Below are 56,175 nucleotides of genomic sequence, written 5' to 3' on the forward strand. Positions count from 1 at the left end.
GTCGATTCCTCGGTGGTTGCCGGCATCCTCAAGCGCGAAGGCTATGATGTCGTCGGTGTGACGCTGCAGCTTTACGACCACGGCGCGGCCACCCATCGTGCCGGCTCCTGCTGCGCCGGACAGGATATCGATGACGCGCGTCGCGTCTCGGAGACGCTCGGCATCCCGCATTACGTGCTCGACTACGAGGAACGTTTCCGCAAGGCGGTCATCGATCCCTTCGCCGAAAGCTATGTCGCCGGCGAGACCCCCATCCCTTGCGTGTCCTGCAACCAGACTGTGAAGTTTGCCGATCTTTTGGCGACCGCCCAGGATCTCGGCGCCGACGCCTTGGCCACCGGCCATTACATCCGTTCGCGCGCCAATGGCGCGCATCGTGCGCTTTACCGGCCGGTCGACGCCGACCGCGACCAGAGCTATTTCCTGTTTGCCACCACGCAGGCGCAGATCGATTATCTGCGCTTTCCGCTCGGCGGCCTGTCGAAGCCGCAGGTCCGCGCCATTGCTGAGGAAATGGGCCTGACCGTCGCCGCCAAGCAGGACAGCCAGGACATTTGCTTCGTACCGCAGGGCAAGTATTCCGACATCATCGCCAAGCTGAAGCCGGCCGCCGCCAATCCCGGCGACATCGTCCATATCGACGGCCGCGTGCTCGGCCGCCATGAAGGCATCCTGCGCTACACGATCGGCCAGCGCCGCGGCATCGGCATCGCCTCTGGCGAGCCGCTCTATGTCGTCCATCTCGACGCCGACCGGGCGCGCGTCATCGTCGGCCCGCGCGAGGCGCTGGAGACGCACAAGATCTATCTGCGCAACATGAACTGGCTGGGCGACGGACCGCTGTCGGATGTTCCGGCCGGCGGGGTCGAGCTCTTCGCCAAGGTCCGCTCGACCAGGCCGCCGCGTCCGGCCGTGCTGCATCACCGCGACGGCGTGACCTCCGTCGAGCTGGCCGACGGCGAGTCGGGCATCGCGCCGGGGCAGGCTTGCGTGCTCTATTCCGACGACGGCAACGAGGCGCGGGTGTTCGGCGGCGGCTTCATCGAGCGCTCCGAGCGCGGCGCCGAGGCCGAGGCCATGCTGTCCCGGCTTGCCGCAAGGCCGGCGCAAATCCCGGCCGAATGACCCAGCTCGCCTTTCCACCAATTTCGTTGAAGGTCAGATCCTCGCCGAAGGTGCGTTGAGATTCAGGTCAGGCCGAGCCGAAAACGACGGGTTTCGAGAACCGGAGCGGAGCGTACTAGAGTACGTGAGCACCGGAAACGGAGGAACCTGGCGTTTGCAGGCCGGCATCACCTGAATATCAACGTGCCTCAGGCGGACGAGCCGGTATGGATCACCGTGCCGGCGGTCAGGATGCGCAGCACTCTTATCGCTTCCTCGCCGTCGGTGCGCGGTTCGGCGCGCGTCTCGATGCATTGCATGAAATGGGCAAGCTCGCGCGTCAGCGGCATGCCCTCGCCGACGGCCACATAGGCAGGCTCGTTGGCGGTGAAGGCCCACTGGCCGCTGTCCTGCCACACCGCGTGGCGGTAGACGGCAAGCTTGCGCTCCCAGGGCTCGACGTCGTCGAACACCGCCATCGCCTTGGTTCCGACGACCGTCAGCCGCCGCTCGCGATAGGGATTGAGTCGCGAGGCGAAGAGATGGCTGCGCAATCCGTTCGGGAAGCGCATATGCAGATGCGCGAAGTCGCTGAGATTGTCGAGGAGTGCTGCCCCCTCGCCCCTCACTTCGATCGGCTCGGTGCCGGTGATGGCGAGGATCATCGACAAATCGTGCGGCGCCAGGTCCCAGAGAGCGTCGTTTTCGGTATGAAACTTGCCGAGGCCGAGCCGGTGCGAATGGATATAGCGCACCTCGCCGAGCTCGCCATTGTCGATCAGCGCCTTGAGCGTCTCGAATGCGGGATGAAAGCGCAACACATGGCCGACCATGAAGACGCGGCCATTGTCCTTTGCCGCCTTCACCGCGCGCTCGGCGTCGGCGACCGTCAGCGCGATCGGCTTTTCCACCAGCACGTCCTTGCCGCTTTCGACGGCCCGCACCGCGGTGTCGGCATGGAATTGCGGCGGCAGCGCCATGACGATGGCGTCGATGTCGTTACGCTCGAACAGCCTGTCCGGCTCGATTGCCAGGCAATCCTGCTCGCTGGCGAAACCTTCGGCGCGGGCGCGGTTGGCGTCGGAGACGGCATGGAGCGCGCCAAGCGCCTTGAGGGTGCGGATATGGTTGCTGCCCCAGTATCCGCAACCGAGGACGGCGATGCGCGGCTTCATTCGCTCAAACTCTAGAATTTCATGGCCGAGACATAACGACGTGCCCCGACGAACTCAACCCCGGGGCAGGCCCTGAGTGTCTGTCCGGCAAAGCTTTTCTGGGATGAGATCATGACGGCCGGCTTATGCCCGCATGTCGGCCGCTTCGAAGCTTGACAGGCCGACCCTCCCAACCTTATATCCGCGCGACCTCGGCGAACGCCTTGAAACAACCCATCCGTCCAGGACGGTTTTTCGGGCCATTTGCCACCCTGGCGGGGTAGCTCAGTTGGTTAGAGCACGGGAATCATAATCCTGGGGTCGGGGGTTCAAGTCCCTCTCCCGCTACCAGCCTTTCACTAAGCCGTTGATTTCACTAGTAAAAATTGGTCGCCAAGGCCAAACTGGCCGCAACGCAGAGATTAGCTAAGTCTTTGATTTTGCGTTGTTCAGCGAAAGCCGACCCTTCAAGGGAAGCGCTTTTGATCCACATCGTCTTCCCAAAACCGCTGCGCACTTTTGGGTGGCATGCATCAGCTTGGGCAGAAAGCCGAATGCAGCGCCTCGATAACAGTCAGCACTTCCGGCCTGGTGATGCGGTAATAGACGGTCGTCCCTTCGCGACGGGCTTCGACCAGCCCATCGGCCCTGAGCCGCATAAGCTGTTGCGACATCGGCACCTGGTCGATGTCGAGAAGTTCTCGCAATTCGGCCACCGAGCGCTCCTCGTTGCCGAGTGCGCATAGCACGAGCAAACGCTGTGGATGGGACAGGCTCCGAAGCAGCTCGGCCGCCCTGCCTGAGGCCGGGATCAAATCTCTTACATTCATGTTCTTGAATTTATAATCTTTGAATGTTACATGCAAGCTTGCCATTCGGGCTCTTCGACGCCGTTACCTTACAATTGCGTCGCCCCGTTTGGAAATTGAGCCCGATCAACGCGGAACGCGACTTTCCCGCGCAGGATGCCACGAAGATCGAACCAACGGGAGGGTATCATGTCCCACATCGTCGTCCTCGGAGCAGGTCTCGGCGGCACGATCATGGCATACGAAATGCGCGAAAAGCTGCGCCGAGATGACCGGCTGACCGTCGTCACGCTCGGCACGTCTTATTCCTTTGTGCCCTCCAATCCCTGGGTGGCCGTCGGCTGGCGGATGCGCGATGACGTCACCGTCGATCTGGTGGATATCTTCAAGCGTCGCGGCATCGCGCTGCGCCACGAGGGCGCGAAGAAGGTGCTTCCGAAGGAAAACCGCGTCGAACTCAATGACGGCTCCCTCGTCGACTACGACTATTTGATCATCGCGACCGGCCCCGACCTTGCCTTCGACGAAGTGCCGGGTCTCGGACCTGCCGGCCATACCCAATCCATTTGCCACATCGATCATGCCGTCGCCACGCGGGCGAGGTTCGACGAATTGGTCCGCAAGCCCGGCCCGATAGTCGTGGGCGCGGTCCAGGGCGCGTCCTGCTACGGTCCGGCTTACGAATTCGCCTTCATCCTCGACACCGCGCTGCGCAAGGCCAAGGTGCGCGACCGCGTGCCGATGACCTTCGTCACGCCGGAGCCCTATATTGGCCATCTCGGCCTTGACGGCGTCGGCGATACCAAGGGCCTGCTCGAGAGCGCCATGCGCGATCGCCACATCAGGTGGGTCACCAACGCCAAGGTGACCTCGGTCGACGCCGGTGTCATGCATGTCGAGGAAGTCGACGACGACGGTGCGACCAAGGCCAAGCATGACCTGCCCTTCGCCTTGTCGATGATGCTGCCGGCGTTCCGGGGTGTCGACGCCGTCAAGGGCATTGAAGGCCTCGTCAATCCGCGCGGCTTCGTCACCATCGACAAACATCAGCGCAACCAGGCTTTTCCGAATGTCTTCGCGATCGGCGTCTGTGTGGCCATTCCGCCGGTCGGCAAGACGCCGCTTCCCGTGGGCGTGCCGAAGACGGGCTTCATGATCGAATCCATGGTCACGGCCACCGCCGAGAACATCGGCGCGCTTCTGCGCGGCGAGGAACCGAGGGCCGTCGCGACATGGAATGCGGTCTGCCTCGCCGATTTCGGCGATGAAGGCATAGCCTTTGTCGCGCAGCCGCAGATCCCTCCCCGCAACGTCAACTGGTCTTCACAGGGCAAGTGGGTGCACGCGGCGAAGGTCGGGTTTGAGAAATACTTCCTCCACAAGGTGCGACAAGGAAAGAGCGAGACCTTCTATGAGGGGCTGGCGCTCGACGTTCTCGGCATCAAGAAACTCAAGGCCATCCACATCGAGCCGGCCGAATAGGCACGGCGGTATCCAGGAGAAAAACGATCATGACGATAGACAGGGCAGTTCTCATGTTCGCGGGCTTCATGGTGCTGATATCGCTCGCACTCGGCATCTATTATTCGCCCTACTGGTTCCTGCTGACCGCATTCGCCGGGCTCAACATGATGCAGGCCTCGGTCACGGGTTTCTGCCCGGCAGCGATGGTCTTCAAGAAGCTCGGCTGCAAGCCGGGCGTGGCGTTCAAATAACGGCACGTCATCGAGCAATTGGCCGCTAGCCGGGAGACGGCTCAGTCGCCTCCCGGCCCGTTTCAATCGACGAGAGAAGCGTAATGAGAACCATACGATCGGCCCTCGCGAACATTGTTCTGATCGGCGCCGCCGGCCTTGTCGCGGTCGATGCACGTGCCGCCGATTTCATAGTCAAGGCCGCGGCCATCACCGAGATGAAGGCTGTGTATGGACAAGTGGAGAGCCGCACCATCCTGCCGGCCAGGGCGAGGATCTCGGGAACCGTCGCCTCCATCCGCGTCTCGGAGGGCGTCCAGGTAAGCAAGGGCGACGTGATCGCCACGGTTGTCGACGACAAGCTCGCCTTGCAACTCAGAGCCGCCGACGCCAAGATCGCGGCGCTGAATTCGCAACTCGATAGTGCCCGTACCGATCTGCAACGCGCGCAGGACCTGCTCGCCAAGGGTGCCGCCGCCCAAAGCCGGGTCGACGCCGCGAAGACGCAATTCGATGTCGTCACGAACCAGCTGGCGGCTGCGATTGCGGAGAAGGCGGTCATCGAGCAAAGCTCCAGGGAGGGCGATATCCTGGCTCCGGCCGATGGCCGGGTACTGACCGTGCCGGTCGCCACCGGCTCGGTGATCATGACGGGCGAACCTGCGGCACGGGTGGCGTCGGGCCAGTACTATCTGCGACTGTCCTTGCCGGAGCGGCATGCCGTCGAAATAACGGAAGGCGCCCGCGTCGACATCGGCGAACGCGGCACGGGTACCAATGCCGGCTTCGTCAAGGCTAGCGAGGGGCGGATCGCCAAGATCTACCCCGAGATCGAGAATGGCCGCGTGATTGCCGACGTCGAAGTCGTCGATATCGGGACCTATTTCGTCAATGAGCGCACGCTCGTTTCCATACCGGTTGCCAAACGGACCATACTGGGCGTTCCGCCCGAGGCACTCAGGACCGTCCACGGCATAGACTACGTCACGGTCGAGACGGCGGACGGCCCGCTCGAGGCCGCGGTCGTGCTGGGCGGGGAATTCCAGGACGCCGGCCAGCCGCGCGTCGAAATCCTGAGTGGTGTTGCCGATGGCGACAAGGTCGTCCTGCCATGAAACTCGGCATCGCCGGCTGGCTTACCCGTTCCTTCATCGCATCGCCGCTGACGCCTCTGTTCCTGCTGGCCGCGCTGGCGCTTGGGCTTGTGGCCTTGGTCACGTTGCCGCGCGAGGAGGAGCCGCAGATCTCCGTGCCCATGGTCGACATCCACGTGTCCGCCAACGGCCTGAAGGCCGAGGATGCCGTCAAGCTCGTGACCGAGCCGCTGGAGACGATCATCAAGGGCATAGACGGCGTGGAGCACGTCTATTCCCAAACCATGGACGACGGCGCGCTGGTGACCGCGCGCTTCAAGGTCGGCACCAGCTCTGACGCCGCGATCTTGCGTGTCCACGACAAGGTCCGCGCCAACATGGATCGTATCCCCGTCGGGATTCCGGAGCCGCTGATCGTCGGGCGCGGCATAGATGACGTCGCCATAGTGGTGGTGACGCTGACGCCGGCGCCGCAAGCGGCGTCACGCTACACTTCGGCGGACCTGACGCGTCTTGCGCATGAGCTGCAGGTTGAGGCCGCAAAGCTTCCCGACATCGGCCTCACCTACATAGTCGGGGAGCAGCCGGAGGAGATCCAGGTCGAGCCGGATCCGGAAAAGCTTTCGCTGTATGGCATCACGCTGCAGCAGGTGACGGGCAAGATCGCGGGCGCCAACCGGTCCTTCCAAATCGGCACAGTGCGCGACCAGGGCAATCAGCGTGTGCTGGTGGCCGGCCAGACGCTGCAGGCTTTGTCCGACATCGGCAACCTGCTGCTGACGGCTCGCGACGGGCGGCCGGTCTATATCCGCGACGTGGCCAGCGTCGTGCTCGCGACGTCGCCGGCGGAAAACCGCGTCACCAACATCGTCAAGTCCGACACCGGTCTCGAACGGACGCCGGCCGTGTCGGTTGCGATCGCGAAGCGACCAGGCACCAATGCGGTCGTCATCGCCGATACGATCGTCAAGCGCCTCGAGCAGGTGCGCGGCCAGGTCTTCCCGAAGGACGTGGAGATGCGCGTGACGCGCAACTACGGCGAGACGGCCAATGAGAAGGCCAACGAGTTGCTCTTCCATCTGGGGCTGGCGACCGTCTCCATCGTTCTCTTGGTCGCCGTCGCCATCGGCTGGCGGGAAGCTCTGGTGGTGGCCGTCGTGATACCCACGACGATCCTGCTGACCATGTTTGCATCGCGCATCATGGGCTACACGCTGAACCGCGTCAGCCTGTTTGCGCTGATCTTCTCCATCGGCATTCTCGTCGATGACGCGATCGTGATCATCGAGAACATCGCGCGCCACTGGGCGATGAACGATGGACGTTCGCGCACCCAGGCGGCGATCGACGCGGTCGCCGAGGTCGGCAATCCCACCATCGTGGCGACGCTGACCGTGGTGGCCGCGCTGCTTCCGATGCTGTTCGTCTCCGGCCTCATGGGTCCCTATATGAGCCCGATTCCGGCCAATGCCTCGGCGGCGATGCTTTTCTCCTTCTTCGTCGCGGTGATGCTGACGCCGTGGCTGATGCTGAAGTTCGGCGGAAAAACCGGCGCGCATGGCCATGCCGGCAGCGCGCATGGCGGCGTGCTGGGGCGGGTCTACATCGCGGTGGCGCGGCCGATCTTGAAGTCGCGCCTCCGGGCATGGACCTTCCTTCTGGTCGTGGGTATCGCCACGATTGGGTCCATGGCGCTGATCTACACCAAGCACGTAACGGTCAAGCTTCTGCCCTTCGACAACAAGACCGAACTCCAGATCGTGGCGGACCTGCCCCGGGGCTCGTCGGTCGAGGACACCAACCGGCTGCTGCAGGCAGCCGTGAACCGGCTGGCCTCAGTGCCGGAAGTGGTTTCGTTCCAGACCTACGCAGGCGCCTCCGCGCCTTTCAATTTCAACGGCCTGGTGCGCCACTACTACCTGCGATCGAGCCCCGAACAGGGCGACATCGCCGTCAACCTGCTTCCCAAGGGCGACCGCAACCGGGCCAGTCATGCCATTGCGCTCGACTTGCGCGATCGCTTGAAGGGAATGGCGATTCCGGCGGGCACGGTGCTGAAGGTGGTGGAGCCGCCGCCGGGGCCGCCGGTGCTCGGCACGTTGCTGGGCGAGATCTACGGCCCGGATGCCGAGACCCGCCGCGCGGTCGCGGCCAAGGTTCGCGAGACCTTCGCAAGCATCCCGTTCATCGTCGACATCGACGACAGCTTCCACAACCCGCCGGAACGGCTCCGGCTATCAATCGACCAGGACAACCTGGAATATTACAAGGTCGAGCAGGCGGACGTGTACGACACGCTGAGCTATCTCTACGGCGGGACCACGGTCGGCTACTCGCACCGAGGCGGCGGACGACTGCCGATCCCGATCCGCATCGCCTTGTCCAAGACAAACGGCGTGGTCGATCAGCGCGCCCTGGCAACACCGGTGGCCGCAAACGCGCTGCCCGGCGCGCGCGATGTTGTCGAGCTTGGCGACGTCGTGCGGGTGAGCCGGGAGCCGGCCTCCTACCCGATCTTCCGCCACAACGGACGCCCGGCCGAGATGGTGATCGGCGAACTGGCCGGCGCGTTCGAGGCGCCGGTCTATGGCATGCTCGCCGTGGACGATGCGATTGCCAAGGCGGACTGGGGCAGCGTCCCAAAGCCGGCCATCGCGCTGCACGGCCAGCCGGACGACGAATCCAAACCCACTCTGTTGTGGGACGGCGAATGGGAGGTGACCTGGATGACGTTCCGCGACATGGGCGCCGCCTTCATGGTGGCTATCCTCGGCATTTATATCCTGGTCGTCGCGCAGTTCGGATCGTTCAAGCTGCCGCTGGTCATCCTGACCCCGATCCCGCTGACACTGATCGGCATCATGCTCGGCCACTGGGCCTTCGCCGCGCCCTTCACGGCCACCTCGATGATCGGCTTCATAGCGCTAGCCGGCATCATCGTGCGCAACTCGATCCTGCTGGTGGATTTCATCCGTCACGCCAGGGGGACTGACGGACCGCTCGTCGGTGTGCTGCTCAAGGCCGGCGCGATCCGCTTCAAGCCGATCCTGCTCACCGCGCTCGCGGCAATGATCGGCGCCGCGGTGATCCTGACCGATCCGATTTTCCAAGGCCTCGCCATATCCCTACTGTTCGGCCTTGCCTCCTCGACGCTGCTGACCGTGCTTGTCATTCCGGCGATCTATGTGGCGCTGCGCGGTGGCCCGCCCGCCGATGCTGGATACAGCGAAGCTGTCGCAGCACCGCTGACCGAATATCCCGAGCCAGCAAACCGTTAGCAGAGCGTTTCACCGTTTAACTGAAACGGCGAACCGCTCTATTTCTTTGTCCTGGTGCGATTCCGGACGCAAAACGGTTTCACACTTTTCTTGGAATTGCTCTTAGCTGTGGCGGAAATCGCCGGAGACGCCGAACACTATCAAGATCGCCGCCAAGACAATCAAAACCGATGGGCCTCCCGTCAAATTGACAATGGCTGCCCAAACACCCACGGCTCCGCCAGCAACGATGGAGCGCACAATGATGTCAAGCCATCTCGGCACCGGCCGTTCTCCCATCCTGGGATTGGTTGGGGGCAAGCATCAAGCTATCGTGGAGCAGACGGTCCACGGCCGCAAACCGGTCGGACGAAAAATGAGACAGTTCGATTTCTCGGGCGAGATCGGCTGCAAATTCGCGGAACGCCATGAGATTGATGACGGGAACACCGATCAGCACCGGCACGGAAAGTTCCAGCGCCTTGGCGATCAGGCCCCTGAAGCCACCGCCTTCGACCTCGGTCTTGCCGAATTTGCAGAGAACCAGAAGATCGGTCTTGCAGGACAACCCTGCCCCGGCGGCTTCGCAGGCGCGGAGCAGGCTGTCGGTATTCAGAACGCAGCCTCGGGCATGGGGACCCCGATCGTCGGATATGCCGTGGAGCTTACCCGAAGCGAGATCCCGCAGATGCATGTCGCATTTCACCCGATCAGGCCTCTTTTCGCTTAGCTGAACAAGGCCGGCCAATCGCATCTCCCGCTCGGCCATGACGGCAGTTGTTTCCTGCAGGAATGCCTCGAACTCCGTGCCGTCTGAATAGACGATCGCGGTGATGGGGCAGTCAGGACGAACGCCCTGCATCGGAATCTCCTTTGGTTTGATTTTGCCAGACGGCAGCGGCCCTGGATCGCCCCAATGCGCCGGAATTGAAGGCATCCGACGGCGTCGGCCATCGGAACCATTTCCGGCTCATTCTGTGGCCGCCAATGCGATGGCTGTGCGTCGCGCCGCACGGCATTGCGCCTGCGCCGAAGCTGCTGTGGGGCAGTATTGCCGGCACGGTCATGCCTCGACGTCCGGCAGCGTCTTTTCGAGAATCGCGCGCATGGCCGCAAGGCCCGGATCCTGTGCGCGGTTCATGATACCGATGAGTTGCGTCCAAAGATCGTCGGATGCGGTGTCCACGAAATTGCGTACGGCCGAGCCGACGATATCGGCCGGCGAGCGACCGGACGCATCCGCGGCGGCGGTCAGCAGCGCAGCCAAGGCCGGCTCTTCCAACGCGGCGACCATAGCCATGGCCGCTTTCGGATCCTCCAGCGAGGCGATGATATCTCCGAGCATCGCATCCGCCTCACTGCACCAGCGGCGAGGATGCGCCGTCGATGGCAATGCCGACGATGTCCGCCCGGCCGACAAGCAGCGCGACGTATTGCGCCGTCGCCTGCCGGCTGACGTGCTCGGCCAGGTAGGACGCAATGCGTTCGCGCACGTGCTCGAACGGAAGCTGGCGGCCATCGATGCGCCGCGTCAGCCGAATGAGGTGGACGCCGTAACGCGTCTCCACCGGCGAAGAAATCTCACCCGGCGCAAGATCGCCGAGAGCGGCCTCGAATTCCGGCGTCGTGTCGCCCGGCCCGATCTGGCCGAGGCTGCCGCCAACGGTTGCCGATGGACAATCCGAGCAGTCTTGCGCCAGCGCCGCGAAACGCGCGGGCGCCGCGGCCAGGCCGGATCTGAGTGACAGCGCCTTTTCACGCGCGGCGGCAAAGGCCTCCTTGTCATCGCGACGAGCCGCTATGAGAATATGATCGGCTTCAAGGAGCGGCGGCGTCACGAAGCGGCGAAGATTGTTCTCGTAGAAGCGCTGCAGCATCACCTCGTCAGCCTCGGGAACTTGGACCTCGCGCTCGATCAGGCCGCGCACCAGCGCGTCTTCGACGGTCTCCCGGCGTCCATCCTGATCGGCCTGCTGCTCGGGGGCGATACCGAGACGCCGGGCCTCCTGCAGGAGCAGCTCGCGGATGACGAGCGCGCGGGTTGCGGCACGCCAGCCCTCGCCGGGATTGCGGGCGGGAAAATTCTGCACCTCGGCGGCGATCGCCTTGCGCGATATCGCCACACCATTGACGGTCACCGGCGGCATCGCCACGCGTTCGCGGGACGGCGCCGTGTCGGGAGTCGCGGGCCGGTGTTCGTGCGGATGTTCGGACGATTTGCGCCCGGCCGAATGGTCGATGACGAGGGCGGCCATGGTCTACTCCGCAGGCTGGTGGGAAGGAATGGCGGCGGGTCGCCTCGCCGGCGCGGCGGATCGCACCACCGGCACCGGCGCGGGCGACCGGCGGGTCGACAAGCGTGTGCGCACAACCTGGTAGCCGGGACGGCCGAGATACCAGACCGGCGCGCTCCAGACATGAACCAGCCTCGTGAACGGGAAGACCAGGAAGATCGTCATGCCGAGCAGCAGATGCGCCTTGAAGATCGGATTGACGTCGGCGACATAGGCTGCGGCCGCCGGCTGCAACGTGAGAATGCCCTGCGCCCAGTTCATGAATTTCACCATCTCGTGGCCGTCCATGTGGCCGAGCGAGACGAAGATGGTCGAAAGGCCAAGCGCGAGCTGAACCCAGAGCAGCAGCAAAATCGCGATGTCGCCGGGCGCGGACGTTTTGCGGATGCGGGCATCGAACAGCCGGCGATGGGCAAGAAGCGCGATGCCGATGAAGCAGGCCACACCGGCGATGCCGCCGGCGGTGATGGCAAGACCCTGTTTGAAGCTGTGCGAAACACCGAGCGCATCGAACACCCAGATCGGTGTCAGCAGGCCGACGAAATGGCCGCCGAAGATCGCAAGGATGCCCACATGGAACAGGTTGGAGCCCCAGCGGAGCTGGCGCCGCCGCAGCAGCTGGGAGGAACCCGTCTTCCAGGTATACTGCTCGCGATCGAAGCGGATCAGACTGCCGAGCAGGAAGATCGTCAGGCAGAAATAGGGATACCAGCCAAAGAGCGCGTGGTTGATCGTGTCGGACATGGCTTGCCTCCGTCAGGCCGCATTGTTGCGCGCATCGCGATTGGCGGCGCGCATCTGGATTCTCAGCCGGTCGACGGAACAGCCGTCCGTCGCGTTTCCGGGGCCGAATGCGACGGCGGTCTCCTCCCAGGCTGCGTCGATAGCCGCCAGGTCGTCGGGCTCGTCGATTTCGGCAGCGTCCGCGACCATGGCGGGCTTGCCGGCAAGCGAGCATATGGCCGTGAACACGGCGGCATAGCCGCCGTTGCGCTTGGCGAGCCGCTCCTCCAGCAGCGAGAAGATGTGGGCGGCTTCATTGAGCAGGCCGCGCGCCTCTTCCAACGGACGAGCGGAGAGGAACTCCAGGAAGAGCGGGATGAAGTCGGGCAGTTCGTTTGCCGCGACGACAAGCCCGCCACGCCGGTAATGTTCGGCAAGGTCGACCATGGCCTGGCCGCGATCTCGGCTCTCGCCGTGGATGTGTTCGAAGAGATGCAGCGAGTGACGGCGCGTCTTGTCGAACAACTCGACGTAGCGCTCCTGCAGGTCGTAGAGATCCAGTGTGGCCAGATCGGCAAGCAAGGGCTGCAGCTGCCTGCCCGCTTCGTCCGACACCAATCCCTCGGCCGCGACCGCCGCGGCGATTTCAGGGATCGCCGCGCAAAGCTCCTCGCTCGGGTAGGAAAGCAGCGCCGAGAGCGCCTTGAAGGTTCTGTTCGAATGCGGGGCCATCACGCGATCTCCATCGGGTTTGTCGGCCGCTTTGCCTGCTTGGTGCCGAAGAGGTTCGTCTCCGAGGACCCGCCCGAGCAGCCGTTGCCGAAGGAAAAGCCGCAGGAGCCACGCAGGTCCTGCGCGTCCTCGCTCCATTCGCGGTGCGATGTCGGGATGACGAAACGATCCTCGTAATTGGCGATCGCCATCACCTTGTACATTTCGTCGATGGCCGCGCCCGTCAGGCCGACCCGCGCCGCGATCGACTCGTCGAGGCGGCCGTCGATCGTCTTTGCCCGCATATAGCTGCGCATCGCCAGCATGCGTTCGAGCGCGAGGGCCACGGGCTCCTCATTGCCCGCCGTCAGCAGGTTGGCGAGATACTGGAGCGGGATGCGCAGGCTGCGCACGTCGGGCATGTCGCCGTCGACACCCATCTTGCCTGCGGCCGCCGCCGACTGAATGGGCGAGAGCGGCGGAACGTACCAGACCATCGGCAGGGTGCGGTATTCCGGATGCAGCGGAAAGGCGATCTTCCACTCCATCGCCATCTTCCAGACCGGCGACAATTTGGCCGCCTCCAGCCAGTTGTCGGGGATCCCGTCGGCCCGGGCCTGGGCGATGACCGCCGGATCGTTCGGATCGAGGAAGACATCGAGCTGCGCCTGATAGAGGTCCTTCTCGTCGGGAGTGCTGGCCGCGGCTTCGATACGGTCGGCGTTGTAAAGGATCACGCCGAGGTAGCGGATGCGCCCGACGCAGGTTTCCGAGCAGACCGTCGGCTGCCCCGCCTCGATGCGCGGAAAGCAGAAGATGCACTTCTCCGATTTTCCCGACGACCAGTTGTAGTAGATCTTCTTGTAGGGACAGCCGGAGACGCACATGCGCCAGCCGCGGCACTTGTCCTGGTCGATCAGGACGATGCCGTCCTCCTCGCGCTTGTAGATGGCTCCTGACGGGCACACCGCAGCGCAGGCGGGGTTCAGGCAATGCTCGCACAGCCGCGGCAGATACATCATGAAGGTGTTTTCGAACTGGCCGTATATGTCCTTCTGGACGCCCTCGAAGTTCACGTCCTTCGACCGCTTCTCGAACTCGCCGCCGAGGATCTCCTCCCAGTTCGGTCCCCATTCGATCTTCTCCATCCGCTCGCCGGTGATGGCCGAGCGCGGACGGGCCGTGGGGAAAGCCTTGGATTCCTTCGCCGTGTGCAGATGCTGGTAGTCGAAGGTGAACGGCTCGTAATAGTCGTCGATCTCCGGCAAATCGGGGTTCGCGAAGATGTTGGCGAGGATGCGCCATTTGGCGCCGATCTTCGGCTCGATCTTCCCGTTCTTCTTGCGTCGCCAGCCGCCGTTCCATTTCTGCTGGTTCTCCCATTCCTTGGGATAGCCGACACCCGGCTTGGTCTCGACATTGTTGAACCATGCGTATTCGACGCCTTCCCGATTGGTCCAGACGTTCTTGCAGGTGACGGAGCAGGTGTGACACCCGATGCACTTATCGAGGTTCAGCACCATCGCGATCTGAGCGCGGATTTTCATTCTGCGGCCTCCTTCGGCGCCTGGGATGCGAGCGGTTCTTCCAGCCAATCGACATTCGCCATCTTGCGGACGACGATGAATTCATCGCGGTTGGAACCGACGGTTCCGTAGTAGTTGAAGCCGTAGGACTGCTGGGCATAGCCGCCGATCATGTGGGTGGGCTTCAGCACCGTTCGGGTGACCGAGTTGTGAATGCCGCCACGATTGCCCGTCATTTCCGATCCGGGCGTGTTCACGATCTTTTCCTGGGCATGATACATCAGCATCATGCCGGGCTTGACACGCTGGGAGACGACGGCGCGGGCCGTGAGTGCTCCGTTGGTATTGAAGACCTCGACCCAGTCGTTGTCGACGATGTCAGCGGCCTTGGCGTCGGCCTCGGAAATCCACACCACCGGACCGCCGCGATTGAGCGTCAGCATCAAGAGATTGTCTGAGTAGGTGGAGTGGATGCCCCATTTCTGGTGGGGCGTGATGAAGTTGAGGACGATCTCCTTGTTGCCGTTGGACCTGAGCCCCTTGACGGCGGAAATCGTCTTGAGGTCGACCGGCGGCTTCCACGTGACGAAACCCTCGCCGAATGCCCGCATCCAGAGGTGATCCTGGTAGAGCTGCTGGCGGCCGGTCAATGTCCGCCAGGGGATCAGTTCGTGGACATTGGTATAACCGGCGTTGTAGCAGACCTTCTCGCTTTCGATGCCGGACCATGTCGGCGAAGAGATGATCTTGCGCGGCTGCGCCTGGATATCGCGAAATCGGATCTTCTCGTCTTCCTTCGGCAAGGCAAGGTGGCCATGCTCCCGGCCGGTGATTTCCGACAGGGCTTCCCAGGCCTTGATCGCCACCTCGCCATTGGTCTCCGGCGCCAGCATCAGAATGACCTCGCCGGCGTCGATATCGGTCTCGATCTTGGGCTGGCCCTTGGCCGCGCCGCCGAGATGAATGCCGTTCAACGCGCCAAGCGCCTCGACTTCGTGCTTGGTGTTCCAGGCGATGCCTTTGCCTCCATTGCCGACTTTCGTCATCAACGGGCCAAGCGCCGTGAACTGGGCGTAGAGATTGGGATAGTCGCGAGTGACGAGCGTCACCGATGGCATCGTCCTGCCCGGAACCGGCTCGACTTCGTCCAGTTTCCAGTCCTTGACATCGAGGGCCTGGGCAATCTCGGCCGGGCTGTCATGCTGGATAGGCGAAAGAACCACATCCTGCTCGATGCCCAGAACCTCGGGCGCGACTTCGGAGAAGCTCTTGGCGAGACCCTTGTAAATCTCCCAATCGGAGCGCGCCTCCCAGGCCGGATCCACCGCCGCCGAGAGCGGATGGATGAAGGGATGCATGTCGGACGTGTTGAGGTCGTTCTTCTCGTACCAGGTGGCCGTCGGCAGCACGATGTCCGAGTAGACGCAGGTGGTCGACATACGGAAGTCGAGCGTCACCAGCAGGTCGAGCTTTCCTTGCGGCGCGGTCTCGTGCCAGACGACTTCCGTGTTGCGGACCGCTCCTTCCGGCCCGAGATCCTTGCCCATCACGCCATGCGTCGTACCCAGCAGATGCTTGAGGAAATATTCATGTCCCTTGCCCGACGAGCCGAGCAGGTTCGAACGCCAGACGAACATGTTGCGCGGCCAGTTGGCGGGATCGTCCGGGTCGTGGCAGGACAGTTCCAGCTCGCCGGATTTCAGCGCCTTGGCGACGTAATCCTTTGGCTCGAGGCCGGCGGCCTTGGCCTGGGCGGCGATCGCCAGAGGATTCTGCCTGAGCTGCGGCGCCGAGGGCAGCCAGCCCATGCGTTCGGCGCGGACATTGTAGTCGATGAAGCTCTTGTTCCAGTCCCCCTCCGGCGCCGTCGGCGACAGTATTTCCGCGGCCGTGAGCGTCTCGTAGCGCCACTGGTCGGTCTGAGCGTAGAAGAAGGAGGTCGAGTTCATGTGCCGGGGCGGCCGGTTCCAGTCGAGCGCGAACGCAAGCGGCGTCCACCCGGTCTGCGGCCGCAGCTTCTCCTGTCCGACATAGTGTGACCAGCCGCCGCCCGACTGGCCGATGGCGCCACAGAACACCAGGAGATTGATGATCCCCCGGTAAGTCATGTCCATGTGGTACCAATGGTTGACGCCGGCGCCGAGGATCACCATCGAGCGGCCGTTGGTCTTTTCCGCGTTGGTGGCGAACTCGCGTGCGACGGTGACGATCGCATCGCGTTTCACGCCGGTGACGCGCTCCGCCCATGCCGGCGTGAACGGCACATCGTCGTCGTAGCTGCTGGCCGTGTGATCGCCGCCAAAGCCGCGGTCGAGGCCATAATTGGCCATCATCAGATCGTGCACGGTGGCCACCGCCACCGTCGAGCCGTCGCCTAGCTTGATCCGCCGGATCGGCAGATTGCGGGTGAGGATTTCACCGTGATCGGTCGAGACGAAATGTTCGGTGGCGCGACCGCCGAAATAGGGAAAATCGACAGCCGCAATCTCGGCCTTCTTGCCGGCAAGCGTCAGCTTGAGGCGGACGTCCTGGCCCTTGCCGTCCTTCTCCTCGAGGTTCCATTTTGCGTTCTCGCCCCAGCGATAGCCGATCGAGCCGCGTGGAGCCACGAGAGCGTTCGCGTTGTCGTCGATCGCGACCGTCTTCCAATCCGTATTGTTGGTTTCGCCCAGGCCGCCGGCTATTTCGGAGGCGCGAAGCAGCCGTTCGGGGACGAGCCGGCCGTCCCGTTCGGTCAGGCGAACCAGGAATGGCAGGTCGGTGTATTTGCGGGCGTAGTCGTCGAAATAGGGCACCGTGCGATCGAGGTAGTATTCGCGAAGGATGACATGCCCCATCGCCAGCGCCAGCGCGGCGTCCGTTCCTTGCTTGGGGTTGAGCCAGATATCGGCAAACTTGGTCGCCTCGGCGTAATCCGGGCTGACGACAGCGCTCTTGGTGCCTTTGTAACGGACCTCGGTATAGAAGTGCGCATCGGGCGTGCGCGTCTGCGGCACGTTGGAACCCCAGACGATGATGAAGCCGGCATTGTACCAGTCGGCGCTCTCGGGAACGTCGGTCTGCTCGCCCCATGTCTGCGGGCTCGCGGGCGGCAGGTCGCAGTACCAGTCGTAGAACGACATGCACACGCCGCCCATCAGCGACAGATAGCGCGAGCCCGCCGCATAGGAGACCATCGACATGGCAGGGATCGGCGAGAAGCCGATGACGCGGTCGGGACCATGGGTCTTCACCGTATAGGCATTGGCCGCCGCGATGAGCTCGTTCACCTCGTCCCAGGTTGCGCGCACGAAGCCGCCATGGCCGCGGATCGAGATGTAGGACTGGCGCTTTTCCGCTTCCTCGACGATGGAGGCCCAGGCCGCGACGGGCGGCATCTTGGCGCGGGCGGCCCGCCACAGCTTCAACAGCCGGCCGCGGATCATCGGGTATTTCACCCGGGCGCCGGAATAGAGATACCAGCTGTAGGAGGCACCGCGCGCGCAGCCGCGAGGCTCGTGGTTGGGCAGGTCGGGCCGCGTGCGCGGATAGTCGGTCTGTTGCGTCTCCCAGGTGACGATGCCGCCCTTGACGTAGATCTTCCACGAGCAGGAGCCGGTGCAATTCACGCCATGGGTGGAGCGCACGATCTTGTCGTGCTGCCAGCGCTTGCGGTAGCCGTCTTCCCAGGAGCGATCCTCATTGGTCACGATCCCGTGGCCGTCGGAGAAGGTGTCGACGGTCTTGCGGAAGAAGGTTAGCCGGTCGAGAAAATGCGACATTGCTTTGTCCCTGGTTATTCGGCTGCGGCCGTATGGACGGGCGCGCCGCGCTTGGCGTGCTCGATGGCGTGGAGAAGGCCGCCTTTGCGGGTATAGACAGCCCAGGTGATGGCAAGGCAGCTCACATAGAACAGCAGGAACGCCCACAACGCGGCGTTCGGCGAGCCCGTGAGCGCGATCGAACTGCCGTAGCTCTTCGGAATGAAGAACGCGCCGAAGGCGGCGATCGCCGAGGTGAAGCCGGTGATGGCGGCCGACTCCTTCTCCGCCTGCTGGCGACGCGCTTCCGCGTTGGCCTTGGGAAACAGGCGGCCCATCTCCTTGGCCATGATCACCGGGATCATCTGGAAAGTGGAGGCGTTGCCGACGCCGGTGGCGAAGAACAGGAGCAGGAAGGATGCGAAGAAGCCCGTGAACGCGCCCGGCTGGTCCTTGATGCCGATGAACCACAAGACACCGCAGACGCCTGCGATCATCACGACAAAGGCCCAGAAGGTGACGCGCGCGCCGCCATATCTATCCGCAAGCCAGCCCGTGCCTGAGCGCGAGAGAGCGCCGACAAGCGGGCCGAGGAAGGCGAACTGGAGCGCGTTGACGTCCGGAAACAGCATCTTCGAAAGCAGCGGGAAGCCGGCCGAATAGCCGATGAAGGATCCGAAAGTACCGGTGTAAAGCCAGGCCATGATCCAGTTGTGACGGCGCTGGAAGATCACGGCCTGCTCGCTGAACGACGCCTTGGCCGAAGCGATGTCGTTCATCCCGAACCAGGCGGCAAAAGCCGAGAGCACGATAAATGGCACGAAAACGAAGCCGGCATTCTGCAGCCAGAGCGGCGTATCGCCGGCCGGTCCCTTGACCATGGCCGGATCGCCGCCGAGCCAGCCGAATATTCCGGTGGCGATCGCCAGCGGCACCACGAACTGGACGACGCTGACGCCGAGATTGCCGAGCCCGGCGTTGAGCGCCAGCGCGTTTCCCTTCTCCGCCTTGGGGAAGAAGAAGGAGATATTGGCCATGGAGGAAGCGAAGTTGCCGCCGCCGAAGCCGCACAGCAGCGCCAGGATTAGCAGCACGACATAAGGCGTGTCCGGGTTCTGCACCGCATAGCCGATGCCGACCGCCGGTATGACGAGCGACCAGGTCGTCAGCGTCGTCCAGAGCCTGCCGCCGAAGATCGGCACCATGAAGGAATAGAAGATGCGCAGGGTCGCCCCTGAAATCCCCGGCAGGGCGGCGAGCCAGAACAGCTGGTCGGTGGTGAAGGTGAAGCCGACCAGCGGAAGCTTGGCGACCACGACCGACCACACCTGCCAGATTGCGAAGGAAAGCAGCAGCGCCGGGATCGACAGCCACAGATTGCGCTTGGCGATACGGCGGCCGGTTTCAGCCCAGAAGGTCTTGTCCTCCGGACGCCAGTCGGTAAGGGCGCCGCCCGTTCGGGTCTTTGCCACCGGCTCCGGCATTTGCTGCATTTCGGGGAACGGCGGCAGCTTGGCGAGGGCCTCGCCCACGGTTCCGCGCTCCATCTGGCGGATGGCCATATGCATCCACAGCAGCGCGCCGGAGACCAGCAGAAAGAGCGCCATGAAGCAGCTCGTCCAGAGGCCGGTCAGGTCCAGCAGCAAGCCGAACAGGATCGGCAGCACGAAACCGCCGAGGCCGCCGATCATGCCGACCAGTCCGCCGACCGAACCGACATGGTCGGGATAGTAGACCGGAATGTGCTTGTAGACGGCGGCCTTGCCGAGCGCCATGAAGAAGCCGAGCACGAAAATCGTGACGATGAAGCCGAAAAGGCCCATCTCGATATGGAAGGACGTCGTGGTGCCGTTGACGCCGTGCACGATATAGTCGGTCGGCGGATAGGACAGGACGAAGGTCGCCACGACCGAGACGAAGAAGGTCCAATAGAGCACGCGGCGCGCGCCGAAGCTGTCCGAGAGGTGTCCGCCATAGGCGCGGAACACGCTCGCCGGCACCGAGAAGAAGGCGGCGATCATGCCGGCCCTCTTGATGTCGAGGCCGTAGACATTGATGAGATATTGCGGCAGCCAGAGCGCGAGCGCGACGAAGGCGCCGAAGACGAAGAAATAGTAGAGCGCGAAACGCCAAATCTGGACGTTCTTCAGAGGCTCTAGCTCGAGCCAGGCGCTTTTCGGCTTGATGCCCGAGCGCCGGCGTTCGACGATGACCGGGTCATCTGCCGTGGTGAACCAAAAGATGGCGGCCATGACGACGAGAGCAGCCGCCCAGACCTGCGCCACGGCCTGCCATCCGAAGGCGACAAGCACGAAGGGGGCGAGGAATTTGGTGACCGCGGCACCAACATTGCCGGCGCCGAAGACACCGAGCGCCGTGCCTTGCCTTTGCGGCGGGAACCAGCGCGAGACATAGGCGACGCCGACCGAAAAGGAGCCGCCGGCGATGCCGACGCCGAGAGCCGCGACCAGCATCTGCGAATAGGTGTGAGCATAGGACAGCAGGAAGGTCGCGACCGCGGCCGCGAGCATGTTCGCCGTGAAGACGAACCGTCCGCCGTAGCGGTCGGTCCAGATGCCAAGCGCGACCCTAAGCAGGGAACCGGTCAGGATGGGCGTGCCGACAAGCAGACCGAACTGCGTCTCGCTGAGGCCGAGTTCCTGGCGGATGCGAATGCCGATGATGGAGAAGATGGTCCAGACCGCGAAGCAGACCGTAAATGCGGCCGTGCTTGCCCCTAATATTTGACCGGACTTCGGATTCAAAGCCGTCTGCATTGGCGGGTGTCTCCTTGGAGGCGGAGCAATGAAATTCATGCCGGATTGAATTGCTTCATTGGCTGGTTGCGGCATTGATCAGGATCAATCCTGGCGACGATTTCCCAGTCACGAGGCGGTCGGGTTGCTTGAAGTCCTCGACGAGCCTGTAGTGGAGCAGATGTCAGGTTCGTAATCGGACGGCGGTCGGAATTCACGCGGCGAAGCCTAGGCCGAGAAAGACGCCTCCTCTTTGCGCTGGCACAAAGACATCTCGCCTTGCGATGGCACCCGCCGTGGCGGGGTGGCTCCTGCTTTTCTGGATCTGGTAGGCTATTTCGCTCCGGCGCCGAAAAGAGGCCCGCGATAGGCCGCCAGAAACAGGCCAAACGCGACAATCCACAAAGCGCCCGAAAGGCTTGCCAGCAGGCCGAAATAGCCAGGCAGCGCTTCGATCAGCAGGCGTGACAGGCAGCAGGCAGTCATCGCCGCGAGTGCTCCGGTCGCAGACGTCGAGGGCGTGAAGGCGAGCCGGCTATGCTTGCGGATCATGCTCGCCATGATGGCCAGCGCCATCGTTCCGGTGGCGCCGATGGTCCACGCGTGAAGAGCGGTCGCCTGCTTCACCGTTGCAGGCGCGAAGATATGGATGGCCAGCAATCCAAAACCGACGACGATCCAGCCGTAGCCAATGTGAAGGCCAAGCACCGTCGACGACGACAGGCTGCGCCAGCCTTTCCATTGCGCGGCACGGATCGCTTGGCTGAGAGCGGCGAGAACGCAGGCAATGCCGGTGAGTTGCGCCTCCGGCGCGACTACCCACGAACAAAGCGCAGAAATCGTCATCAGCGCTGCCGTCTGCTCCCTGAAAACAGAGCGGCTGAGAATGATCTGAGCGCCGGCGCTCTCGACATAGGCAACGGTCAACGCCGGCACGACCCGCCCTGCGATGATGATGACGAGGCTGATGATCGAAACGAGCGCCAGTCTCAGCGCAAGTTCGACCTGATACGATGCCGCAACGAGTCCGTTGCTGCCGCAAAAAACGGCCAGGAGAAGCAGTATCTTGATATTGCGGCGATCCCGGCTACCGATCACTGCTCTGGCCGCGATCGACAACAGTGCAAGCATCCAGACGGCCAGAAACGCAAGCCCGAGCGACGGCAACCGCAGCAGGAAGGCGACACGGCTGCAGGCCCACAAGAGAACGAGCAGATGTGTCGTGCGCGGCGACGTCACGCGATGTCCCGTCCAGCGCGGCAGCGCGGTCAGCAGGAAGCCGGTCAACACTGCCGGTACCATCCCGAACAGAAGCATGTCGCGATGCCAGTCACCGGCAGAGATTCCTGTCGAGCCGTAGGCTTGCAGCCCGAACGCCGACGGCAACCAGCCACTACCGCCGAGGACGGCATCGACAACAGCCACGAGAAAGAACGGACGGAACGGCAAGTGCACCGGTTTTGTTTTGAAGGCCTTTAAATTGCCGTCGGCGCCCATGCGACCCGTCCTCCGGAATGGCGATACATCTTCTCCGGCGTCGCCCGTCATTAGACGGAACGGCAGAAGGACATGTATGGCGCAATAGGTGCGAGGATCGGTTTGGTGTTTGCTCCAGCGCAAACACTCCCTCACCAGCATCGACTATCTTGAAGATTGTTCTTGAAGCAGCCCAGCGATCTGGTTCCTGGCGTGGGACTGGTCTCGTTCTTCTCGGTCAGGCTGCTCAGGGCGCAGGTCAACTGCACAGCGACTCCAGGCAGCCTGTCTGCGACGGGAGAAGAAGATGATGAAGCACGGCCTTCCCGAAAACAGCGCCGCGGAAATGGCGATCACCGCTGCCCGGCTGGCAGGGTTGATCGACGAGGCCGGGTTGGACTGCCGATGCCGCTCCAAGCTTGACGAGACCTTGTCCCGCTTCGCCCGTTTGGAGATAGGGCCGGCGGCCCGCGGGCATCTCACCAACGCGCGCCGTCAACGTGCACATATCGAGACCATTTTATTGTTCTTGCAGGATCTCGACGAGATAGGAGAGGCCGAACGGGACACCAGTGTCTACCAGGACTTCGCCCTTCTCTTTGACGACATCGCGGCGATCGCGATGGATGGCGCGCTTTCGATGCGGCAGCTCGGTCAATTTGCCGCTCTCACCGCAATCGTACGATAGTTGAGACCTGCAACCGGCCCGGTCATTGAGCCGGTTTTCTCTTGCCGATTTCGATCAGCCATTCCGGTGGCCCAATCTCGAGGCAAAACCAGTCGAGGTCGCCGGCGAAAGACGACTCGAGCTGACGCTTCAATCGGCGGGGATCGAAGTCCAGGATCACCGAGAATGTCTGGCCAGGCTCGAGGCTGTCGAACATCGACATGACGGCCGCCTGTTTCCTTGCCGTGTGAAGTCGCCTTACATCATATGGCTCGCCTTGCTGCTCCTCATTACAATTCGCCGGGGTCTTCCCTCCCATTGGCGGCTCCATCAAAACAACTGGCGGGTCGCGACATTCTTTTCGCCCCACCTGGTCAGCTTGTCGCCGGGCTCCACGCCGGCCCAGTTGATCAGTCGTGCCGCCATCTCGACAAGCATCGCCTCGATCGAAGCCGGCTTGACGTAGAACGGCGGCACCGGCGGCGCGATGATCGCTCCCATCCGCGTCAACCTCAGCATCGCGTCCAGATGCCCTTCATGCAGAGGCGCCTCACGCGGCACGACCACCAGCCGGCGCCGCTCCTTCAGGACAACGTCGGCTGCCCTGGTCAGAAGGTTGTCGCCCAGGCCGTGCGCCATCGCCGCAAGGGTCCGCATAGAGCAAGGCACGACGATCATGCCGTCCGTCCTGAAGGAGCCGCTGGCAATGGGTGCTGCCATGTCCTGATGGGAGTGGGTGTGGTTGGCGAGTGAGGCAAGCTGTGCCAATCCGTCGGCGCCGAGTTCGTAAGCAATGGTCATGCGCGCGCTCTTCGAGGTGACAAGATGCGTTTCCACCCCACCTCTGACCAGTTGGCGTATGGTCTCGATGGCCAGCACCGAGCCTGATGCGCCGGTAACCCCCACTATGATCCGTTTCGTCATTTCTGCACCGAAGTGGTTGCCCGCGGGAAAAGCTCATCCCAGCGCCCGGAGACCCTTTCAATGATGTGAGAGGACATCTTCAGCTCCTTCCCCCACTCACGGGACGTTTCGGACCCGATCTTGCGCGTCGCGTCGAATCCGATCTTTCCGCCGAGCCCTTCCAGCGGCGACGCGAAATCGAGAGTGTCGATAGGGGTTCGGTCCAGCGTCATCAGGTCGCGCGAAAAATCCATGCGGGTGGCGACCGCCCACATCACGTCCGACCATGATCGGATGTCGATGTCGTCGTCTACCACGACGACCATCTTGGTCATCGAGAACTGCGGCAGCAGCGACCAGAACCCCATCATCACCCGCCGCGCCTGTCCGGCATATTTCTTGGCGATCGAAATGACCGCGATCCTGTAGGAGCAGGCCTCCGGCGGCAGCCAGACGTCGAGTATTTCCGGCATTTGCTGGCACAGCAGCGGCTTGAAGACGTCGAGCAGCGCCTCGGCGAGGACGGACGGCTCGTCGGGCGCGCGCCCGGTGAACGTCGTGAGATAATTTGCGCCGTCCCTCACGCGAATCCGCTTGAGCTTGAAGACGGGAAAATGCTCCGCGCCGTTATAGTATCCGGTGTGGTCGCCGAAGGGACCTTCCTGCGCCGTTTCGGTGGGTGAGACGGTTCCCTCGATCACGATCTCGGCGCTGGCGGGGACATGGAGCTCGATGCTCTTGCATGGCGATAGTGCAACCCGTCGGTCGTTGATCAATCCGGACAGCGACAGTTCCGATACGCCTTCGGGCGCCGGCATCACCGCCGCTATCAGTGTCGCGGGATCCGCGCCGATGATCACTGCAACGGGCATCTCAAGCCCCCTCGCCTGCCACATGCGGTGGTGAGCCGCGCCGCCCCGCATGGGCAGCCACCTTATGATCGCCCGATTCCGGGCAATGACCTGCATCCGGTATACGCCCAGATTGTATCTGCCGGGGTCACCGTCGCCCGGTGGCCGGGTGACGACCACGGGCCATGTGATGAGGGGACCCGCGTCCTCCGGCCAGCAGGTCTGGACGGGAAGGATCGCGAAATCCGGTTCCGCATCCCTCCATAGTCTTGATGGCGATACGATCCTCGGGCGCGCCGCCAACGCGCCGCGCGCCACGGAGAAAATCTGGCGGGCCTGGCGCAAGTTCTGCGGAACCTGGGGGGACCTCATCCACGCCAGCAGAGCGCCGAGCGTTTCCAACCCGCGAACGTCCGTGCCCAGCCCCCAGGCGACACGCTCCCGCGTCCCAAAGATATTTGCCACGACCGGAAAGGACGAACCCACTCCCTGGCCGTCCGTAGGCATGGTGATGCGCAACGCCGGTCCTCGCGCCGCGATCACCCTTTTATGTATCTCCGTCAGCTCGAACTGCGTCGATACCGGGGCGCTGATTTGTCGAAGCTGGCCCTTCCCGTCCAGATAGGAAAGAAAGGATCCGAGATCACAGAACTGGGGAAGAAGGCGATAATGCATGGCGAAATCCGGCACGACCGGGTCCGTCGGCCGCATCCTTCTCGCACCACAGCCGCTCGATAACTTTGCGCTAGCGCAAAGAACGAGGCGTTTCTGCACCCTACTATCGGTCGGAAACTCTTATTGCTTGAAGGACTGGGGCGCATATGAGCAGCAACCTGATCAACAACACCCTTGATGCGTGCCGGACCGCAATCGCCGTTTTCAAAGACCGCAGGCGGAACAGGGTAGCCAGAAGGGATTTTTGGGCGCTCGGAACAGACGAGTGCATGGGCCTGCTTGAGGACATTGGGATGTCGCCCAGCGAGTTCGAGGACGCCATGCATCTGCCCTATGCCGCGAAGGATTTCCTTACGCTGGCGATGCGTTCAGTTGGGATCGATCCCGACAATTTTCATACGCTGGAATTCGCGCATGATCAGTTCATGTCCCGAACCTGTATCACATGTCCCCATCGCCGCAGATGCCACAGCCATCTTGAGGCCTTCGATTTCGAAAGCCACTATCGCGAGTTCTGCCCCAACAAGGATAATTTTTCGAAGCTGCTCAGGCAGCGAATGCGGTCTCTGGATGGCCGTAAACCTTCATGATCGAATGTGAAACGGGCAGCTCTTAAATATGCCGCAGCACAATGCCGGGCCAATCCTGCCGCGATTTGTCCGCCGCCTGTTTCCTACAGTCGCAGGGCTGCCGCTCGGGCCATTGCTGACATTGTCCTTGCGCTCGCTCGCAAGGCGGCGCCCCGGACTTTTCGAGCGCCTGGGCGAGTCCCGTTCGGCCAGCTTCGCTATCGATCCCACCGACCTCGCATTCGCGTTCTGCGTGGTCCCGGACGGACAACGATCCAGCGTCCGCGTCGTAAGCAAGGATGAGGCTGCTCGATCGGACGTGCAGATCAAAGGGCCGCTTCTGACCTTGTTGGGCCTGCTTGACGGCACATTGGACGGCGATGCGATGTTCTTCAGCCGCGTGATCTCGATAAGCGGGCGCACGGAAGCCGTGCTTGCCTTGAGGAACACGATAGAGGATGCCGAGCTTCGCCCGGCAGACCTGCTCGGGCTGCACGGCACCTTGGCCCGCTGTGTCGACAAGGGTGTCCTCGGCGCCTTGGGCGCCGCACGGCGATTGACCCACAACAGCCCTAGCGAGGTGCAGCAAGCATGAAGGCACGCATGGAACTGGTCTGTCCGGCGGGAACGCCTGCTACGTTGAGGGCAGCCGTCCAGGCGGGTGCGGACGCGGTTTATTGTGGATTTCGCGATGAAACCAACGCCCGCAATTTTCCCGGGCTCAATTTCTCCCCGAACGAGCTCGCCGAAAGTGTGCGCTTCGCCCACGACCACGGCAGCAAGGTTCTGGTCGCGATCAATACCTTTGCGCGTGTCGACGATGTCGACATCTGGAAGAAGGCTGCGGACGCAGCGGTCAAAAGCGGCGCGGATGCCATCATAGCCGCGGATTTCGCCGTCCTCGATCATGTGGCACGGAACCACAAGCAGATCCGCCTTCACCTGTCGGTGCAGGCTGCCGCGGCAACGCCCGAAGCGATCGGCTTCTATGCGGCTCATTTCGGCATCCGCCGCGTGGTGCTTCCAAGGGTCCTTTCGCTCCAGGAGATAGCGGCGCTGAACCGTGCGATCGGCGTGGAAACCGAAACCTTCGTTTTCGGCGGCCTTTGCGTGATGATCGAAGGGCGCTGCTATCTCTCGTCATACGCGACGGGAAAATCGCCCAACCTCAACGGCGTCTGCTCGCCGCCCGAGATGGTGAGCTATGACGAAGAGCCGACCGGCACGACGGCGCGGCTGTCCGGCTTCACCATCGACCGGTACGCGCGCGGCCAGCCGGTGGGCTATCCCACTCTGTGCAAAGGCAAATTCAAAGTCGGGGGTAAGACGTCCCATCTGTTTGAGGATCCCGTCAGCCTGAATGCCGGCGGCATGATCGCGGGCTTGAAGGCGGCCGGCGTGACTGCGTTGAAGATCGAGGGACGCCAGCGCGGCAAGGGCTATGTCAGCGAGGTCGTGCGCGCCTTCAGGAAAGCCGTCGACGCGGTCGAACAGGGCGGCGACGCTGTCGATATCGACCGGCTTCTCGCCGGCCAGTCGGAAGGGGCTCGGCAGACGGCCGGCGCTTACGAGAAGAAATGGAGATAGCCGGTGTCCCAAATCGCCCCGACGGAAATCGCCCTGCCGGAAATCGCCCTGCCGAAAATCGCTTTGACGCTTGGACCCGTCTTCTTCCATTGGTCCGCCGACCGTCTCTTGGATTTTTACCGCAGGATCGCGGACGAGGCCCCGATCGAGCGGGTTCACGTCGGCGAAGTCGTCTGCGGAAAACGCATGCCGTTTTCCGATCCTGTGTGGCCGGCGGTCATCGAACGGCTGGAGCGCGGAGGCAAACAGGTGGTGCTATCCACACTGGCCGCGCCGGCAACCGTCCGGGAGCGCAAAGGCCTCGAGGACATTTGCGGAGACGAGCGGCTGGTCGAGATCAACGATGTTTCGGGCCTGCCGTCACGCTCCGGCAAAATCTTCGTCACGGGTCCGTTCCTGAACGTCTACAACGAGGCTTCCGCGAGATTCCTGATCCAGCTCGGCGCTCAGACAATATGCCCGCCCGTGGAATTGTCGGTTGCGGCGATCGGCGCCATGTCCCTGAAATGTCCCGAGGCCGAGTTCGAGATTTTCGCCTTCGGGCGGCTGCCGCTCGCTCTTTCCGGACGCTGCTATCATGCGCGGATCCACGGCCTTCACAAGGATTCATGCCAGTTCACATGCGAAAGAGATCCCGACGGTCTCGCGGTCGACACGCTCGACGACCAGCAGTTCCTCGCCGTCAACGGCGTGCAAACCCTTTCCAATCAGGTTCAGGCTTTCTGCCCCGCGCCCGACGCGCTCGCCTCAAAGGCAATCAGGCGCCTTCGTTTGTCCCCGCAGGCATGCGACATGGTGGAGGTGGCGAGGATTTATAGAAGACTTGCCGACGGCAGGGAGGAGCCCGAAGATGCCCGCTTCTCCCTTTCATGCCTCGATCTGCCCGGCACCCTGGTCGACGGATACGCCTATGCCAGGCCCGGCTGGCAGGTAACGGCGACGGCCTGACGGCAATGACCCGGATCGCGATCGTGACTATATCCGACCGTGCAAGCCGCGGCGAGTACGAGGATCTTGGCGGACCGGCAATCGAGCGCTGGCTTCGCCGTATCCTGGCGGAGCCCTGCGAATTCGTCCGCCGCATCGTCCCCGACGGCCTGGAGAGTGTCCGTGACGTGCTGATTGAGCTTTGCGACCAGGCAGGCGCCGACCTGATCCTGACAACCGGCGGAACCGGCCCCTCGCCAAGGGACCTCACTCCGGAAGCCATGCAACGGGTCATCGCCAAGGAACTGCCCGGTTTCGGCGAGCTCATGCGGCAGGCAAGCCTGCAGCATGTGCGCACCGCCATTCTCTCGCGTCAAACCGCAGGCGTGCGCGGTCGTTCGCTGATCATAAACCTACCCGGAAAACCTGCCTCCATCGACGTGTGCCTCGGCGCCGTCTTCCCTGCCGTGCCCTACTGCCTCGAGCTCATCGGCGCGGGCTCGATCGCGGTGCATTCCCCCATCCTTGAGCAGCGTGACTGAGCTGCTGGAGCAATTCCGGACGGAAAGCCGCTGCACACTGGAACTGCTCTGGACAGCGGCGCGATCGTCAGCCGCCGCAGCAACAGTCGCAGCCGGATGAATGCAATCTCTTGATCTCAACGCGCCAAATGTCCGGCCCCTGCTGCAGGTATTCCCAACCGAACAGGCCAGGATATCTGGCTTCCATCTGATAGCGCAAAGGGCGCGGGTCGTGATCGTTCACGATGACGAAGGATTGGCCCCCGGCCAGCGCCTGGGCGATCGCGAAAATCCGGGCGTGGCGCTCCACGGGCGGGACGGCGCGTACATCCAGCTGGGGTTGTGATGAGACTTCTGATTCAGACATATTCCTAATCCCGACTTGCTGTGGAAGCGCCGAGCACCGACACTCTTGGCTCGGCGCCAAAAAATATCTCCGGTCGAATCCGTTTATTTGCCGAAGCGCAAACAATTCGCGGAAAGTGCGGTAGCCCGCCGGATCAGCACGGCGCACGGATGGTTTGCGGCTCAATTATTGGTCGATCTGCTTGAAGAGTTCTTCGAAGGACTTCTTGGCCTTGCCGGGCTGGTTGACCGACTCGGCTGCCTTGAGATTGCTGCTCGGATCGCCGACCACGACGAGCGCAACCATGCCCATGCCATAGTGAGGATTGCATTTGATGCCGTAGACCCCGGATTTCGTGAATGTGACCGAGGTATCCTTGTTCATCTCGCTTTTGAACGGCTGGGCGCCGTCGGGCAGCATGCCGGAAATGGATTCGACGTCGTGGCCCTTGTCCTTGGCTACGAAATGGACGGTGTCGCCCGGCGCTATCTTGAGGAAGGACGGCTCAAGTTGAAACATCCCGTGCTTGTCCATGTTCATCATATCGACCTCAACCTCGTCCGCACGCGCGGCACCAGCGGCTATCAGTGTGGCTGCCACGACTGACAGCGCGAGTCTAATCGAACGCATTTTCTTCCATGTCCTTATTTGTCTCTGGATGAGATCGCTAACGTCGATCCCCGATGAGGGTTTAGACGAAGCTCGCCGGCGAACATTTGCGCTAGCTCAAATTTGCAGCCACTCGCGGGTGGAAATGCGAGGACTTGCCACCACGCTGTCGCTGCGCCGATGGAATTCGGTTTCGACGTGCATTGGATACGCAGCTTGGAGGTGGCGGGCACGTCTGCCGGATCAATCCGATCCCTGCTCAAGATTGATCCCGGTCAACGTATGCGTGCGCGACACGCCTTAGGCTGAGCCGATGGCTGGAGGCGGATCAAATGAGATTCGGGACGACGATGGGCTTCTTTGCGCTGACGCTGAGCGCCGCGGCGGCACAGCAGATGAGCAATCGGGAGCAGGAATATCTGAACTCCTGCGCCCGTGCGCGCCACGGACAGCCCCGGCTCGCTGCCTCATCATCAGCGAGAAATCGCACGGATCTCGAGAGCGGTGAGCACCAGTCGGATCGTCGGCTGGGTTCGCGGTCAGGCGCCGACGGGCGCCAGCTGAGCTTCCCGCCAGACCAGGATCCGTTTGACCTTGATCAAGGCCGCCTCCAGCCGCCGCGATAGGAATGCGGTCAAAGGAGCTTGCTATGATCACTTTGCACGACCTCACCCCGAAGTTCAGGAACATCCGCCTGCTTCTGGCGCGCGAGAAAGGTCATCCGGAAGGAGACCGCGAAGAGGGTTACGACGTGCTTGCGCCGCTCACAGGCGAAGGACGCCTGGATGCACGGGAATGGAAATCGCACCAAGGGGTCTGCCGCGTTCGCCGTTTCCGCACCGGCGAGGACGACCTGGTCGGCCGCTTGCGCCGCAAGCCGGGCGGACAATGGTTTTTCGACTATGCCGAAGGCGACCGTGACGACGAGGTTGGCTTTCACCTCGGCGAGGAGCGCTTCGTCACTGGCGAGTATGTCTCCATAAAGCGCAACGGGGCCATGCACACTTATCAAGTCGCCCGGGTCGAGCAGCCATAACATTTTTGTTGAAGCCGTCGGAGGGACTCATGTCACGCCGCATACTTGTCCTCATCGGCCATCCGGACCCGTCCCCCGACCGGCTCTGCCGCGCCTTGGCCTCGGCATATGCTGAAGCCGCGGAGGCCGCGGGCCATGCCGTCCGCAAGATCGATCTGGCCTCGCTGGACATTCCGTTCCTTCGGACGATGCAGGAGTTCGAGCACGGGTCGATCCCCGGCAGCCTCAGGGAGGCGGCCGACGCAGTCGTGTGGGCGGAGCATCTCGTCTTCGTCTTCCCGCTTTGGCTGGGCACCGTGCCGGCAATGCTGAAAGCGTTCCTCGAGCAGGTCCTGCGGCCGGGCACGGCATTCGCCTATCCGGAACAGGGTGAGGGTTTCGCGAAATCCTTGCTGCGCGGCCGCTCCGCCCGCCTGATCGTGACGATGGGAATGCCCGCGGCCGTCTACCGGATCTGGTTTCTTAGCCATGGAGTTGCCGGCATGCGGCGCGGCATCCTCAACTTTGTCGGGATCAGGCCGGTGCGCGAAACATTGCTCGGCATGGTCGCGAACGCCAGCGACGTGAAACGGGCGAGCTGGCTAAAGCAGATGCACCGGCTCGGCGCGCGCGCCGTCTAAAGCATGGCGAAAAGTGTGGCGGGGTTTTCGGACAACATCATCTCTTTGATCTAGAGCCGGCCGGGCCCGTCATGGCCGCAGGACGGCGGCTCCGCTCAGCCTGCCCATTCGCAAATCATCCAGCGCCTGGTTTGCCTGCTCAAGCGGATAGATCTTTGTATGCGTGCGCACCTGAGCGCGCTGCGCTATCGGAAAGAACTCCTCCGCGTCGCGCCGAGTGAGATTGGCGCAACGGCAACGGAAACGCGGCGGTCCGGCATCCGTTCCTAGCGCAAGTGCCTGACCTTGACAGGGCGCGGCCGTGCGTGACGGCCAAGACCATAATCCACCGCAGCGTCGTTGCGCTTCCCAGCGGAAAACACTTCGAGATAAAGGCCTGCTGCGGCAAGATAGGCCAGGCCCAGTATCCCGGCCCAGATTTCGATCATGTCGGAAGTCATGTTCAGGCACCCCAGGTTGATTGGTTCGACCGGATGATCGCCGAACCAATTCATTCGGGCCTTGATCGTGGTCAATTGCACACGACGAAAGCCTCGCCGGTGCCCGATCTGGTGATTTCGGGACAGCCCTACGTAGTTTCTCGTAGGGAGATAACCGAATTTCGACGTGGCTGGATTTGCGCGATTGCTGTTGTCGCAGATTCACCGAGACCACAGCCATGCACGCTCAAGCTTCCGCCAAGATCGAACTGCAGTCCTATCTCTCCCATCAAAGCCCAGCGTCCGTCTTTGAAGGGCCGATGACGCCGGTGAGCTTCTTCCCGTCAGGGGCCGAAATCTACGCCCAGGGCGAAAAGGCGGGCGCCCTCTACCAGGTCGAATTCGGCGCCGTACGCATCTATCGCCTGCTCGCCGACGGCCGCAGACAGATCAGCGCGTTCCATCTGGCGGGAGAGACATTCGGCTTCGAGGCCGACGCCACGCATCACTTCTTCGCCGAAGCGATCAACGCGACCGGCGTCCGGGTCCATCGCACTCCCTCGGGCATGGACATGTCGCGCCAGCTCCTGCCTCTCGCGCTCAAAGGCCTGACGCGGGCGCAGGAACATCTGCTGGTGCTTGGCCGCCAGAACGCCATCGAGCGCGTCGCGGCATTCCTCGTCGAGATGGCGGAGCGCCAGGGCGGGTTGCGGCAGGTGGAACTGCCGATGTCGCGCAACGACATCGGCGACTATCTCGGCCTTACCATCGAAACCGTCTCGCGGGTCTTCACCCGCCTGAAAGAGAAGGGCGTGATCCGCCTGCTCAGCCTGCGCAGCATCGAAATTCTCAAGCGCGAGACACTGCTGGCGATGGGGGAATGAGGCCGCTCGGGCCAATCGCCCGCTCCTCAATCCTGAAAGGGACGACAATGAAAACCACGCTTGCAACCCATAGCGGATTTCGCTTCGAGGTGCGCCGTGCGCGCCCTGACGACGAGCCGCTCGTCGCAGAGTTCTTCACCCATGTGACGCCGGAGGATATGCGCTTCCGCTTCCTCGGCGCGGTGCGGGAAGTGTCGCATGAGCGCCTGGTGGCGATGACCCGTTCCGACGATGCGCATATCCATAATTTTCTCGCCTTCTCGACCGACGGAATTCTGGTCGCGGTGGCGACCCTCGCCGCCGATCCGGCCGACAGGCGTGGCGAGGTCGCCATCTGCATTCGCGAGGACCGTAAGCATCTCGGCGTCGGCTGGGAATTTCTCGGCTATATCGCGCACTATGCCGACGACCATGGCATCGAGACGATCGAGTCGATCGAAAGCCGCGAAAACCGCGCGGCGATCGAGCTTGAGCGCGAGAAGGGCTTCACTGTCGCGACAGATCCCGACGATCCGACGCTTGTCCTGGTCCAGCGGAAGCTCGGCGCCACGTTGGAGAATTAAGATCCTGCCATTTCAGCCGTGTGGGAGCCCGCTGACAGGGTCGTGGAGATCGGCAGCGGGCGCAAATGGCTGCCTCCGAGGGATCGGCCATCCACCTCAATCGGCAGCTCCGGCAGGTGAGGGGCGTTCCGCCAATAGCGGGAGACTGTTCCGCTCAAGCCGTTTCGACGCCGAGCAGTTCTGTCGCCACCGCGCGTTCTTCGTCGGCTGGGATGACAAGCACATCGACACGGGAATTCGCGGCACTCACAACGTCTTCGCCGCTGCTATTCAAACCGTCGTCCATGGCGACGCCCAGCCATGCCGCAGCCTCGCATATCCGCCGCCGGATCGCCGGCGCATGCTCGCCGATGCCTGCGGTGAAAACCAGCGTGTCTAGCCCGCCCAGCGCGGCCGCCAGCGATCCGATCTCGCGCCCGACCCGATAGACGAACAGATCGACAGCGCGCATTGCCGCCGCGTCCTTCGACGCCAGCAGCGTCTGCATGTTTCCCGAGATGCCAGATACGCCGAGAAGCCCGGACTTCTCGTAAAGCAAGGTGGACAGTTCGTCGGAGGACAGCTTCCTGTCTTGCAGAAGGTGCAGGAGGACGCCCGGATCGATCGCGCCGCAACGCGTGCTCATGACCAGGCCGTCGAGCGTCGAGAAACCCATGGTGGTGGCCTGGCTTACTCCTGCCTTCATCGCACAAAGGCTCGCGCCGCTGCCGAGATGGGCGACGACGGCGCGGCCACCCGCGCCGGCGCCGTAACGCGTGCGGAGCTCGTTGGCGATATGGCTGTAGGAGAGCCCGTGGAACCCGTAGGACACGATGCCCTGCTCCGACATCTCGTGCGGCAGGCCATACAGTCTTGCGATCTGAGGCTGCGTGGCGTGAAAGGCGGTATCGAAGCAGCCGACCTGCATGGTGCCAGGCAGAAGACGGTGGGCCAGATCGACGAGCTCCAGGTTGATCGCCTGATGAATTGGAGCGAGCGGCTCGAGCTTGCGCAAGGTATCGAGCGTGGCCTGATCAAGCAGCGTTGCGCGGGCAAACTCCCGACCGCCATGGACGATGCGATGCCCGACCCTGCTCACGCGGCTAAGCAGGCCGCGGTCCGTCAGATAGGACGCAACGGCTTCGAATGCCTCGCCGACGGAGATCGCTCGTTCGCCGAGGCTCCTGTCGAACGGCGGCGTCGTTGCCGTGGGCGCGACATGAAGTCTGGGCCGCTCGCCGATTGACGAGACGCTGCCACGCATCAGCAGATGAAGCTCGCGGCGTCCTTGAAAGGCGGCGAACTTCAGGCTCGATGAGCCGCCATTGAGGACAAGAATGACATCAGTCATGTTCGACCGGTTCCAGCCGGTTTTGCGGGACGGATCCTGTCGGCCTGGCGCTTCGGCATCGGCTACTGCTCCCATTTCCAGCCGAGGATCTCCGGCATGTCCTGCCCGTGCTCGCGGATATAGGCCCGGTGCTGGATCAGCTTGCCTTCCATGGCCTGTTTCAGCTGGATATGCGCACCGGCCGGCTCGGGAATGCGGTCGAGCACGCCAAGCACCAGATGGTAGCGGTCGAGCCCATTGAGCACGGTCATGTCGAAGGGCGTCGTCGTCGTCCCTTCCTCATTGTAACCGCGCACGTGGATGTTGTCGTGATTGGTCCGCCGGTAGGTCAGGCGATGGATGGTCCAGGGATAGCCGTGATAAGCGAAGATGACGGGCTTGTCGCTGGTGAACAAAGCATCGAACTCGCGATCCGACAGCCCGTGCGGATGGTGTTCCCTTGGCTGCAGGGTCATCAGATCGACGATGTTGACCACACGGACCTTGAGGTCGGGAATGTGGCGCCTCAGGATTTGAACGGCGGCTAGCGTCTCGAGCGTCGGCACGTCTCCGGCGCAGGCCATCACCACATCCGGCTCGGCCCCGCCGTCGGTCGACGCCCAACCCCATATGCCGATGCCGGCGTTGCAATGCACTTTCGCCTCGTCGATGGACAGCCACTGCCAGGAATTGGCTTTGCCGGCGACGATGATGTTGATGCGGTTCCATGTCCGCAGCACATGATCCGTCACGCAGAGCAGGCTGTTGGCATCAGCCGGCAGGTAGACGCGCACGACATCCGCCTTCTTGTTTAACGCCACGTCGATGAAACCTGGATCCTGATGGCTGAAGCCGTTGTGCTCCTGCTGCCAGACATGGCTGGACAACAGATAGTTCAGCGAAGCGATCGGCCGCCGCCAGGCAAGCTTGCGGCAGGCATCCAGCCATTTCGCATGCTGGTTGAACATGGAATCGACGATGTGCGTGAAGGCTTCGTAGCAGGAGAAGAGGCCGTGGCGCCCGGTAAGAAGGTAGCCTTCCAGCCAACCCTGACACGTATGCTCGGATAGAATTTCCAGAACCCTGCCTTCTCGACCGAGATGCACGTCCTCGGGCAGGATCTCTTCCATCCAGGCGCGCTCCGTCACCTCGAAGACGTCCTGCAGCCGGTTCGATGCCGTTTCGTCGGGCCCGACGATGCGGAAGTTCCTGGCGTCTTGATTCAATGCCATGACGTCACGCAGGAAACGGCCCATCACACGGGTCGACTCTGCCTTGACGCCGCCGGGCCGCTTGACCGGGACGGCGTGCTCTTGCAAGGCAGGCAGTTCGAGAGACCGGCGCAGCAGGCCGCCATTGGCATGCGGATTGGCGCTCATGCGCCTTTCACCTTTTGGCGCAGTGGCGCGGACCGCGGCCACAGGCGCGCCGGCGGCGTCGAAGAGCTCTTCGGGCCGGTAGCTTCTCATCCATTCCTCGAGCATCCTCAGATGCGCGGGGTTTTCGGCGAGGCCGGAAAGCGGGACCTGGTGGGCGCGCCAGAATCCTTCGGTCTTCAGCCCGTCGACCTCCTTGGGACCGGTCCAGCCCTTCGGGCTTCGCAGCACGATCATCGGCCAGTTCGGCCGCGGCTGCGCGGTCTTTGCTCCGCTGCGAGCCGTGTTCTGAATCGCCTTGAAGCGGTCGAGCGCATCGTCGAGCACGAGCGCCATTCGCTCATGCATCCACGCCGGATCGTCGCCCTCGACGAACAACGGCTCGTAACCATAGCCGACGAACAAGGCACGCAGCTCTTCTTCGGGGATGCGAGCGAGAATGGTGGGATTGGCGATCTTGTAGCCGTTGAGATGGAGGATCGGCAGCACTGCGCCGTCAAGCGCCGGGTTGAGGAACTTGTTGGAGTGCCAGGAGGTGGCAAGCGGTCCGGTTTCCGCCTCGCCGTCGCCAACCACGCAGGCGACGACAAGGTCCGGGTTGTCAAAAGCCGCGCCATAGGCATGCGAAAGCGCGTAGCCAAGCTCGCCGCCTTCATGGATCGAGCCGGGCACGTCGGGAGCGGCATGGCTTGGGATGCCGCCCGGAAAGGAGAATTGCCGGAAGAGCTTCTTCATTCCCGCCTCGCCCGGCGCGACGTCCGGATTGATCTCGCTGTAGGTGCCTTCGAGGTAGCTGTTGGCAACCATCGCGGGTCCGCCATGACCCGGACCGCAGATATAGATGACATTGGCGTCGCGTTGCCGGATCACTCGGTTCAAATGCGCATAGATGAAACTGAGGCCCGGCGATGTGCCCCAATGGCCGAGCAGCCGCGGCTTGACGTGCTCCAGCCGAAGCGGCTCGCGAAGCAGCGGATTGTCGAGCAGATAAATCTGCCCGATGGTCAGATAATTGGCGGCACGCCAGTAGGCATCGATGTCGTGCAGTTCCTGTGCGGACAAGCGATTGGTGCTGGGACGCTCGGTCATTTTCCGACTCCTTCGCTGGTGCCAGACCCACCCGGCTGAAGCTGAACGCTTGAAGGCCGCCACCGGTTCACCACTGGCCGGTGTCAACAACGGGCGATTTCGATTTATCCGGGCAAGACCGATCGAGCTTTGATCCATCGCAAATGCCGGTCGTGTGCGACCAAATTCCAAAGCCCGGTTGCGTCGCAAGACAGCGCCGTCTTTGTTTCAGAGCAACGAACGCGTCGTGTGGCTCAGGCAGACTGTTGCATCCAAATGCCGACAATCTGCATGAAGCGCAAACTGAACGACGATGCGACGATGGACGGGATCATGCGTGCGACCCCGGCAACGATCCGTGTCGTTCTCCAGCACGGAATGCTTTGCGTCGGCTGCCCGATCGCTGCCTTTCACACCGTTTCCGAAGCGGCGCGCGAGCATGATTTGGACGAGGACCAACTTCGCCGCGACCTTGAGGCAGCAATCAAAAGCGGTGACGTGGATTAGCTTTTCGATCCACGCGCTTCGGCGACCACGACGAGCCGATGAGGCTCGACCACGACGACCCTCTGGCGCCCGCTTTTCACCAGCCCCTGGTCTTCCCAGGCCGAAAGCAACCGGCTTACCGTGTGAAGCGTCGTGCCCGTCATCTCCGCGATATCCTGGCGCGAAATCGGAAAATCGATCAGGATTCCTTCCTCGATCTTCTTTCCCGATTGTTTGACCAGCTTGAGCAATGCATTGGCGACGCGCTGCTCGACCTGCTCGGTGGACATTTCGATGACGCGCGTGTGGGCATCCTGCAGCCTGCTTCCCACCATCCTGTAAGTGTTGGCGCTGAGGCTCGGAAAACTCGTCGCGAATGTCGGCCAGAGATGGCTTGGCCAGGCAAGCACCACACAATCGGCGGCGGCGAGGGCATTTGCCGGATAGGTCGTCCTGCCAAGCGCGCCGGCGATCCCCATCAGCTCGCCGGGGCCTATGTATCGCACGGTCACCTCGTGCCCGGCAGGGGTCGATTTCACCACGCGCACATGGCCGTCAAGCAGCAGGAAGAACGAACGAGCCTCCTGTTCCTGCTCGAACACCGATTGACCCCTGGCGATCCGGATCGACCTTGCCTGTCCAACGATGCGATCGAGATCGGCGACGGCGATCCCCTCGAAGACGGACAGTCCGGCAATCAGCGATCGGTCAAGGCTTGCCAACTGGCTTTTCTCCCGCTTTCAACAACGCAACGCGCTCAAGGCCCCGCGACCGGACTTTGTCACGGACCGCAGCCCGTCGACAAGTGAAGCTCCCGTCGCTGCCGCCGGCCATTCACGCGCCTGTTTGATCCAACGCAAGTTCCATCCTTCGGGACCGGGATAGAGATGGGATCGAACAGGCAGCAAGCCTGGTCACCGATGAGGCATGCCATGGCAATTCCGCGGACGCGGCCAAGCGTCTATCCGGCAATTTTCTCCTACGGGTTTCGGCCCTTCTTTCTGCTCGGCTCGCTGCAGGCAGGCACAGCTATACTTTTTTGGCTGCCTCTCTATTACGGCAAGCTCGAGACCTTCAGCACCTTCCTGCCCCTGGACTGGCATGTTCACGAATTGCTCTTTGGCTATCTGCCGGCAGTGGTGACGGGCTTCCTGCTGACCGCAATTCCGAATTGGACCGGTCGGCTTCCGGTTCAGGATTTCCGTCTGCTGGCCCTCGTGCTGCTTTGGATTGCGGGCCGGGCGGCCGTGTTCTTTTCGGCGGAAACGGGCTGGCTCCTGAGCGCCGTCATAGACTGCTCCTTTCTTCTGGCGGTGGTGGCTGCCGCCGCGACGGAGATCGTTGTCGGGCGAAACTGGCGGAACCTCAAGGTGCTGCTGCCGGTCGCGACCCTTTTTGCGGCAAATGTCATGTTTCATGCCGAAGCGCATTACCAGGGGATCTCCGACATGAGCCGGCGCCTCGGTCTTGCGGCGGTTGTCGTCCTCGTCATGATTGTCGGCGGGCGGATCGTTCCGAGCTTCACCCGCAACTGGCTGGTTCGCGAGAAGCCGGGCCGGCTCCCGGCATCGTTCGGCAGGTTCGATGTCGGAACCATCGCGCTGTCGGCTGTCGCGCTCGCCGCGTGGACGTTTTTTCCTGACGCCATCGCGACCGGCGTGTTGCTGATCACCGCAGCGATCTTTAACGCCGTCCGGCTTGCCCGCTGGGCGGGCTATCGGACCCTGCCAGACCCTTTGGTTCTGATCCTGCATGTTGCCTTCGCCTTCGTGCCGGTTGGACTTCTGCTTGCCGGCTTGAGCGCCCTCGCCCCGGAAAGGATTCCGGCGATGGCTGGCATTCATGCCTTTGCGGTGGGAGCGATCGCCTCCATGACGCTTGCCGTCATGGCCCGCGCCACGCTTGGCCATACTGGCCGCGAATTGAGGGCAAGCGCCGGCACTTGCGCGGTTTTCGTCGCCATCATCGTTGCCGCCATCCTGCGCGTGGCCGCCGGCATGGCGCCTGGCATGGCAATTCTCCTCCATCTCTCGGCGGCGTTCTGGGTTGCAGCCTTCATCGGCTATGCGGTCCTGTTCGGCGGCATGCTGATGCGGCCGCGACTCAATGCGCGCAGCAGGATTCTCTCTTGAGTAAGCGCATGTTGTGGAGGGCATCCACCGGGCCTACATGTCGAAACACAATCCGCGATGGCGGCTGCGCGATTGTCCGGTCGGCGGGCCGCCTGACATTTAGGCCTCCCATGTCCGTGACCGCCGCCGCTGCGGGTCGCCACTCATCGTTGGGATTGACCTGAGTTCTCGAGAAACAAGGAACCCGTATGACTTCGAAGTCCGTCTTGCTTGATAGGGTTCGCCCTGCCGCCGAACAGCCTCTGCTTCGCCCCGGCGTCGATCGGGCGTCGATAGGAAAACTGGTTCGCGAATTCTATTCCAGGGTGAGAAAGGATGGGCGGCTCGGGCCTATCTTCGCTGGCGAAATTGTCGGCGATTGGGAGCCTCATCTGGAGAAGATGACGGACTTCTGGTGCTCCGTCATCTTGAAGAGCGGCGACTATAACGGCCGGCCGGTCCCCGCTCACCTGAAGCTGAAGGACGTCACCGAAGCCGATTTCGATATCTGGCTGGCTCTCTTTCGCGAAACGGCGGCAGAGCTGTTCACGCTCGAAATCGTGGCGGTGTTTGTCGAGCGGGCGGAGCGGATAGCGGCGAGCCTGAAGCTCGCCATGTTCTTTCGCCCAGGCTCCGCCGTCGCCCCGTCAAATGCTGCGGGCTCGGCTTGATTTTACGCAAGGACTGCAGCGGTCGGGGTGCGTAGTTTCCCTGGATGGTCCTCAATCTCTGCGTCGGCACGATCGTCATCAGCCTGACGGTCCTGATCCACACTTTCGGCCTTATCGCGATCACACGCATGATGGCGCGTCTTGTGGCGCTCTTGCGCATGCACGGTCGGCGTAGCCGGATCATCGCCATGATCAGCGTGGTGATGGGACTTTTCGCGGTCATGACGGCGGAAGTCTGGCTTTGGGCCGGTCTGTACCGATTGCTCGGAATCCTGAGCGATTTCGAGACGGCGCTCTACTTTTCGACGATCACCTTTTCGACGGTTGGCTACGGAGATGTGGTGCCTGCCCACGGGTGGCGCATCCTGGCGGCGCTGGAAGGCATCAACGGCTTTCTGCTGATCGGCTGGTCGACTGCCTATCTGATCGCGGCCGGCACCCGTGTCGGTCCCTTCAAGGTCGGCGAGCACTTCTGATGCGCAGTTCCGGCCTCAAACCGCTAACGAGTGCCTGCCGGTTCCATTGTTGAGATATTTGTCAAACTTGGCCGCCACCGTCCGCACGAACGGACGGCTTTCCTCCGGCACGACGAAGTTTTCGCCGTCGAGCCGAAGCAGCTGGCCGGCGCCGCCGACAGCCAACCGGCTCGCTTCGCAGAGCAATATTTGGCCGACCGCTCCAAAACGTTTGACAAGCTCTGCCGCCGAGAAGGTGAAGTTGCACATCAGACGCTCGATGATCCACCCTCGCGCCAGATCGTCCAGACTGAATTCGACGCCCCGGGCTATTGCCATGCGTCCGGAATTCACGACCTTTTCGTACTCGCCCGTCGCAACGATGTTTTGTGCGTGGCCCTGGCGATACCGGCTGATCGAGGAGGGACCGAGGCCGATCAGGGTTTCGCACTGGTCTTCGGTATAGCCCTGGAAATTGCGGCGGATCCTGCCCGCGCGCGCGGCGACCGCCAGCATGTCCTGCGGCTTGGCGAAATGGTCCAATCCCAATGCCTCATAGCCGGCATCGACAATCAGCCGCGCGGCAAGCTGCGACTGCGCCAGGCGCGCGGTGGAGTCGGGCAGCCAGGCTTCATCGATCATCGTCTGGTGCTTCTTGAACCACGGCACATGCGCGTAGCCGAACAGGGCCAACCTGTCCGGCGCCAGGGTCAGCGCCTGGGCGACCGTCGCCGCAACGCTCTCGCAGGTCTGGTGCGGCAGCCCGTAGAGCAGATCCAGATTGACGGAAAGAACGCCCCGCGCACGCACCGCATCGACAATGCCTTTGGTCAGCGCGAAACTCTGCTCGCGATTGATCGCCTTCTGCACCCTGGGATCGAAGTCCTGGACACCAAGGCTCGCTCGCGTCATGCCGATGGCCGCGAAGGCGTCGAGCCGCCCCTCGTCCATATCGTTTGGGTCGATCTCGACGCTGAGGCTGGCACCGTCGAGGAAATCGAACCGTTCCCGCAACGCTTTTCCAAGCGTGAGGATGTCGTCGGGCTTGAGCATTGTCGGGGAGCCGCCGCCGAAATGGACAGCTCGGATCCTGCCGTGGCCACTCACAAGGCGGCCGACCGTTTCGATCTCCCTGTGTAGCGAGCGCAGGAAGGTGGCGACGGGCGCATAGTGACGCGTCTGCTTGGTATGGCAGGCGCAGAACCAGCACAGACGGTCGCAATAGGGGATGTGCACATAGAGCGATATCTCGTCATCGCCCTCCAGCGCATTCATCCACGCGCGCACCGCGACCGCGTCAACACCGGGATGAAAGTGGGGTGCCGTGGGATAGCTCGTGTAACGCGGTACGTTGTCGCCGAGGCCCACTGCGTGAGTTGGCCTCGGGGAATGGACGGGAGCGGCGGGAGCGGTCATGACGGCCAAACTGCCCGAACGACGCCGGCAAAGCCTTGATTTCGATCAAGGCGGCCACTGCCGAGGCTATGCTCCAGCGGTCGCTGCAACCCTCCCCAAACAAAAGCTCTTCACGTTTGACTTGAATCAAGGCCCGGCGACGGAAAATCCCGAAATGGTGCCGCGAGCGGGAATTCCGCCGAACCTTTCGAGACGAAATCGGGGACTTGCGATGAAATATGGCACGGAGATGGTCCTTCTAAGCCTGTTTGCGTTTGGCGCCGTTGTAGCCGCCGGTTTCGGCGCGGATGAACCTTTCCGCCAGCATATGTGGGTTTTGTTCTTCGCCGTCGCTGGCTTCACCGCGATCCTGTTACGCAATTCGGACTTCAAGCCGGCGTTGCCGGTCGACCCGGAAGCTTACATGGATGGACCGGTCCGCTACGGCGCCATCGCGACGATGTTCTGGGGTGTGGTCGGCATGACGGTCGGCGTCATTATCGCGCTTCAGCTCGCTTTCCCCGATCTTAACATCCCACCCTGGTTCAATTTCGGCCGTCTGCGTCCGCTGCACACTTCCGGCGTCGTCTTTGCCTTTGGCGGCAACGCGCTGATTTGCACGTCGCTTTACGTCGTCCAACGCACCTGTCGGGCGCGGCTGTTCGGCGGCAATCTGGCCTGGTTCGTCTTCTGGGGATATCAGCTTTTCATCGTCATGGCTGCGACCGGATACCTGCTCGGCATCACCGAGAGCCGCGAATACGCCGAGCCGGAATGGTATGTCGACATCTGGCTGACGATTGTCTGGGTCGCGTATCTGATCCTTTTCCTTGGCACCATTTTGAAGCGCAAGGAACCGCACATCTACGTCGCCAACTGGTTCTACCTGTCCTTCATCGTCACCATCGCGATGCTGCACGTCGTCAACAATCTGTCGATGCCGGCTTCATTCCTGGGATCGAAGAGCTATTCGGCCTTCTCAGGTGTCCAGGATGCGCTCACCCAATGGTGGTATGGGCACAATGCGGTCGGCTTCTTCCTCACCGCGGGCTTCCTTGGCATGATGTATTACTTCGTGCCCAAGCAGGTGAACCGGCCGGTCTATTCCTACCGCCTGTCGATCATCCATTTCTGGGCACTGATCTTCCTCTACATCTGGGCGGGTCCGCACCACCTCCACTACACCGCCCTGCCCGATTGGGCTCAGACGCTGGGCATGGTGTTCTCGATCATGCTGTGGATGCCCTCCTGGGGCGGCATGATCAACGGCCTCATGACCCTCTCCGGGGCCTGGGACAAGATCCGCACGGATCCGATCGTGCGCATGATGGTTGCGGCCATCGCGTTCTACGGCATGTCGACCTTCGAAGGGCCGATGATGTCGATCAAGACCGTCAACTCGCTGTCCCACTATACGGACTGGACAATCGGCCATGTCCATTCGGGCGCGCTCGGCTGGGTCGGCCTGATCTCGTTCGGCGCCATCTACTACATGGTGCCGAAGCTATGGAACCGGCCGCGGCTCTACTCGACGCGGCTTGTCACCTGGCACTTTTGGCTGGCGACGCTGGGAATCGTCGTTTACGCGGCCGTCATGTGGGTGTCCGGCATCATGCAGGGCCTGATGTGGCGCGAGTACGACGAACAAGGGTTCCTCGTCTATTCCTTTGCCGAGACGGTCGCTGCCATGCACCCCTACTACGTCATGCGCGCCACCGGCGGCGCCATGTATCTCGCCGGCACTCTGATCATGGCCTGGAACATCACCATGACCATCCGCGGCTACCAGCGCGAGGAACAACCTCTGCCGGGTGCCGCGCCCGCCCTCCAGCCTGCCGAATGAGGAGCCAGACATGGGCCTGATGGACAGACATGCTCTGATCGAGAAGAACGCAACCCTGCTTCTCGTCGGATCCCTGCTGGTCGTGACAGTCGGCGGCATCGTCGAGATCGCGCCGCTCTTCTATCTCGACAACACGATCGAAAAGGTCGACGGCATGCGGCCTTATTCGCCGCTGGAACTGGCCGGTCGCAACATCTACGTGCGCGAGGGTTGCTATCTCTGCCATAGCCAGATGATCAGGCCGTTCCGGGACGAGGTGGAACGCTACGGCCACTACAGCCTGGCGGCGGAGTCGATGTACGATCACCCGTTCCAGTGGGGATCCAAGCGGACCGGACCCGATCTCGCTCGCGTCGGCGACCGCTACTCCAATAGCTGGCACGTCCAGCACCTTAGCGATCCGCGTTCCGTCGTGCCCGAGTCGGTCATGCCGAGCTACGCGTTCCTGAAGGACACCCCGATCGAGGTGAAGAACTTCTCGACGCATCTGGTCGCCAACAGGCGCGTCGGCGTGCCCTACTCCGACGACATGATCGCCAATGCCAATGCGGATCTGACGGCGCAGGCCGATCCCAATGCAGACACGTCAGGCCTTGAGAAGAGATACCCGAAGGCCAAGGTCGGCGATTTCGACGGCAACCCCCAGCAGGTCACCGAGATGGACGCCCTGGTGGCCTATCTCCAGATGCTCGGCACCTTGGTCGATTTCAAGAACTACGACGAAGCCGCCGGCTATCGCTGAGGAGAACCAACCGATGGACTACAATTTGATGCGGGAGTTCGCCGACAGCTGGGGCCTGCTCGCAATGGCCCTGTTCTTTGTCGGCTGCATTGCTTTTGCGTTTCGCCCGGGCGGCAAATCGCATGCCGATCACGCCGCACAGATTCCTCTCCAGGACGACTGATCATGAGCAGCGAGCATGTCGACGAAATCTCCGGCGTCACGACCACCGGCCATGAGTGGGACGGGATCAAGGAGCTCAACAATCCCCTGCCGCGCTGGTGGGTGATAACCTTCTACATCACCATCGCCTGGGCGGTCGCCTACACGATTGCCTATCCCGCTTGGCCGATGTTGAGTTCCGCCACCAAAGGCGTCCTGGGCTTTTCCAGCCGCAACGATGTCAAGAACGAGATGGCGGCCGCGGAAGCCACCAAGGCCAAATATGTGGCGGCAATACAATCCAAGACGGTTTCGGAGATCGCCGCAGATGACGCATTGCGCGAATTTGCCGTCGCGGCGGGCGGTGCCGCATTCAAGGTCAACTGCGTGCAGTGCCACGGCTCCGGCGCGCAAGGATCGACAGATTTTCCGAACCTCAACGACGACGATTGGCTCTGGGGTGGCAAGGCGGAGCAGATCCAGCAGACGATCACCCACGGAATCCGGTTCGCGCCTGATGCCGATACCCGCCAGTCGGAGATGCCTGCCTTTGCTGATGTGCTCAAGCCGGAGCAGATCGCTGAGGTCAGCGCCTTTGTCGCCAGTCTTTCGGGACCGCTGCGGGACAAGAGCCTGATCGAGCCCGGCGCCAAGGTTTTCGCGGACAATTGCGCGGCCTGCCATGGGGAGAACGCGAAGGGCAACAGGGACCTCGGGGCACCCGATCTGACGGATGCGATCTGGCTCCACGGTTCCGGCGAAGCCGCGATTGCTTCTCAGGTGCGCGCGCCGAGGAACGGCGTGATGCCGGCCTGGGTCGGCCGGCTCGGCGAGACGACGGTCAAGGAACTGGCTGTCTATGTCCATTCGCTTGGCGGCGGAGAATAGGAGCGGGGCCTATTCTCGGCCCTCAGCCGCTCAAGCGACGAGGCCCGGCCATGCCGGGCCTCGACTTGCTTCTGATGACTCAAATTTGACCTGCATCAACGCGCCGCGCGCGAGCGATTGCAACACTGCTGGAGACAGGCGGCGTCATTCGCCGCGATTGGAGATCGTCGTGCTGGATCAGGCGCAGGTGGAACGGCTCGATGCCGAAGCGGTCAACTCGGCAAAGACGCGACCGCCGCTTTACGCCGCGCGCAAGAAGATCTTTCCGAAGCGGGCCTCCGGCCGTTTCCGCCAGTTCAAATGGCTGGTGATGGCGATCACGCTCGGCATCTATTACCTGACGCCATGGCTGCGCTGGGATCGTGGCCCGTTTGCGCCCGATCAGGCCGTCCTCATCGATCTGGCCAATCGCCGGTTTTATTTCTTCTTCATCGAGATTTGGCCGCAGGAATTCTATTACGTCGCGGGCCTTCTCATGATGGCGGGGGTGGGTCTTTTCCTGATCACATCGACGGTCGGGCGAGCCTGGTGCGGCTATGCCTGCCCACAGACCGTCTGGGTGGACCTGTTCCTTGTCGTGGAACGCGCGGTTGAAGGCGATCGCAATGCCCGCATCAAGCTGGAAGCCGCACCCTGGAGCGCCCGCAAACTTGTCCTGCGCGCATCCAAGCACGCGATCTGGCTCATCATCGCGGTTGCCACCGGCGGCGCCTGGATCTTCTACTTCGCCGACGCGCCGAAGCTGCTCGGCGAAGTTGTCACCGGGACGGCGGCGCCCGTGGCCTATGTCACCATCGCCGTCCTGACCGGCACCACCTATGTCTTCGGCGGACTGATGCGCGAGCAGGTCTGCACCTACATGTGCCCATGGCCGCGAATTCAGGCCGCCATGCTTGACGAAAATTCGCTGACCGTCACCTACAATGACTGGCGCGGCGAACCGCGTTCGCGCCATGCAAAAAGGGCTCTCGCCGCCGGTTTGCCGGCCGGCGATTGCGTCGACTGCAACGCCTGCGTTGCCGTCTGCCCGATGGGAATCGACATCCGCGACGGGCAGCAGCTCGAATGCATCACCTGCGCGCTCTGCATCGATGCCTGCGACGGCGTCATGGACAAGCTCGGTCGCGAGCGCGGACTGATCTCCTATGCAACACTGGCGGACTACAATGCCAACATGACGGTGGCGACCGCGGGTGGCACAAGTCAAGTCAATCCATCGCTGGTAAGAACAACGAGCGGCGCTTTCGTCGACGGCCTGGCGCATTTCCATCTGGGCAAGATCTTCCGGTTGCGCACCTACATCTATCTCGTTGCATGGTCGGCGATCGGCCTGGTGCTCGTCTATTCGCTGCTGACGCGCGAACGGCTGGAGCTCAATGTCCTGCATGACCGCAATCCTCAGTTCGTGACGCTCTCGGACGGCTCGATCCGCAACGGCTACACGGTCAAGCTGCTCAACATGATACCCGCGCCGAGGACGATCGAGGTCATGCTGCAGGGTCTCGACGGCGGCGAGATGAGCATTGTCGGTGTCGACCAGGCCCCGAGCCGCTCATTTTCCGTGGCCGTCGAACCCGACCGGCTAAAGGTGCTCAAGGTCTTTGTTCGCCAACCGGCGGACCGGATCAGGGAGCCGGCGCAGAGCTTCGAATTTCGCATCGAGGACAAGGCGAGCTCGGAATCGGCCGAATACATCGCCAGTTTCAACGCACGGGAGAACGACAAATGAGCACCGGTATGCAGAAGTCGCGCGAGTTCACCGGCCGGCACATGTTGATCGTGATCGTGAGCTTCTTCGCGGTGGTGATCGGGGTCAACGTCACGATGGCCACGCTCGCCCGAAAAAGTTGGACCGGCCTCGTTGTCGAAAACACCTTTGTGGCGAGCCAAAAGTTCAACGAGGAGGCTCGGAAAGGACGAGCGCAGGCAGCACTAGGCTGGACAGGCAAGCTGACCATCGCCTCTGGAGAAATCCGCTACAGCCTTGTCGATGAACACGGCAAAGCGCTGCAGCTGCACGGCGTCAGAATATTGTTCCGGCACCCGGCTTACGAAGCGGAAGACGAAGCCCTGACGCTTGCCGCACCGGCGGGTGCCAGTCAGGGGAATGCACAAGAGTTTGCCGTGCATCACACGCCAAAGGACGGCGTCTGGATCGTCGAGATCGAGGCCGACGCGGGCCTTGCCACTCCATTTCGCGATGTCCGCCGCGTCATGATCGCGAACGGAGCCCTGCAATGAGCTGCTGCGCGCCGGGGGCCGAGATGGCTCTGGAGGTCGTGGACGCGGCATGCGCTGTGCCCTCCAGCGACGAAATAAAACTGGCCAGCCGCGCACTGGACGGCGGCTATCGCCAGACGGATCTGTCAGTTCCGTCCGTTCATTGCGCGGGCTGCATCCAGGCGATCGAGGCGGCCCTGGCGAAGCTCGAAAACATAGAGTCCGCTCGCGTCAATCTCTCAACCAGGAGGGTATCCGTTCGCTGGCGCGGGGAACTGGTTCCGCCGTTTTTCGCAGCGCTTTCAAGGCTTGGCTATCAGGCGCATCTGTTCGACCCGGAAATCCAGGAAAAGGACCGAACCCTATCGGAGCTCATCCGCGCCGTCGCCGTCGCCGGCTTCGCGGCAGGCAACATCATGCTGCTGTCGGTATCGGTCTGGTCCGGCGCCGAGGGCGCGACGCGGGATCTGTTTCATTGGCTGTCCGCGTTGATCGCCATCCCGGCCCTGGCCTTCGCCGGCGGCATCTACTTCCGCTCTGCCGCGAACGCGCTGCGCCATGGCCGCATGAACATGGACGTGCCGATCGCGGTGGGTGTGTCGCTCGCTTACGCGATGAGCCTCTACGAGACCGTCAATCACGGCGAGCACGCCTACTTCGACGCCTCGGTTTCGCTGCTCTTCTTCCTGCTGATCGGTCGCACGCTGGATCATGTGATGCGCGAGCGCGCGCGGACCGCCGTCGATGGTCTCGCAAGGCTCGCGTCGCGGGGTTCGCTTGTCCTGACGGATGACGGCATGCGCGAGTACGTGCACGTCGCCGAACTGATACCGGGAATGCGCCTGCTCATCGCGGCCGGAGAACGCATACCGGTCGACGGCAACATACTCAGCGGAAGCTCCGACCTGGATTGCTCGATCGTCTCCGGGGAGAGCGCGCCAAAGACCGTCGGCGCCGGCGCCCATGTGCAGGCCGGCACGCTCAACCTGACGGGTCCGCTGACGATGCGGGCGACCGCCGCCGCGAAGGATTCCTTCCTGGCGGAAATGGTTCGACTGATGGAGGCCGCCGAAGGTGGCCGCTCACGCTATCGACGCATCGCCGATCGCGTGTCGGCGCTCTACGCGCCCGTGGTCCACCTGGCGGCCTTCGCGACATTCCTTGGCTGGATGGCCGCGTCCGGCGACTGGCACCGCGCCATGACCATTGGCATCGCCGTGCTCATCATCACCTGCCCCTGCGCGCTCGGCCTTGCGGTGCCGATCGTCCAGGTCGTTGCGGCCCGACGTCTGTTCGAGGCCGGCGTCATGGTCAAGGACGGTTCGGCCATGGAGCGTCTCGCGACGATCGACACGGCTGTCTTCGACAAGACCGGGACGCTGACGCTCGGGCGGCCAAAGCTGGTAAATGCGTCATCGATCGATCCGATCATGCTTGCGATCGCGGCGGACATGGCGGTTCATTCCCGCCATCCGTTCTCGAGGGCAATCGCCAGTTATGCAGGGTATTCCGGCCGGCCCGTCGTCGAATCCGTCAGCGAGCATCCGGGCTTCGGCATTGAAGCCAAAACGGAGGGGAACACGTGGCGGCTCGGAAGGCGTGGATGGGCGGGCTGGAAGGCTCGCACCGGCGGCGAAGGCAAGCTCGGCGGCTATGGCGGCACGGTGCTCTCAAAGAATGGCAACATCGTTGCGTGTTTTGCTTTCGAGGACGCGCTGCGACGAGACGCCAGCGCAGCGATCCGGCAGTTGAAGGACGCCGGGGTGTCGGTCGATATGCTGTCCGGAGATACTGCGAAGGCCTGTGGCGAGGTTGCCAAATCGCTGGGAATCGACAGTTTCGCGCCGGCGCTGCTGCCCTCGGGAAAGGTCGAATGGATCGAGGCGCTGACCCGCGCCGGACACAAGGTGCTGATGGTGGGCGACGGCCTCAACGACACACCGGCGTTGCGGGCGGCGCATGTTTCGATGGCTCCGGCAACCGCGGCCGACATTGGCCGGCAGGCAGCGGATTTCGTCTTCCTGCGCGAAAGCCTGCTTGCGGTCCCTCTGGCGATGGATGTCTCGCGCAAGGCCGGCCGGCTCATTCGCCAGAACATCGCCATCGCGATCGTGTACAACGCTTTTGCCGTTCCGATAGCCGTTCTGGGCCACGTGACGCCGCTCATCGCGGCGATCGCAATGAGCGCCTCTTCACTGATCGTGATTGCAAATGCGATGCGGCTTCAGGCAACGGCGAAAGCGGCACCTGAAGCTGCGCCGGCCAGGCGCCGCACCGATGTCGTCGACGCGGCCCGTCCATGACCACGCTCGTCTATCTCATTCCCGTGGCCCTGTTCCTGGGCGCGCTCGGTTTGTCCGGCTTCCTGTGGGCTTTGCGCAGCGGCCAGTATGAGGACCTCGATGGAGCAGCAGAGCGGATACTGATCGAACCTGATCGCCGAGACGGCGAAGGCCGGCAATCAAACTGACGTGGATCAAGGCGGCGTCGCTCTCGATGTCCGAAAAGCGGCTGACGAAGCGGGAGATTTCGATGCAGGCTCGGGATATCATGACGACGCCGGTGGTCACAATCACTGCCTCTGCCTCGGTCGCCGAAGCGGCCGATCTGATGCTGACCAGGAACATCCGCTGCCTGCCGGTCGTGGGAGAAGATGGATCGCTGGTTGGCATCATCAGCGAAGGCGATTTCCTGCGCCGGGGCGAGCTTGGCACCAGACGTGCGCGGCCTCGCTGGCTGGAGGTTCTTCTCGGTCCAGGCAAGCTCGCCGACGAGTATGTCCGTTCGAGCGGCCGGCGGGTGGACGAGGTTATGACCGCCGGCCTCGTTTCGGCAGCGCCCGGCGCCTCGCTCGCCGAGATCGTCGAGCTCATGGCGACCCACGACATCAAGAACGTCCCTATCCTTGATGCGGGCGAGATCGTCGGCATCGTCAGCCGCTCCGATCTGATGCGTACTCTCCTTCGCACTCTGCCCAAATCAGGCGCTGCGACCGTCGACGACGAGGTCATCCGCAGGAACATTCTCGCCGAGTTGCGGGGGCAATCCTGGAGCGTCAGTGGCGACCTTATCGGCGTCACCGTCAAGAAAGGAGAGGTCGAGCTGAATGGCGCTATTTTCGACGAGCGCCAGCGAAAGGCGGCTGTCGTTGCCGCGGAGAACGTGGCCGGGGTCAAGACAGTCACCGACAAGCTCTTCTGCGCCGGACCGTTGTCGGTCTTGCTCCTCTCCTGACGAGGGTCGGCGTTTACGCCCGATGGGCGTCCCGACCGTGGGCTGCATCGCGAACGGCGCGCTCAGGGCTCCCAGCGTCAAGGTTCAATCAACGGACGGACTGCAATCGAGCGATCAAGTCGCTATTGCGGCAATAGGCCGGCGGATGATCGGCATGCGCGGTTTCGTCGAGCCAGGCGGCGCATTCGTCCTGGTGGCCGCAAGACCGGCACCGATCGACGGCACGACTGGTGACGGCTGCGTGATCCGCCACAACTTTCAGCTGCCTCTCGACGCCCATCTTCTGCATCATGCGTTCCATCAAGGCGGTTCTAGCGTCGGCCCCGAGCAGATATTCGAGAAAGCTCATGTGGTCACACTCCTCGGACCGCAAATCATTGCCATGTCAGCGGCGTGCGACATTGATCTCGATCAACGAGCGACCAGTAGGGGCGCTCAACATGACCAGGAGAGCGGCTGGCCGATCGCGACCGGCTCGCCATGGCTGCTGGCTGGTCTGTGCCATCTGCCGCTCCGGTCGCCATGATGGCAAAGTCAATTCGAAAACAGGCGGCTGATATCGCTCTCGCCAATCAGCGAGCGCGTGATACCGCCAAAGGCCCATTCCCTGAGCCGGCTATGACCATAGGCGCCGCAGACGATCAGATCGGCGTTGACAGAGCGAGCAAACGCCATCAGCCCCTCGCCATTCGCGGTACCGGCGATCACTTCGGTTCGCGCCATGACGCCATGCTGCTCCAGAAACACCGCGACGTCGGCGAGGCTGTCTCGAACATCCGTTCCCGGGGCGGCTTCCATTGTGGCGACTACAACCTTTTTGGCCTTGGCAAGGAGCGGCAAGGCATCGGACAAGGCTCGTCGTGCTTCCCGACTGTCCTTCCAGGCGACCAGCACGGTTTTCCCAAGCAGGTGTTCGGCATTGCCCGCCGCAACCAGCACCGGGCGACCGGCCCCGAGCACCAGGCCTCCTACATCGAGGGCTCGGAACACATCATCGCTGCCATTGGCGGTCACGATGAGATCGGCTGAGCGGGCTGCCAGCCCCAAAGCGCGAGTCGGACCGCAAATATGCTGTTTCCATTCGCTGCTGATGGAGTGCGGTACGAGCTTCTCAAAGCTATCGCGCAGCTCGGCAAGACGCTTCTCGATCTCCTGCCGTTTGACCTGCATGACCTCGCCTTCGTAGACCAGGCCTTCACCCGTGGCCACCAAGGGCGGAACGTCCGCGGCGGCGAAACCGACGAGGTGAGCGTCAAAGCGATGCGCCATTTCTGCCGCAAGCTTCACGATTGGCGCTGGATCCGCATCGACGGCCAAGTTGACGACAATCGTTTTGTAGGACATGCGGCACCTTCAGGAGATGATCATCGATTGATGAGTGCCATTCCGCGAGGTGCATGACCTTGATGCTAGTCAAACTCCGGTAGCTCCATGTTTGCGAATGCCTGTGCGAGTGCTAAACCATCGATCGCCAGTGTTCCTTCAGATGCAGAATGGATGTGACCCAGAAGAACCCAGCTTCCGCGGAAACCATCGCCGAAGCGGCCGCTTCGCCTGGCGGCGTGTCGCGAGGTGGTGATTTGCCGGAACGTGCGCTGCTTGCATCGATGTTCGAGCAGGCGCCGGGTTTTATGACGTTGCTCAGGGAGCCCGGGCACGTGTTCGAGCTGGCGAATGCCGCCTACGAGCGAATGGTCGGCCAGCGAAACATCCTTGGCAGATCGATGCGTGAAGCCTTTCCCGATCTCGAAGGCCAAGGCTTCTTCGAATTGCTGGACCGCGTCTATGAGACCGGCGAACCCTACGTGGGCCGAAGCGTCAAGGTCGTCTATCGGAACGTCGAAACGGGCGTTGCGGAAGAACGCATCCTCGACTTCGTCTATCAGCCAATCAGGGCGAAGGACGGCCGGATCACGGCGATATTCGTTCAAGGCACGGACGTCAGCGAGCTGTCCTTCGCCAATGCCGCGCTGCAGATGCGAGAGGATCACCTGCGTTCGATCCTGGCGACGGTGCCCGATGCCATGGTCGTCATCGACGAGAGCGCCAATATCCAATCCTTCAGCACCGCCGCGGAGACGTTGTTCGGTTACAAGGCCAGCGAGGTCATCGGTCAAAACGTCAAATTGCTGATGCCCTCACCGTACCGGGAAGAGCATGATGCATACATGCAGCGTTACCTGACGACCGGTGAGCGGCGCATCATCGGGATAGGGCGCACGGTAACCGGGATGCGCAAGGACGGATCGACCTTTCCGATGGAGCTCGCTGTCGGCGAAATGCATCCGGGAACAGGCCGCTTCTTCACCGGCTTCTGTCGCGACCTGACGGAACGCCACAAAACCGAAGCCAGGATGCAGGAGCAGCAGCAGGAATTGCTGCATATGGCACGTTTCACCGCGCTCGGCGAAATGGCCTCGACATTGGCGCATGAGATAAACCAGCCGCTGACGGCCATCACGAACTACCTGAAGGGCAGCCGGCGCCTGCTCGAGAAAAGCAGTGACGAGAACGCGGCTATGTTGCGGGAGGCTGTCGGAAAGGCCGCGGAACAGGCCTTGCGTGCCGGCGACGTCATTCGTCGTCTCAGGGACTTCGTTGCCAGGGGTGAAAGCGAGCGCCAGGTCGAACACTTGCCATCGCTTATCGAGGATGCCTCATCGCTCGCTCTGGTCGGCGCGAGGGAGGCCGACGTACGCGTCACATACGATCTCGACCCGGCGGCCGAGCTGGTTCTGAGCGATCGAATTCAGATCGAGCAGGTGCTGCTCAATCTCATGAGAAACGCCGTGGAGGCTATGCAGGGCATGCCGCGCCGGGAGTTGCGCGTCTCTACGACCTCTCGACATGACAGGATGGCAGAGGTCGGCGTGATCGACACCGGGCCTGGGCTGGCGCCGGAGGTCTCGGCCCAACTCTTCCAGCCCTTCATTACCACGAAGAAGCACGGAATGGGCGTGGGACTGTCTATTTGTCGCACTATCGTCGAGTCGCATGGTGGTCATATTTGGGCGGAGTCGATGCCCGATGGCGGAACGGCCTTCCGCTTCACTTTGCGCGCGGTAGAAAAGGAAGAGGTCGCTGGTGGCCAGTGATATCGTTCATGTCGTCGACGATGATGTCGACGTTCGCAAGTCGCTGGGTTTCCTGCTCGCGACAGCCGACTTTGCCGTGCGCCTCTACGAATCGGCAACTGCATTTCTGGCGACAGAGCCGAAGGAGCTCGAGGGTTGCATCGTTACCGACGTGCGCATGCCTGGCATCGACGGCATCGAGTTTCTGCGGCAACTGAAGACCCGTGGCCTTGGCGTGCCGGTGATCGTGATGACCGGGCACGCCGACGTCGCGCTGGCCGTCCAGGCGATGAAGGAGGGCGCCGCCGACTTCATCGAAAAGCCCTTCGACGACCAGGTGCTCATTGATGCGATTCGGTCCGCCTTGGACAATCGCAGCGAGCCCATTGCGACACATCCGCAATCAACCGATATCCGGAAGAACCTTGCCACTCTTTCGGAGCGCGAGCGCCAGGTGCTCGACGGGCTCGTCTCCGGCTTGCCGAACAAGACGATTGCCTATGATCTCGGGATCAGCCCGCGCACGGTTGAGATCCATCGTGCCAATGTCATGAGCAAGATGGGAGCGGGCAGCCTCTCGCATCTGGTACGAATGGCCTTGATCGCTGAGCCCAAACATTAAGAAAAGTGCGCCGCGGTTCCGTCCGGAACTGCCACCTAGAGCATGATGCCGAAAAGTGTGGAGCGGTTTTCGGACGACATCATGCCCTATCTCTTTGATTTAGACATGGTTCCAACCGAAGCGGTACTGTCTTTTGGCAGATCCCAGTCGCGCCAGTGGGTCGGCCGGATATCGACGCGAATGCCGGTAACGGCATTCCGCCAGCCCTCCCGGTCCTTTTCGCAGGGAAATATTACGGCGTGCAAGCCTTCCTCGTCCAGAACGGCTAGTTCGAGACTGCGGCCAAACGGAGCGCTTGCTATTGGATTCCACATCCAGCCAGCGTGGGTTGAAATGGGGTCCGGCGCTTTGATTTGAATCAGTTTTAGACGGCTTATGTCGAGGAACCTGCCTACCATGAGGCATCCGCGCGCCTCCCAATTTGACATAGCTCAAAGCGGCGCCTTCCCCTGTTTCGTAGGTTGACGTCCCAGCGGATCGAGCCCGTCGGGTCCGCGGCGTCACTTGCCGTATAGGAGCTCCATATGAACTATCAGCGGTTCTTCGAGGATGCGATCGACCAGCTCCACGCCGAGCGCCGCTACCGCGTTTTCGCCGACCTGGAGCGCATGGTGGGCAAGTTTCCGCGCGCCATCTGGCGTTCCAACGGCCGCGCCCAGGAAATCACCGTGTGGTGCTCCAACGACTATCTCGGCATGGGCCAGAACGAGGACGTGATTGCCGCCTTCCAGAACGCTGCCGGCAAGATGGGCTCGGGCGCCGGCGGCACCCGCAATATTTCCGGCACCTCCAACCCGCTGGTCGAGATCGAGCAGGAACTCGCCGACCTGCATGACAAGGAAGCAGCGCTGGTCTTCACCTCCGGCTTCGTCTCCAACGAGGCCTCGATCTCGACCATCGCCAGGCTTCTGCCCAACTGCCTGATCATCTCGGACGAGCTCAACCATGCCTCGATGATCGAGGGCGTGCGCCGCTCGGGCGCTGAAAAGAAGATTTTTCGCCACAATGACGTGGCGCATCTTGAG

Annotated in this window: 54 protein-coding genes, 1 tRNA gene and 1 pseudogene (1 of these 56 only partly in view); 32 read left to right on the forward strand and 24 right to left on the reverse strand. The window is 62.5% G+C overall.

Annotated features, from left to right (window positions below):
- A partial coding sequence (gene mnmA / locus FJW05_RS12040) for a tRNA 2-thiouridine(34) synthase MnmA (protein ID WP_140632079.1) occupies positions 1-1,125 on the forward strand: 1,125 nt, incomplete at its 5' end.
- A 188-nt stretch (positions 1,126-1,313) separates the two neighbouring features.
- Here the strand turns inward: mnmA and FJW05_RS12045 are convergent.
- The gene (locus FJW05_RS12045; RefSeq protein ID WP_140632081.1) at positions 1,314-2,279 is read right to left on the reverse strand and encodes a Gfo/Idh/MocA family oxidoreductase; all 966 of its coding nucleotides are present in this window, start codon (positions 2,277-2,279) and stop codon (positions 1,314-1,316) included.
- A gap of 253 nt (positions 2,280-2,532) precedes the next feature.
- On the opposite strand from FJW05_RS12045, the gene FJW05_RS12050 reads away from it, so the two are divergent.
- A tRNA-Met gene (locus tag FJW05_RS12050) sits at positions 2,533-2,609 on the forward strand.
- 182 nt (positions 2,610-2,791) lie between these two features.
- Here FJW05_RS12050 and FJW05_RS12055 read toward each other — a convergent pair.
- A complete protein-coding gene (locus FJW05_RS12055; RefSeq protein ID WP_348639811.1) occupies positions 2,792-3,133 on the reverse strand; it encodes a metalloregulator ArsR/SmtB family transcription factor in 342 nt (113 codons plus the stop codon).
- A gap of 123 nt (positions 3,134-3,256) precedes the next feature.
- On the opposite strand from FJW05_RS12055, the gene FJW05_RS12060 reads away from it, so the two are divergent.
- The 4 genes from FJW05_RS12060 to FJW05_RS12075 all read left to right on the forward strand — a co-directional run bounded on the left by FJW05_RS12060 (position 3,257) and on the right by FJW05_RS12075 (position 9,133).
- Positions 3,257-4,549, forward strand: coding sequence for an FAD/NAD(P)-binding oxidoreductase (locus FJW05_RS12060; protein ID WP_140632084.1), 1,293 nt, complete (start codon positions 3,257-3,259; stop codon positions 4,547-4,549).
- 29 nt (positions 4,550-4,578) lie between these two features.
- Positions 4,579-4,782 (forward strand): DUF2892 domain-containing protein, encoded by a 204-nt coding sequence (locus FJW05_RS12065; RefSeq protein WP_140632086.1) that lies wholly within the window; start codon positions 4,579-4,581, stop codon positions 4,780-4,782.
- 83 nt (positions 4,783-4,865) lie between these two features.
- Positions 4,866-5,876 carry an efflux RND transporter periplasmic adaptor subunit gene (locus tag FJW05_RS12070; RefSeq protein ID WP_140632089.1) on the forward strand — a complete coding sequence of 337 codons (1,011 nt, stop codon included), beginning with the start codon at positions 4,866-4,868 and terminating at the stop codon, positions 5,874-5,876.
- Positions 5,873-9,133, forward strand: a complete 3,261-nt coding sequence (locus FJW05_RS12075; protein ID WP_140632091.1) for an efflux RND transporter permease subunit — start codon at positions 5,873-5,875, stop codon at positions 9,131-9,133. The genes FJW05_RS12070 and FJW05_RS12075 overlap by 4 nt, the downstream gene beginning before the upstream one ends.
- A gap of 247 nt (positions 9,134-9,380) precedes the next feature.
- Here FJW05_RS12075 and FJW05_RS12080 read toward each other — a convergent pair whose 3' ends face one another.
- The 9 genes from FJW05_RS12080 to FJW05_RS12120 all read right to left on the reverse strand — a co-directional run bounded on the left by FJW05_RS12080 (position 9,381) and on the right by FJW05_RS12120 (position 22,359).
- Positions 9,381-9,974: a DUF2478 domain-containing protein gene (locus tag FJW05_RS12080; protein ID WP_181164923.1), complete on the reverse strand. Its 594-nt coding sequence runs from the start codon at positions 9,972-9,974 to the stop codon at positions 9,381-9,383.
- 201 nt (positions 9,975-10,175) lie between these two features.
- Positions 10,176-10,457, reverse strand: coding sequence for a hypothetical protein (locus tag FJW05_RS12085; RefSeq protein ID WP_140632096.1), 282 nt, complete (start codon positions 10,455-10,457; stop codon positions 10,176-10,178).
- A gap of 10 nt (positions 10,458-10,467) precedes the next feature.
- The gene (locus tag FJW05_RS12090; RefSeq protein WP_140632099.1) at positions 10,468-11,367 is read right to left on the reverse strand and encodes a peptidylprolyl isomerase; all 900 of its coding nucleotides are present in this window, start codon (positions 11,365-11,367) and stop codon (positions 10,468-10,470) included.
- Between the two features lie 3 nt (positions 11,368-11,370).
- On the reverse strand, positions 11,371-12,150 hold the full coding sequence (gene narI, locus FJW05_RS12095) for a respiratory nitrate reductase subunit gamma (protein WP_140632103.1): 780 nt from the start codon (positions 12,148-12,150) through the stop codon (positions 11,371-11,373).
- Between the two features lie 12 nt (positions 12,151-12,162).
- Positions 12,163-12,861 carry a nitrate reductase molybdenum cofactor assembly chaperone gene (gene narJ / locus FJW05_RS12100; RefSeq protein ID WP_140632106.1) on the reverse strand — a complete coding sequence of 233 codons (699 nt, stop codon included), beginning with the start codon at positions 12,859-12,861 and terminating at the stop codon, positions 12,163-12,165.
- A complete protein-coding gene (gene narH, locus FJW05_RS12105) occupies positions 12,861-14,387 on the reverse strand; it encodes a nitrate reductase subunit beta (protein ID WP_140632108.1) in 1,527 nt (508 codons plus the stop codon). Before narH ends, narJ begins: the two co-directional genes overlap by 1 nt.
- Positions 14,384-18,127 (reverse strand): nitrate reductase subunit alpha, encoded by a 3,744-nt coding sequence (locus tag FJW05_RS12110; protein WP_140632110.1) that lies wholly within the window; start codon positions 18,125-18,127, stop codon positions 14,384-14,386. Before FJW05_RS12110 ends, narH begins: the two co-directional genes overlap by 4 nt.
- A 14-nt stretch (positions 18,128-18,141) precedes the next feature.
- Positions 18,142-20,883 carry an MFS transporter gene (locus tag FJW05_RS12115; protein ID WP_140632112.1) on the reverse strand — a complete coding sequence of 914 codons (2,742 nt, stop codon included), beginning with the start codon at positions 20,881-20,883 and terminating at the stop codon, positions 18,142-18,144.
- A 312-nt stretch (positions 20,884-21,195) separates the two neighbouring features.
- Entirely contained in the window at positions 21,196-22,359 is a 1,164-nt protein-coding gene (locus FJW05_RS12120) for an NnrS family protein (protein WP_140632114.1), read from the reverse strand.
- Positions 22,360-22,645: 286 nt separating this feature from the next.
- Here FJW05_RS12120 and FJW05_RS12125 point away from each other — a divergent pair, with 286 nt between their 5' ends.
- A complete protein-coding gene (locus FJW05_RS12125; RefSeq protein ID WP_140632117.1) occupies positions 22,646-23,026 on the forward strand; it encodes a hypothetical protein in 381 nt (126 codons plus the stop codon).
- Between the two features lie 22 nt (positions 23,027-23,048).
- Here FJW05_RS12125 and FJW05_RS27730 read toward each other — a convergent pair whose 3' ends face one another.
- From FJW05_RS27730 to FJW05_RS12140, 3 genes are read right to left on the reverse strand one after another with little or no spacing between them, the layout of a single operon-like run.
- On the reverse strand, positions 23,049-23,336 hold the full coding sequence (locus FJW05_RS27730; RefSeq protein WP_140632119.1) for a DUF2249 domain-containing protein: 288 nt from the start codon (positions 23,334-23,336) through the stop codon (positions 23,049-23,051).
- Positions 23,336-23,929 carry a UbiX family flavin prenyltransferase gene (locus FJW05_RS12135; RefSeq protein WP_140632122.1) on the reverse strand — a complete coding sequence of 198 codons (594 nt, stop codon included), beginning with the start codon at positions 23,927-23,929 and terminating at the stop codon, positions 23,336-23,338. The genes FJW05_RS27730 and FJW05_RS12135 overlap by 1 nt, the downstream gene beginning before the upstream one ends.
- A complete protein-coding gene (locus FJW05_RS12140; RefSeq protein WP_140632124.1) occupies positions 23,926-25,434 on the reverse strand; it encodes a UbiD family decarboxylase in 1,509 nt (502 codons plus the stop codon). Before FJW05_RS12140 ends, FJW05_RS12135 begins: the two co-directional genes overlap by 4 nt.
- A 146-nt stretch (positions 25,435-25,580) precedes the next feature.
- Between FJW05_RS12140 and FJW05_RS12145 the strand changes: the two genes are divergently transcribed.
- The 5 genes from FJW05_RS12145 to mog all read left to right on the forward strand — a co-directional run bounded on the left by FJW05_RS12145 (position 25,581) and on the right by mog (position 29,059).
- Positions 25,581-26,024 (forward strand): hypothetical protein, encoded by a 444-nt coding sequence (locus FJW05_RS12145; protein WP_140632127.1) that lies wholly within the window; start codon positions 25,581-25,583, stop codon positions 26,022-26,024.
- Positions 26,025-26,052: 28 nt separating this feature from the next.
- Positions 26,053-26,598 (forward strand): SCP2 sterol-binding domain-containing protein, encoded by a 546-nt coding sequence (locus tag FJW05_RS12150; RefSeq protein WP_140541816.1) that lies wholly within the window; start codon positions 26,053-26,055, stop codon positions 26,596-26,598.
- An 8-nt stretch (positions 26,599-26,606) separates the two neighbouring features.
- On the forward strand, positions 26,607-27,590 hold the full coding sequence (locus FJW05_RS12155) for a peptidase U32 family protein (protein ID WP_140632694.1): 984 nt from the start codon (positions 26,607-26,609) through the stop codon (positions 27,588-27,590).
- A 63-nt stretch (positions 27,591-27,653) separates the two neighbouring features.
- A complete protein-coding gene (locus FJW05_RS12160) occupies positions 27,654-28,538 on the forward strand; it encodes a U32 family peptidase (protein ID WP_246673379.1) in 885 nt (294 codons plus the stop codon).
- 5 nt (positions 28,539-28,543) lie between these two features.
- Entirely contained in the window at positions 28,544-29,059 is a 516-nt protein-coding gene (gene mog, locus FJW05_RS12165; protein ID WP_140632129.1) for a molybdopterin adenylyltransferase, read from the forward strand.
- A gap of 67 nt (positions 29,060-29,126) precedes the next feature.
- Here mog and FJW05_RS12170 read toward each other — a convergent pair whose 3' ends face one another.
- Together FJW05_RS12170 and FJW05_RS12175 are read right to left on the reverse strand one after the other, a co-directional pair.
- The gene (locus tag FJW05_RS12170) at positions 29,127-29,405 is read right to left on the reverse strand and encodes a DUF2249 domain-containing protein (protein WP_140632131.1); all 279 of its coding nucleotides are present in this window, start codon (positions 29,403-29,405) and stop codon (positions 29,127-29,129) included.
- A gap of 165 nt (positions 29,406-29,570) precedes the next feature.
- On the reverse strand, positions 29,571-30,014 hold the full coding sequence (locus tag FJW05_RS12175; RefSeq protein WP_140632134.1) for a pseudoazurin: 444 nt from the start codon (positions 30,012-30,014) through the stop codon (positions 29,571-29,573).
- A 628-nt stretch (positions 30,015-30,642) separates the two neighbouring features.
- Here FJW05_RS12175 and FJW05_RS12185 point away from each other — a divergent pair.
- A complete protein-coding gene (locus tag FJW05_RS12185) occupies positions 30,643-31,029 on the forward strand; it encodes a hypothetical protein (RefSeq protein WP_140632137.1) in 387 nt (128 codons plus the stop codon).
- 29 nt (positions 31,030-31,058) lie between these two features.
- Positions 31,059-31,649: an NAD(P)H-dependent oxidoreductase gene (locus tag FJW05_RS12190; RefSeq protein WP_140632139.1), complete on the forward strand. Its 591-nt coding sequence runs from the start codon at positions 31,059-31,061 to the stop codon at positions 31,647-31,649.
- A gap of 69 nt (positions 31,650-31,718) precedes the next feature.
- On the opposite strand, the pseudogene FJW05_RS12195 reads toward FJW05_RS12190, so the two are convergent.
- Together FJW05_RS12195 and FJW05_RS27430 are read right to left on the reverse strand one after the other, a co-directional pair.
- Positions 31,719-31,877 (reverse strand): annotated as a pseudogene (locus FJW05_RS12195) (alcohol dehydrogenase); the annotation flags it as partial.
- 38 nt (positions 31,878-31,915) lie between these two features.
- Positions 31,916-32,164, reverse strand: a complete 249-nt coding sequence (locus tag FJW05_RS27430) for a hypothetical protein (RefSeq protein WP_181164939.1) — start codon at positions 32,162-32,164, stop codon at positions 31,916-31,918.
- Positions 32,165-32,307: 143 nt separating this feature from the next.
- Between FJW05_RS27430 and FJW05_RS12200 the strand changes: the two genes are divergently transcribed.
- The gene (locus tag FJW05_RS12200; RefSeq protein ID WP_140632142.1) at positions 32,308-32,952 is read left to right on the forward strand and encodes a helix-turn-helix domain-containing protein; all 645 of its coding nucleotides are present in this window, start codon (positions 32,308-32,310) and stop codon (positions 32,950-32,952) included.
- 47 nt (positions 32,953-32,999) lie between these two features.
- Complete coding sequence (locus FJW05_RS12205; protein WP_140632144.1) at positions 33,000-33,515, forward strand: GNAT family N-acetyltransferase; 516 nt, start codon at positions 33,000-33,002, stop codon at positions 33,513-33,515.
- Positions 33,516-33,669: 154 nt separating this feature from the next.
- On the opposite strand, the gene FJW05_RS12210 is transcribed toward FJW05_RS12205, so the two are convergent.
- Both FJW05_RS12210 and FJW05_RS12215 read right to left on the reverse strand, forming a co-directional pair.
- The gene (locus tag FJW05_RS12210; RefSeq protein WP_140632146.1) at positions 33,670-34,845 is read right to left on the reverse strand and encodes an acetate/propionate family kinase; all 1,176 of its coding nucleotides are present in this window, start codon (positions 34,843-34,845) and stop codon (positions 33,670-33,672) included.
- 62 nt (positions 34,846-34,907) lie between these two features.
- Entirely contained in the window at positions 34,908-37,289 is a 2,382-nt protein-coding gene (locus FJW05_RS12215) for a phosphoketolase family protein (protein WP_140632148.1), read from the reverse strand.
- A gap of 270 nt (positions 37,290-37,559) precedes the next feature.
- Between FJW05_RS12215 and FJW05_RS12220 the strand changes: the two genes are divergently transcribed.
- Entirely contained in the window at positions 37,560-37,775 is a 216-nt protein-coding gene (locus FJW05_RS12220; RefSeq protein WP_140632151.1) for a DUF1858 domain-containing protein, read from the forward strand.
- On the opposite strand, the gene FJW05_RS12225 is transcribed toward FJW05_RS12220, so the two are convergent.
- Positions 37,772-38,476: a Crp/Fnr family transcriptional regulator gene (locus tag FJW05_RS12225; protein WP_140541806.1), complete on the reverse strand. Its 705-nt coding sequence runs from the start codon at positions 38,474-38,476 to the stop codon at positions 37,772-37,774. The two genes, FJW05_RS12220 and FJW05_RS12225, sit on opposite strands and share 4 nt — an antisense overlap.
- Before the next feature lie 210 nt (positions 38,477-38,686).
- Here FJW05_RS12225 and FJW05_RS12230 point away from each other — a divergent pair, with 210 nt between their 5' ends.
- The 3 genes from FJW05_RS12230 to FJW05_RS12240 all read left to right on the forward strand — a co-directional run bounded on the left by FJW05_RS12230 (position 38,687) and on the right by FJW05_RS12240 (position 41,012).
- The gene (locus FJW05_RS12230; RefSeq protein ID WP_140632153.1) at positions 38,687-39,886 is read left to right on the forward strand and encodes an NnrS family protein; all 1,200 of its coding nucleotides are present in this window, start codon (positions 38,687-38,689) and stop codon (positions 39,884-39,886) included.
- Between the two features lie 380 nt (positions 39,887-40,266).
- A complete protein-coding gene (locus FJW05_RS27965; protein WP_348639812.1) occupies positions 40,267-40,536 on the forward strand; it encodes a group III truncated hemoglobin in 270 nt (89 codons plus the stop codon).
- 44 nt (positions 40,537-40,580) lie between these two features.
- Positions 40,581-41,012: an ion channel gene (locus FJW05_RS12240; protein WP_140632157.1), complete on the forward strand. Its 432-nt coding sequence runs from the start codon at positions 40,581-40,583 to the stop codon at positions 41,010-41,012.
- Between the two features lie 15 nt (positions 41,013-41,027).
- On the opposite strand, the gene hemN is transcribed toward FJW05_RS12240, so the two are convergent.
- Positions 41,028-42,359, reverse strand: coding sequence for an oxygen-independent coproporphyrinogen III oxidase (gene hemN, locus FJW05_RS12245; RefSeq protein WP_246673382.1), 1,332 nt, complete (start codon positions 42,357-42,359; stop codon positions 41,028-41,030).
- A 259-nt stretch (positions 42,360-42,618) separates the two neighbouring features.
- On the opposite strand from hemN, the gene ccoN reads away from it, so the two are divergent.
- From ccoN to FJW05_RS12290, 9 genes are all read left to right on the forward strand, one after another.
- Positions 42,619-44,229, forward strand: coding sequence for a cytochrome-c oxidase, cbb3-type subunit I (gene ccoN / locus FJW05_RS12250; RefSeq protein ID WP_140632162.1), 1,611 nt, complete (start codon positions 42,619-42,621; stop codon positions 44,227-44,229).
- A 10-nt stretch (positions 44,230-44,239) separates the two neighbouring features.
- On the forward strand, positions 44,240-44,971 hold the full coding sequence (ccoO, locus tag FJW05_RS12255) for a cytochrome-c oxidase, cbb3-type subunit II (protein ID WP_140541800.1): 732 nt from the start codon (positions 44,240-44,242) through the stop codon (positions 44,969-44,971).
- A gap of 13 nt (positions 44,972-44,984) precedes the next feature.
- Positions 44,985-45,134 carry a cbb3-type cytochrome c oxidase subunit 3 gene (locus FJW05_RS12260; RefSeq protein WP_140541799.1) on the forward strand — a complete coding sequence of 50 codons (150 nt, stop codon included), beginning with the start codon at positions 44,985-44,987 and terminating at the stop codon, positions 45,132-45,134.
- A gap of 2 nt (positions 45,135-45,136) precedes the next feature.
- Positions 45,137-46,000: a cytochrome-c oxidase, cbb3-type subunit III gene (gene ccoP / locus FJW05_RS12265; protein WP_140632165.1), complete on the forward strand. Its 864-nt coding sequence runs from the start codon at positions 45,137-45,139 to the stop codon at positions 45,998-46,000.
- Between the two features lie 169 nt (positions 46,001-46,169).
- Entirely contained in the window at positions 46,170-47,729 is a 1,560-nt protein-coding gene (ccoG, locus tag FJW05_RS12270) for a cytochrome c oxidase accessory protein CcoG (RefSeq protein ID WP_181164924.1), read from the forward strand.
- The gene (locus FJW05_RS12275) at positions 47,726-48,241 is read left to right on the forward strand and encodes a FixH family protein (RefSeq protein ID WP_140632167.1); all 516 of its coding nucleotides are present in this window, start codon (positions 47,726-47,728) and stop codon (positions 48,239-48,241) included. Before ccoG ends, FJW05_RS12275 begins: the two co-directional genes overlap by 4 nt.
- Positions 48,238-50,523, forward strand: a complete 2,286-nt coding sequence (locus tag FJW05_RS12280; protein WP_140632170.1) for a cation-translocating P-type ATPase — start codon at positions 48,238-48,240, stop codon at positions 50,521-50,523. Before FJW05_RS12275 ends, FJW05_RS12280 begins: the two co-directional genes overlap by 4 nt.
- A complete protein-coding gene (gene ccoS / locus FJW05_RS12285; protein WP_140541795.1) occupies positions 50,520-50,690 on the forward strand; it encodes a cbb3-type cytochrome oxidase assembly protein CcoS in 171 nt (56 codons plus the stop codon). Before FJW05_RS12280 ends, ccoS begins: the two co-directional genes overlap by 4 nt.
- Before the next feature lie 26 nt (positions 50,691-50,716).
- A complete protein-coding gene (locus FJW05_RS12290; RefSeq protein ID WP_348639813.1) occupies positions 50,717-51,454 on the forward strand; it encodes a CBS domain-containing protein in 738 nt (245 codons plus the stop codon).
- An 88-nt stretch (positions 51,455-51,542) separates the two neighbouring features.
- Here FJW05_RS12290 and FJW05_RS27735 read toward each other — a convergent pair whose 3' ends face one another.
- Positions 51,543-51,803 carry a DUF6455 family protein gene (locus FJW05_RS27735; protein WP_140632174.1) on the reverse strand — a complete coding sequence of 87 codons (261 nt, stop codon included), beginning with the start codon at positions 51,801-51,803 and terminating at the stop codon, positions 51,543-51,545.
- Between the two features lie 185 nt (positions 51,804-51,988).
- On the reverse strand, positions 51,989-52,798 hold the full coding sequence (locus FJW05_RS12300; protein ID WP_140632177.1) for a universal stress protein: 810 nt from the start codon (positions 52,796-52,798) through the stop codon (positions 51,989-51,991).
- Between the two features lie 263 nt (positions 52,799-53,061).
- Between FJW05_RS12300 and FJW05_RS12305 the strand changes: the two genes are divergently transcribed.
- From FJW05_RS12305 to hemA, 3 genes are all read left to right on the forward strand, one after another.
- Positions 53,062-54,549 carry a PAS domain-containing sensor histidine kinase gene (locus tag FJW05_RS12305; RefSeq protein WP_281405776.1) on the forward strand — a complete coding sequence of 496 codons (1,488 nt, stop codon included), beginning with the start codon at positions 53,062-53,064 and terminating at the stop codon, positions 54,547-54,549.
- Positions 54,536-55,150, forward strand: coding sequence for a response regulator FixJ (gene fixJ / locus FJW05_RS12310; protein ID WP_140632180.1), 615 nt, complete (start codon positions 54,536-54,538; stop codon positions 55,148-55,150). Before FJW05_RS12305 ends, fixJ begins: the two co-directional genes overlap by 14 nt.
- A gap of 524 nt (positions 55,151-55,674) precedes the next feature.
- Positions 55,675-56,175 carry the beginning of a 5-aminolevulinate synthase gene (gene hemA, locus FJW05_RS12320; protein WP_140632183.1) on the forward strand. 777 nt of this gene lie beyond the right edge of the window, so the window shows 501 of its 1,278 coding nt (coding positions 1-501); the start codon lies at positions 55,675-55,677; the stop codon falls past the right edge of the window.

It is taken from the genome of Mesorhizobium sp. B2-9-1 (assembly GCF_006439455.1).
Taxonomy (GTDB): domain Bacteria; phylum Pseudomonadota; class Alphaproteobacteria; order Rhizobiales; family Rhizobiaceae; genus Mesorhizobium.

Bases quoted from the DNA above. Each gene is read 5' to 3' on its own strand.
- FJW05_RS12045 (WP_140632081.1), bottom strand. From the start codon at position 2,279: ATGAAGCCGCGCATCGCCGTCCTCGGTTGCGGATACTGGGGCAGCAAC.
- FJW05_RS12055 (WP_348639811.1), bottom strand. From the start codon at position 3,133: ATGGCAAGCTTGCATGTAACATTCAAAGATTATAAATTCAAGAACATG.
- FJW05_RS12060 (WP_140632084.1), top strand. From the start codon at position 3,257: ATGTCCCACATCGTCGTCCTCGGAGCAGGTCTCGGCGGCACGATCATG.
- FJW05_RS12065 (WP_140632086.1), top strand. From the start codon at position 4,579: ATGACGATAGACAGGGCAGTTCTCATGTTCGCGGGCTTCATGGTGCTG.
- FJW05_RS12070 (WP_140632089.1), top strand. From the start codon at position 4,866: ATGAGAACCATACGATCGGCCCTCGCGAACATTGTTCTGATCGGCGCC.
- FJW05_RS12075 (WP_140632091.1), top strand. From the start codon at position 5,873: ATGAAACTCGGCATCGCCGGCTGGCTTACCCGTTCCTTCATCGCATCG.
- FJW05_RS12080 (WP_181164923.1), bottom strand. From the start codon at position 9,974: ATGCAGGGCGTTCGTCCTGACTGCCCCATCACCGCGATCGTCTATTCA.
- FJW05_RS12085 (WP_140632096.1), bottom strand. From the start codon at position 10,457: ATGCTCGGAGATATCATCGCCTCGCTGGAGGATCCGAAAGCGGCCATG.
- FJW05_RS12090 (WP_140632099.1), bottom strand. From the start codon at position 11,367: ATGGCCGCCCTCGTCATCGACCATTCGGCCGGGCGCAAATCGTCCGAA.
- narI (WP_140632103.1), bottom strand. From the start codon at position 12,150: ATGTCCGACACGATCAACCACGCGCTCTTTGGCTGGTATCCCTATTTC.
- narJ (WP_140632106.1), bottom strand. From the start codon at position 12,861: ATGGCCCCGCATTCGAACAGAACCTTCAAGGCGCTCTCGGCGCTGCTT.
- narH (WP_140632108.1), bottom strand. From the start codon at position 14,387: ATGAAAATCCGCGCTCAGATCGCGATGGTGCTGAACCTCGATAAGTGC.
- FJW05_RS12110 (WP_140632110.1), bottom strand. From the start codon at position 18,127: ATGTCGCATTTTCTCGACCGGCTAACCTTCTTCCGCAAGACCGTCGAC.
- FJW05_RS12115 (WP_140632112.1), bottom strand. From the start codon at position 20,883: ATGCAGACGGCTTTGAATCCGAAGTCCGGTCAAATATTAGGGGCAAGC.
- FJW05_RS12120 (WP_140632114.1), bottom strand. From the start codon at position 22,359: ATGGGCGCCGACGGCAATTTAAAGGCCTTCAAAACAAAACCGGTGCAC.
- FJW05_RS12125 (WP_140632117.1), top strand. From the start codon at position 22,646: ATGATGAAGCACGGCCTTCCCGAAAACAGCGCCGCGGAAATGGCGATC.
- FJW05_RS27730 (WP_140632119.1), bottom strand. From the start codon at position 23,336: ATGGAGCCGCCAATGGGAGGGAAGACCCCGGCGAATTGTAATGAGGAG.
- FJW05_RS12135 (WP_140632122.1), bottom strand. From the start codon at position 23,929: ATGACGAAACGGATCATAGTGGGGGTTACCGGCGCATCAGGCTCGGTG.
- FJW05_RS12140 (WP_140632124.1), bottom strand. From the start codon at position 25,434: ATGCATTATCGCCTTCTTCCCCAGTTCTGTGATCTCGGATCCTTTCTT.
- FJW05_RS12145 (WP_140632127.1), top strand. From the start codon at position 25,581: ATGAGCAGCAACCTGATCAACAACACCCTTGATGCGTGCCGGACCGCA.
- FJW05_RS12150 (WP_140541816.1), top strand. From the start codon at position 26,053: ATGCCGCAGCACAATGCCGGGCCAATCCTGCCGCGATTTGTCCGCCGC.
- FJW05_RS12155 (WP_140632694.1), top strand. From the start codon at position 26,607: ATGGAACTGGTCTGTCCGGCGGGAACGCCTGCTACGTTGAGGGCAGCC.
- mog (WP_140632129.1), top strand. From the start codon at position 28,544: ATGACCCGGATCGCGATCGTGACTATATCCGACCGTGCAAGCCGCGGC.
- FJW05_RS12170 (WP_140632131.1), bottom strand. From the start codon at position 29,405: ATGTCTGAATCAGAAGTCTCATCACAACCCCAGCTGGATGTACGCGCC.
- FJW05_RS12175 (WP_140632134.1), bottom strand. From the start codon at position 30,014: ATGCGTTCGATTAGACTCGCGCTGTCAGTCGTGGCAGCCACACTGATA.
- FJW05_RS12185 (WP_140632137.1), top strand. From the start codon at position 30,643: ATGATCACTTTGCACGACCTCACCCCGAAGTTCAGGAACATCCGCCTG.
- FJW05_RS12190 (WP_140632139.1), top strand. From the start codon at position 31,059: ATGTCACGCCGCATACTTGTCCTCATCGGCCATCCGGACCCGTCCCCC.
- FJW05_RS12200 (WP_140632142.1), top strand. From the start codon at position 32,308: ATGCACGCTCAAGCTTCCGCCAAGATCGAACTGCAGTCCTATCTCTCC.
- FJW05_RS12205 (WP_140632144.1), top strand. From the start codon at position 33,000: ATGAAAACCACGCTTGCAACCCATAGCGGATTTCGCTTCGAGGTGCGC.
- FJW05_RS12210 (WP_140632146.1), bottom strand. From the start codon at position 34,845: ATGACTGATGTCATTCTTGTCCTCAATGGCGGCTCATCGAGCCTGAAG.
- FJW05_RS12215 (WP_140632148.1), bottom strand. From the start codon at position 37,289: ATGACCGAGCGTCCCAGCACCAATCGCTTGTCCGCACAGGAACTGCAC.
- FJW05_RS12220 (WP_140632151.1), top strand. From the start codon at position 37,560: ATGAAGCGCAAACTGAACGACGATGCGACGATGGACGGGATCATGCGT.
- FJW05_RS12230 (WP_140632153.1), top strand. From the start codon at position 38,687: ATGGCAATTCCGCGGACGCGGCCAAGCGTCTATCCGGCAATTTTCTCC.
- FJW05_RS27965 (WP_348639812.1), top strand. From the start codon at position 40,267: ATGACGGACTTCTGGTGCTCCGTCATCTTGAAGAGCGGCGACTATAAC.
- FJW05_RS12240 (WP_140632157.1), top strand. From the start codon at position 40,581: ATGGTCCTCAATCTCTGCGTCGGCACGATCGTCATCAGCCTGACGGTC.
- ccoN (WP_140632162.1), top strand. From the start codon at position 42,619: ATGAAATATGGCACGGAGATGGTCCTTCTAAGCCTGTTTGCGTTTGGC.
- ccoO (WP_140541800.1), top strand. From the start codon at position 44,240: ATGGGCCTGATGGACAGACATGCTCTGATCGAGAAGAACGCAACCCTG.
- FJW05_RS12260 (WP_140541799.1), top strand. From the start codon at position 44,985: ATGGACTACAATTTGATGCGGGAGTTCGCCGACAGCTGGGGCCTGCTC.
- ccoP (WP_140632165.1), top strand. From the start codon at position 45,137: ATGAGCAGCGAGCATGTCGACGAAATCTCCGGCGTCACGACCACCGGC.
- FJW05_RS12275 (WP_140632167.1), top strand. From the start codon at position 47,726: ATGAGCACCGGTATGCAGAAGTCGCGCGAGTTCACCGGCCGGCACATG.
- FJW05_RS12280 (WP_140632170.1), top strand. From the start codon at position 48,238: ATGAGCTGCTGCGCGCCGGGGGCCGAGATGGCTCTGGAGGTCGTGGAC.
- ccoS (WP_140541795.1), top strand. From the start codon at position 50,520: ATGACCACGCTCGTCTATCTCATTCCCGTGGCCCTGTTCCTGGGCGCG.
- FJW05_RS12290 (WP_348639813.1), top strand. From the start codon at position 50,717: ATGTCCGAAAAGCGGCTGACGAAGCGGGAGATTTCGATGCAGGCTCGG.
- FJW05_RS27735 (WP_140632174.1), bottom strand. From the start codon at position 51,803: ATGAGCTTTCTCGAATATCTGCTCGGGGCCGACGCTAGAACCGCCTTG.
- FJW05_RS12300 (WP_140632177.1), bottom strand. From the start codon at position 52,798: ATGTCCTACAAAACGATTGTCGTCAACTTGGCCGTCGATGCGGATCCA.
- FJW05_RS12305 (WP_281405776.1), top strand. From the start codon at position 53,062: ATGTTCGAGCAGGCGCCGGGTTTTATGACGTTGCTCAGGGAGCCCGGG.